Here is a 57,671-nt window from a genome sequence, read left to right on the forward strand (position 1 = left end):
AGATGATCATCGTCGCCTTCAACCCTCCGCAGCAAGCGGGAGAAACGCCCGTGCTGAGCACAGCCGACGAGGACAAATACAGCGTGCAGGTGAACCCGGATAATTACACGATCAACTACCAGGTGAATTACGACCGCGCGCCTGCGCCCGGCAACTCCGGCAGCGACGCCAAATATGTGAGCACTTCGCCGCCCGCGCTGGAATTCACTTTCCTGTTCGACGGCACCGGCGTGATACCGCCGCCCGCAGGCCCGCTGGACAATGTGCCCATTGCAGGCGCCGTTGCCGGGCTGTTCAGCGGCGACGAACCGTACGATGTGACCAAAGAGCTGCAAAAGTTCGCCAAGGTAGTGTACACCTTCGACAGCAGCGGTCACTCGCCCCGGCGCGTGCAGCTCACCTGGGGCAAGCTCGTGTTCGAAGGCGTGCTCGGCAGCCTTTCGCTCAACTACAAACTTTTCGGGCCCGACGGTTCGCCGCTCCGCGTGGAAGCGCGGGCCACTTTCGAAGGTTCCATTTCCGATATGCTGCGCGAGCTGGAAGAGAACAAAAACTCGCCGGACCTCACGCACGTGCGCAAAGTAGTGGCGGGGGACAACATCCTGCTGATGAGCAACAATATCTACGGCACGCCGGCCTATTACATCGAAGTGGCGAAGGTGAACAAACTTTTCAATTTCAGGCAACTCAGGGAAGGAAAGGAGATCTTCTTTCCTCCCGCTAAAAAAACTAAACCATGAACGGAGCAGGATTATTACCGGTAGAGCAGGACATGGGCCTGGTGACCTTCACAGTGAATGTGAACGGCCAGCCCATACCCGGCGACATTCCCGTGTATTCCATTTCCGTTCACAACGAAGCCAACCGCATCCCTTCCGCCTGCATCGTGATCTCAGACGGCGATGCCGCGCTGGGGGACTGGCCTGTGAGTAACCAGGATCATTTTCTTCCCGGTAACGAAATAGAGATACTGGCCGGTTACCACATGGTGGATGAAATGATCTTCAAAGGCATCATCACCCGCCATTCCATCCGCGTGCGCCAGCAACGGTCCGAACTGGTGGTGGAATGCCGCGACAAGGCCGTGATGCTCACCATCGGCCGCAACAGCGCTTTGTACGAAGAAATGAAGGACAGCGATATCGCCTCCGCCATCCTCGACAAAGAAGGGCTGACCGGTGAGGTGGAAGACACGCCCGTTACCCATGCCGAAATGGTGCAGTTCGACTGCACGGACTGGGACTTCCTGGTAAGCCGCATCGAATCCGTTGGTTTTATCACGGTTGCGCACGATGGAAAAATAGACATCAAAAAACCACTGGTGGAATCCACTGCGCTGGCCACGCTGCGTTACGGCACGAACCTCATCGAGTTTGACGCGGAGATAGATGCCAACAACCAATATGGCAGCGTGAAAGCCCAGGCCTGGGACCCCGCCGGCCAGGCATTGCTGGAAGCGGAAAGCAACGACCCGGGCTGGACAACGCCCGGTGATCTTGATCCCGCTGAATTCGGCATCCCGCTCTTCACCGTGCGCCAGGCCGGCCGGATGAGCGAAGAAGAAGTGCAGAACTGGGCGGATGCCCGCGCGCTGCGCAGCCGCATGGCATTCATGTGCGGGAGGGCCAGGGTGCAGGGCTTTTCAAAAGCGCTGCCCGGCATCACCGTAGCGCTCGAAGGCCTGGGCTCGCGCTTCAACGGCATGGGCTGGGTGAGCGGCGTACGGCACGAGATCAGCTTCGGCAACTGGTTGTGCGACCTGCAGCTGGGCATGACGCCGGAGCTGCATACCGAAAAGTTTGAAGTGCAGGTTAAAGCCGCAGGCGCACTGTTGCCGGGCATCAACGGCCTCCACATCGGCATCGTGACCGCGCTGGAAGGCGACCCCGAAGGCGAAGGACGCATCAGGGTAAAAGTGCCGTCTGTGGACCTGGAAGGCGAAGGCACCTGGGCGCGCGTATCCACGCTGGATGCAGGCAGTTCCCGCGGCAGCTTCTTCCTTCCCGAGGTGGACGATGAGGTGATCGTAGGTTTCCTGGACGACGACCCGCGTTACCCCGTGGTACTGGGCGCCCTGCACAGCAGCGCAAAAGCATCGCCGCTCACCGCGGCGGACGATAACCACGAAAAAGGTTTCGTGACCCGCAGCGGCATGCGCATGCTTTTCAACGACGACAAAAAAACACTCACCATAGATACCCCCGGCGGCAACATGCTCGTGATGGACGAAGATGCGAAAGAGATCAAAGTGGAAGACCAGCACGGCAACAAGATCGTAATGTCGCAGGACGGTATCAGCATCGAAAGCGCGAAAGACCTGGTCATGAAAGCCTCCGGCAGCGTGAAGCTGGAAAGCTCCACCGGCTTTGAAGTAAAGGCCGGCACGCAGTTCAAGGCGGAAGGGTCGGCAGGGATGGAGATCAGTTCCAGCGCGAATACGGTGATCAAAGGAGCCATTGTACAGATAAACTGATCAATATGTCATTAGCAGCAAGAGTTGGCGATATGCACGTTTGCCCCATGGTAACGGGAACCGTGCCCCACGTGGGAGGCCCCGCATTGCCGCCGGGCGGCGCAACGGTGATGATAGGAGGAGTGCCCGCGTTGCGAGTGGGAGACATGTGCACCTGCACCGGTCCTCCGGATACCGTGGTAAAAGGCTCCGCCACCGTGATGATCGGCGGCATGCCCGCAGCGCGGCTGGGAGACAGTACCGCCCATGGAGGCACGATAGTGGCGGGTTGCCCGACGGTGATGATCGGCGGTTGAAGATTAAAGATTCAGATTGATGAATAGAAGATGTTGAAAGCCCGTTTGAAATTACATGTTTGAAGACTGTTCAGCGTTCCCCGAATTGAAAAGAAAGTTTGTTGTGCGCCCCGATTGAATATTGAAGACCGAAAGAACTAAAATTTGTTTTGCGATGCCCCAGGAAAATGCTTTTCTCGGAAGAGGATGGAGCTTCCCGCCCGTCTTTTCCAAACTCGACAAAGAAGTTAAAATGCTGGAAGCGGAAGAAGATATCCGCAGCAGCATCTCCCTGATCCTTTCCACGGAACTGGGTGAACGCGTTATGCAACCCGGATTCGGCTGGAAGCGGGACCGCTGGATATTCGAATCCCTCGGCACCACCACCGCCACCGCCATCCAGCATGAGATAAGGACAGCCCTCCTGCTGTATGAACCCCGGATAGACCTGAATGAAGTGAAGCTGCTGCCCGAAGACAGGGACGCCGGTAAAGTGAGCATACACGTGGATTATACCGTGAGAAGCACCAACAGCCGCAGCAACCTGGTATTTCCTTTCTACCTAACTGAAAAGTAACATGAGCATTACCAGTAAAAATATCTTTCAATACCTGCTGTCTACAGACGGCGTGAACCAGACTGCCCGCGTGCAGCCCGCGCTGGACCCCGGTACCGTGAAGATAGACGGCCGTACAACCAGCGAACTGGTACGCTTTGTACATCAGATGGCGGGGCAGATCAGGTATTATGACGAAAATAAAATGCCGCAGGGCGACTGGCAGGCATTTTTCGACCTGCTGAAGAACATGGGCGAAGCCGAGCTTCAGGCCTTCCTTACCAATACCCGCGACCTCAGTCCGCACCTGGCCCTGCTGTTGGCCTACCTCCGCGTATACGCCATCGCGCGGGACGATATGAACCAGCTCACCAAAAAACGACTGGACTATTATTACGAAGAAGTTCTTCAACTCAAAAGAAATCCCGCCACACCCGATAAAGTACACGTGCTGTTTGAATTGGCGAAGAACGCAGCGCCGCTGCTGGTAAACGCCGGCACCCTGCTCGACGGTGGAAAAACTGCCACCGGCCTGCCGTTGCATTACGCCCTGAACAACGACCTCGTGATCTCGCAGGCTGCCGTTGGCATGTTGCGCAGCAGCTTCACCGAATATTCCATCAACAACAAAGGCATCATATTTAAAGCGGACGATGCAACGCAGGTGCTGAACAACACGGCCACCGCCTTCAGGCCGTTCGGATCGCGGCAATTGTCCACACCGCAGGAATCGCAGCTGATGCAAACAGCGTCCCTTGGCTGGGCCGTGGCTTCGCCCAACCTCTTCCTTTCAGAAGGGAAAAGGGAGATCCTCATGAAAATGCGGCTCAAATCCGTTCCCGGTTTCAAACATCCTTTCCAGATCTTCACGCCTTTCTTCGAACCGCAGCTGACCACCGAAAAAGAATGGCTGAGAACCGGCATGGAAACCAAGGTGGAACTGAAACCCGACCTGCCCGTTCCCAACCAGTCAAACACTCTGCAGAATGATTTTACGCTCGAAGTGACCGTTACCCTGAACGAATCGCTGCCGGCCGTTACCGCTTACAACGAAGCCGTGCATGCGGCATCCTTCGGTACCGCCTGGCCTATAATGAGAGTGTTGCTGCTGCCGGATAGTTTCCTGATGGAGACCTTCAGGAATTTCACCGTGGAAAACGTAACCGTGGAAGTGAAGGTGACCGGGATGAAGAACCTTGTGCTGCAGAACGACCAGGCCATCCAGCCGTCAGACAAGCCGGTGCTTCCCTTCACCGCGCAACCGCTGATAGGTTCCAACTTTTACATCGGCAATTACGAGATCTTCAGCAAAACGCTGAAGTCGCTGAATATAAAGCTTGAATGGCAGGACGCGCCGGCGGATTTCGGTTCCCATTACGCCAACTACGGCAGCAATGAAGAACTGAGCGCCACGAGCTTCCATGTGGCGATAGACCTGCTCAGCAAACGCAACTGGAATACGCAACTGCTGCATACCTTCCCGATATTCGACGCGGGAAACACCGCCAATCCCAAAGACCTTACCATCAACGAATTCACCTTTTCGCTGAAAACGGCCAATGCGCCTTTTGTGCGCGATCCTTCGCTGCAGCTTGGCACAGGTTTCACCAATGCCGTGAACCAGGGATTTTTGCGCATGGTACTTACCGGCCCCACCAAAGAAGAGCTAGGCAACGTCACATCGGAAGCGCCTTTCGAAGCCTTTGGCCATAAAGCGTTTTCAGCCGCGTATACCAGGCAGGTAATCGCACTGAGCAAACATACCGGCAGCAGCGCTTCGGCGCCCAAGCTGCCGAAACCGCCGTACACGCCTACACTCAAGTCCGTTACCATGGACTACGCCGCGGCAGACACCTTCCGCCCGGATGCGCCCAACGGCATGGACCAGTTCTTTTTGCAGGACGTGTTTGGCCCGGCTGAATCGCAGAAGAGCGATACCACCCCGTTGATCCCCGCGCAGCCCGGTGACGGCGCGTTGTATATCGGCCTGCAAAATGCGAACGCGCCGCAATCCGTATCGCTGCTGTTCCAGGTAGAAGAGGGCAGCGTGGAGGGCGATGCTTTGCTGGACAGTAACGACCTGCAATGGAGTTACCTCGCCGGCCACCGCTGGCAGTCGGTTGCAGTGGCGGACATACTTGAAGAAAGCACCGGCGGCTTCCAGAAGCCCGGGATCATCAGGCTGAACATGGGGCGCGACGCTTCCCTTCAGCACAGCCTGATGCCCGCCGGCATGCGTTGGCTGCGCGTGCACGTAGCGGACAATCCCGGCGGAGCGGCCGCCATCAGCAAGATATTTACGCAGGCCGGCACGGCCACGCTGGTATTGCCGGGTACAGGAGCCGCAGGCTACGAAGCGCACCTGGCGCAGCCGCTGGCGCCCAATACCGTGAGTAAGCTGGTGCGTAAAGTGCCCGCGCTCAAAAAAGTAACACAACCTTACCCTTCATATGGCGGCCAGCATCCCGAAGCGGATCCAGCTTTTTACCGCCGCGTGAGCGAAAGGCTGCGGCATAAGAACCGCGCATCCACAGGCTGGGATTACGAACGGCTGATCCTCGAATATTTCCCTGAGCTGTTCAAAGTAAAATGCCTGCCGCATACCGATAACGAAGACTGGTTCAGGCCCGGCAACGTGCGCCTGGTAGTAGTGCCCGACTGGCGGCAACGGCCCACCGGAGACCCGCTTCAACCCAAGGTGAACCTCCAGCGCCTGCGCGAGATCGGCACTTTCATGAACGAAACATTCACTTCGCCTTTCGTAAAGCTGCATGTCACCAATCCCGTGTACGAAACACTGCTGGTGGATTGTAAAGTGAGCTTCCACCCTGAGTTCGATCCCGGGTATTACGCAGTGGTGCTGGAAGAAGAGATCAAAAAATTCCTCAGCCCCTGGGCTTACCGCGAAGGACAGGACATTATGTTCGGCGGCAAGCTGCATGCCTCTGAAATACTGGCATTCATTGAAGGGCGCGATTATGTGGATTTTATCGTGGACTTCGAGCTTTACCACCGCCACAACAGCAACATCGGTGGCGGTATCGGGGAGATGCAGATCGGCACCGACTTCATCATCGGCTTTTCACTGGAACCCTCCGTGTCCGATTCAGTGACGGGGCTGGGAGGCAAGGCCATCAACGTGGATTTCGTGATCGGCGAGCCGGTGGATGTAGCCGCGGCAACCAGGCCGGATACCATCCTGGTGTCCAACACCGCGCACCGCATCGAGGCATTGCAGGCGGGCGCGTCCGTTTGCCAGGGCACGCAGATCGGCATCGGGCAAATGATCATAGGACTTGATTTCATCATTATTTCATAATTGTTTAAAAACTTTCATCATGGCGGAACGTAGCAAAACCCATTTAAAACAGGAATTCAGAGATGGGGAACGCCCAACAGGAGCAGATTTTGGAGACCTCATCGATTCATTCATCAATAAGCTGGACGATTCAGTGACCGTTGACCCGGTGAACAGGAATCTCAACATTCCAGCCGGCCTCAACCTGGCGGACGCTACCGTGGGCAAACCCGGTACGCTGCGCTTCAACGCAGGCCAGGTACAATTTTTTAACGGCGCGGTATGGGGCCCCGTAGCCGGCGCCAGCGGCCCGTTCGCCTCCGTGGCCAACAGCGTGCACTTCGCTTACGGCGCCGGCAACATCGGCCTCGGCAATTTTGGAGTGCCGCCGGCGAACAGGCTGGATGTGAACCTGGCCAGCAACGAAGTGGCCGGCGAACGCGTGCGCTTCGGCACCGCGGTGATCAGCAACGGCCAGGGCGGCTCGGTGAACATGGCGCAGTTTGCCCACGTAAACCAGGCAACCGGCAATAACACCTTCGCTTTAAGGCAGGGGCCCAGCGGCGATGTGAACATCAACGCCCCGGTAGGCCAGCCCATCGCTTTCACGCATGGCCGCCTTACCCCCCGTATGCATATAGACCTGAACGGCATTGTGATCATAGGTACCAATGCAGTACTGCCCACCACAGACGGTACCCACCTGCTGCAGGTTGCGGGCCATGCTGCTAAATCAGTAGGCGGCGGCACCTGGTTCGCCGTTTCAGACGAACGCGCCAAACAGAACGTGCGCGACTTCGAGGACGGCCTGGAAAAACTGATGAAGGTGAGGACCGTACGTTTCAACTACAACGGCAAATACAACACGAACCCCGACCTGGAGGAGTTTGGCGTGATAGGGCAGGAGATCCGCGAGATATTCCCTTACATGACATCTACCGGCGCCATTACAGACGATGGTTCGAAAAAAGAGGAAGACCTGGTGATGTTCAACAGCAGCCCGCTGATCTTCGTAATGGTAAACGCCATACAGGAGCTGACACAGCGTGTTGCAGGCCTCGAAGCGCGCATCAAAAAACTGGAAGGAAAAAAATAACCGATGGACGAAGTAACCCACATCTTTGCCGGGCCGCCTGAGATGAAGAGCCAGGACTTTGCCTTTCTCCGTGAAGAAGGCCTGAAGCTCCTGCGTAGTGTGGCAGCCACCAGCTGGACGGATCACAACCTCCACGATCCGGGCATAACCCTGCTGGAAGCCTGCTGTTATGCCATCACCGAAATGGGCCTCAGGAGCGGCATGCCCATGCGCGACCTGCTGGCAAGCGATGCAAACGGCCGCCCGCAGGACTTCGTGACCGCGGCAAACATCCTGCCTGTAGCGCCAATAACCCAGAGGGATATACGAAAAATACTCATCGACCACCCGATGGTGCAGAATGCATGGGTATTCCCGCTGGAGTCTGAGCCGGCGGGCAAAATAAAGGTGCTGCTGGAATTTGCGGACAAACAGCTCAACAGCAACAATTTTGCCGTCACCGTGCTGCCGCTGCTGCTGGGGTTTGAAGTGGAAATAGATGTGGCCCTGCCTTTCTGGGACGAAGAAGAGGCCCGCCCTTTCAGCCAGGATGTGACCTTGCAGAACGTAACCTTCCAGGCTTTTGCCCCCGGCGTATTCTGGACGCCGATCGAAGGCACCACTTCCTGGTTCGCCCGCATCACTGTGCAATATCAGCCGCCGGTGGGGCCCGTGGCCAACCAGGACCTTACCGTGGTAGCGCAGATCAATACCCCGCTGGCGGACCCGCTTACGCAGATACCGCTGGTGCTGAACGAACTGTTGACCCTCATTGATACGCTGGGCGATAATTCCCCGGCAGACCAATCGGTGATGAAACAATACAACCGATGGGTAACCCGCGCCGGCAGTGCTGTACAGACCATCCAGCGGCATATGACCGCTTATCGCAATCTCTGCGAAGACTTCACGGCGTTCAAGGCCGTAAGGCTGCAAGAGGTGGCCGTTACCGCGAACATAGACGTGAATGCAGGCGTGATACTCGAAGAACTGCTGGCGGACATCCTGCTGAGCATCGACCGGTACATCACGCCGGTGAACCTCTTCCGCAGCCTGCCCGGCCTGCAGCAGGAGCTGGGGGCAGACGATATCTTTGAAGGCCCGCAGATGGCCTCCGGCTTTTTGCCGGACGATGAGCTGACAGCCACTAATCTGCCGGAGCACGTATTCACTTCAGATATCCTGCGCCTCATTCTCCAGCACCGCGACTCGCGCCTTACAGACGTGGAGCAGCGCGAAGATGTGACCACCCGCCGCATCAGCGCCGTGCGCAACCTCAGCCTGGCGTTGTTTATGGACAACCGGGTGATCACCACCAACGCCCGCGACGCACTCTGCCTGATCAACAGCCAGCAGCATGTGCCGCATCTCAGTCCCACCAAATCGAAGATCGTATTTTACAGGAACGGACTGGCCATTCCCTACGATCTTAGCCTGGCCATCACCTTGTTTGAAACACGGAAGCAGCAGGAATTGAGCAGTCCCGTTACAGGGCCCGACGATATTGCGCTGCCTTCCGGCGACAATTACCCCGTATCTTCTTATTACCCGATCCAGCAGGATCTGCCTGTAGTGTATGGCGTAGGTTACGCCGGCCTGCCTGAAACAGCCACCGTAGCCCGCCGCGGGCAGGCATTGCAGCTGCAGGGTTATCTTTTCTTTTTCGAACAGCTGACGGCGGGCCTTTCCAGCCAGCTGGCCAACCTTAATTCATTTTTTTCCGCCGCGCCCGATGAGGAAAGGACCGTATTCCAGCAGCCGCTGTACCACCTGCCGCAGGTATCGCAGCTGCTGCGCGGCTTCAGCGGCACAGATTTCGAACAGTTCAAAAACAATGAAAATAACAGTTACCGCACTGCGCTGCTGCAGGCTTCTGAAAGCAGGGAGCAGTTCCTGGTACGCCGCAACCGCATATTGAACCATTTGCTCGCCATGTTCGGCGAGGACATGTACGATACCACCTCACTGGCATACCACGAAGCATCGATTGTGCCGAATGCCGCATTGCTGCCCCTGCCGCAGCTGTTGCAGGTGCAGCAGGCGCAGCGCGACCAGGCTTCGCAGCAATTGATCCGCGAGAAGTCCGCCTTCCTGCGCGACCTGCCTTCCCTCAGCCGCCACCGTGCGCAGTCGTTCGGCAATCCCGTATGGAATGCAGCGCACCTGCTGCGGGTATTTCCGGAACAAGGCGCTTTCGGCTGGCAGCTGCTGGACGTATCCGGCGTGCCGGTGCTGCGCCATGCCGTGCCCGTGGCCTCCGAAGCCGTTGCGCGTATGAACGCGGCCACGGCTATGGCGCTTGCCAAATTCGCTGTTAATTTCAGCACACAGGTAGAAGGCGCGTCGCTGAGAGTGGTGCTGAAACCGCATCCAGATGAAGATGCCGTGGCAGTGAGCCCGGACGTATTCCCCAATCCCGCGGCCGCCACTGTTGCCATCAACGCCGCTGTGGATGCGGTATTGCAGCATTGGAGAACGCATTCCCTGACACCCCTGGAACGCCGCCTGCACCACCTGTTGGAAATAGTCGTGAAAGAGCGCAGGCCGCTGCTGTCAGATCCCGGCGTTTATTTCGAGATATACGACGAGCCGCCGCCTATCCAGAAGATGTTCAGGTTATGGTCGCTGCCGGGCTTTACCGGCGTGGAACTGCTGCGCAGCACTGCCGGATACACAGCTGCTACTGACCCGCTGGCCGTTGCAGCAGCTGAAGCGGCGATACAAACCACCATCAGCCGCGGCTTGCGTTATGATAATTTCCACATCACCCAATCCGGCCCGAACTTTTTCGGTGTGCAACTGCGCCTGCAAAATGGTACGCCGATAGCGGAAGCGCCGGCGGTTTTCTCCAGCCTGGCGCAGGCCAAAGCCGCCGTGATGCAGATATGGCAGCATCTTCACCGTTTCATGAGCGCGGAAGGTTTTTATATGGCCGAGCATATCCTGCTCGCGCCGAAAGAGCCGCCCGTTACGGAGCTGGTGATCAAAGAAGTGAAAGACCCGTATTCCTTCCAGGTGACCTTTGTGTTCCCTTCAGGATATGCGCAAGACTTCAACGGCGGGCCGAGAGTGTTTTCCCGCCCTGAAAAATACCGCGACGCTGAATTCCGCAAACATGCAGAGGAGCAGGTGCGCAAAAGCTGTCCTTCACATATCCTCCCGCGTGTGCTGTGGGTGGACCGTGAGCTGCCAGGTGCGCCGCTCAATTCCCCCAGCTTCGGGAATTTTGAAACCCGGTACCGCGCATGGCAGGAAGCATGGATCGCGGATGAAACCAATGAAACAGTGATCAGGCCATTGAGGAACGCGCTGGTAGCAATGCTTAACCTTATTTACGAAGACCTTGAAAACGGATAAACATATCATTCAACGGCAGGTATTCGAAATGCAGGGCGACAGCAAACGCCCCGGTTTTGAATGGGAGCAGTCTGTGGCCAACCACCACAGAACGGTCATTGCGCCGGGCATTGAAGAATTTTTCGACGCGCTGCCGCCAACGGATGAGCACCTGATCATTGATTCCATTGAAATTGACCTCGGCATTTTCACGCAGGAAAGTTTCGTGAAAGAAGCGCGTGGGCGGCTGGTGCGGCTGCTGGGCGAACGCCTGCTGGAATGCAGGAAAAAAGCGGCTCTGCCGGAAACGGCGCCGGTTATTCAACAACCGGCAGGTTATTCATCAGGAAATGCTTCAGCGGATGCTATGCTGCCGGAGAGAGTGCTGTATGCGGACATGGCGGACACGGAAGCGCTCCTGCATTTTTTATCGGAAGGCCGGTTGCCCTGGTGGTTCACCGCGGGAGAAAGGCTTTTCAATACGAACATCTTCAGCCGGCAATTCATTCCCCGCCTCCAACAGTTATTGTTTGGTAATAGAGCTGCGCTGGTAAGGGCCGTTAATCATTTCCCGGATGAAATGATGCTGGAGTTCCTGCATCAGTCCGGGTTGCATGGTGCGGCTGCGAAGGAGGAGTGGGATGTGTTTGCGGGTATTGCGAAGAAAAGCCCTTCAGCGTTCCCATATTTCCGCCAGGGCTTCTGGACGGCCCGCGTGAATGCTGCGCAGGAAGCACTTTCAGGGGAAACGATCCTGCTGCTTTTTTCAACATTTACTAAAGAAATCATTTCGGAAATATATGCGGCATGCGCCGAACGCGGGGATCATGAGGCTTTCAGGCAGTATACCCTTTACCTGGAGCCGTTGACAGGCGGACAGGGAACTGGTGAACATAATTCAATCCGGAAACCGGCCGGACCAGGTAAGCAGCGCAGTAACAAAGAACGCACTGATACGGAGGATACTGTGACGGGAAAGTCTTCCAGCCATGAAGAGGCCGAAGAAAAACAACGAACTCAAACATCTCAAGATATTGGGGAAACAGCGAATACTTTAACTCCCGTTCAAACCGGGAAGGAAAAAGAGCCTGCATTCCCCGCACCCCGAAAACCGGCACTGGACGAAGCATTATATGTGGAAGCGGCCGGGCTCATATTGTTACACCCCTTCCTCGCCGAGCTGTTCAGCAGCACCGGCCTGTGGAAGGATAAACAATGGACCTCCGAAGCAGCGCCTTTCCGCGCGGTAAGGCTGATGGCATACCTGACATATGGCAACAGCGAAGTGCCGGAATACCGGTTGCTGTTCCATAAAATATTAGCAGGGCTGGACGCAGCCACGCCTTTGCCTGCCGAAGCGCCGCTGCTGCCCGAAGAGACCGCCACCTGCGCGGAACTGCTGGATGCAGTGCTCAGTCACTGGACGGCCCTGCGCAATACCACCGCAGACGGCCTGCGCGAAGGATTCCTGGTACGCAACGGCAAGCTCGAACAAACGCCCAAAGGCATTAAGCTGGATATGGAGCGCCTTGCACAGGACGTGCTGCTGGCGCGCCTTCCATGGGGCTGCTCCACCGTGAAGCTGCCCTGGCTTGAGCCGTTGCTGCTGGTAAACTGGATGTAGAACTAAAACAAAAAACCAAATATCATGAAGCCAAAAGTGAAAAACTTACTTCAGATGTTCAGGCAGCTATTCCTGCACATCCTTGTTGTGTCCCTCCCCGTTCTGGCGAAAGGCCAGGAGATAATCACCGTGGGCGTAGCCAACGCCGATCATATCTATAACCTTCCTATCAATGTAGCGATACCCATAGGATCTGCATTGACGATCAAGCCCGGCGGCACCGGCGGCACTGTGTTGTGGGAATTTGCCGCGGCTTTCCCCGGCGGGGCTGTTGCTTTGCCTGGTGGCGACGGGTTTTCCAAAGACGGCCTCACCGTTCAGCTGCCTGCCGCTGAAAATGCGCCGATCAGCGACATGGAGACCGTGAAGATATTCGGTAATCCCACGGTGGCTGGTTCATGGTCTTTCTCGCTCCGCGTAACGGACCAGGCCTCCGCCACCAATGGCACGCGTAACTTTGAAGTGCGCGTCTCCCAGTCGTTGGACCTTGTGCTGGTGCTGGACCGCTCCGGCAGTATGCTTTCGCCCACTTCAGCCGATCCGGGCGCGCCCAGCCGCTGGAACGCGCTTAAAGAAGCGGTGAGCGGGTTCGCTAATCTTTATCAGGCTATTGGCGGCACCAACCGGCTTGGTATCGTCTACTTCGCTACCACGCCCACACCGGTTTCCACCTGCTGCGGAACGCTCAAGGCAGTGGATGGCGGGCTGGCTGCAGCCGTAGGCGCCGATATCGATAACGTTGCCGTAACGCCAGTCCCTCCGGGCATGACCGCTCTGGGCGCAGGCTTGAAAGCGGGCACCACCATGCTTTCCGACGCTACGAAAGCACGCAGCGTACTCATATTCACAGACGGTGAGCAGAACCAGCTGCCCATGGTCAACGCGACCGGCACCGGCTACAGCGACGGTACCACCATTCCCGGCGGCGCAAGCCCCGGTGGCATCAAAGTAGCGACCATCGGCATCGGCAGCCCCAGCGGCACTTTCCATACCACCTTACTGGCATTGGCCACCGCCAACCGCGGCAGCTACAACACCACGCTCGACGGCACCAACTTCACCTTCCAGGGCGGCCTGGCAAGCGGCAGCCTGTCCATGGGCTTCGTGAACCAGTTCGTGACCATGCTGTCGCAGTTCAGCCCGCAGATCGTGACCACTGCCTTCAAACCATTGCCCGGCGCGGGTGTTGTTCCGATAGAAACATTTCCGCTCAACAAAAGGGTAGACAAGCTCCTGCTGGAATTTACCGTAGGCCGCAAGCTGGAAGTGCCGCAACTGTTGCAGGTATACAAACTTATCCGCGTTGAAAAAGACGGGAAGGATGTGAAAAATTATGCGAAGGTGACCTGGGTGGGCAATTATACCAATAGCCTCCTCCTCACGATCGATTTCAGCAATCCTCCTGAAAGTCATCCCCCGCTGGACCCTGCCGGTAAATGGAGCGTACATGCGGCGGCGGATTCAGGTATGAACCTCCGTTTTGTAAACCTGAACGTACTGGCGGATGATCACCGGCTGCACATGAAACGCACGCTGGGCAACCTTACACCGAAAGTGAACGACAAGCTGCCCATTTCATTTTTGCTCGATAAGCTGCAGCTGCCCGTGAAAGACGCCGACGTGAAATGCATAGTGCTGCGCCCCGGCGAAGACCTGGGCGACGTGCTGGCCCGCAGCGACAAGAATATAAAGCCGGACGGTACGGACTCCGCATCGGCAGGCGTGCAGAAATACAATAAACTCTGGGAAACGGATTCCGCTTTCCGCGCCCTCTTTAAACCCGTGGAAAACATAGTACAGCTCACGCATACAGCCGACGGTAAATACGAAGGCAGCTTCGAGGGCTTGTCTGTTGCGGGCGTGTACAAGCTCGTTTACCTCGTGAAAGCGAAGAACGACGATATCGGCGAGTTCCAGCGCACTTTCATGGAAAGCGTGTATGTGACCTTCTCCAGCGTAGACCTTACCAAATCGGAAGTGACCTCCACCATCCAGAACGGCCAGCTGGTGATGAACCTCCGGCCGATGACCAGCTACGGGAAGTATGTCGGTCCCGCCATGGGCCCCGCTTTTTCCGTTTCCAATGCAGATATAAAGATCGCGAGCGTGGTAGACCACCAGGACGGCAGGTATACCATCACCTTCACCGGCGCCATAGACCAGCCTACCAAACTGGTATTGCTCGGCCAGGAGATCTATACAGGCAAGCTCGAGAACGCAGGCAAGAGCGATTCATTCATAGACAAGATCAAGAAATGGCTGGAGTCCATCGGGCTGCCGGCATGGAGCATCTGGATCATCCTGTTGCTGATCATCCTGCTGCTCTGGCTGTTGTTCAGGAAAAAGAAACCTTGAAGTTCTTTTAACCGAAGATCATGAACAGAGAATTAAATCCAAATACTGCAAAAAGGCATCCTCCCGCTTCGGGAGGATCGCCTTTCTTCCAGCCCAAGCTCAGCGTGAATGAGCCGGGCGATACGCATGAAAAAGAAGCAGATGCAATGGCGGACCAGGTGATGCGGATGCCTGCCGCACAACCGTCCTTTTTCGGCAACGGCGTGCCGGGCGTGCAACGCAAATGCGCCGAATGTGAGAAAGAGGAAAAAGAACATGCCCAGCGCAAGCCGCTGGCGGACAGCATTACGCCCGTTCAACGCGACGGAGCAACGCCTGCGCCCGCCGTGGGCGCGAATACCGAAGGCGCCATCAACAGCAGCCGCGGCGGAGGGCAGACCATGCCCGGCGAAACGCGCGATTTCATGGAATCCCGCTTTGGGCGGGACTTTAGCGATGTGCGTATACATTCGGACAATAATGCCGCGCATCTCAGCAATGCGCTCAGCGCGCGCGCATTCACAACCGGCAACGATATTTATTTCAACAAAGGCCAGTATTCCCCCGGTTCCACATCCGGCAAACAGCTGCTGGCGCACGAACTGACGCATGTAGTGCAGCAGAACGGATCGCTGCAGCGCAAAGTGATACAACGTTATCCATGGCCTTACCGGCTGCGCATGCGCCGCGAAGTGAACGAATCGCAGACCGAGACCATTTCCAACGCGCCCGCCGCCTTTGCCGCATGGAACGGTACCTTTACCTGGGATGCGCGTTTCACCATCGACCTCGACGCCATCTTCGGCAGGGTATCCCTCATCATGCGCCTGAACTCCACCGCCCCGCGCGCTATCAGAAGAGCCTGGGAACGGGCCATAGAACGGAAATGGAGCAACCGCATGTTCCTCCGCATCACGCCGCCCGGCGTGGCCGATGGCCCCTGCAAGCTGCCCATCGTTGTGAACATACAGTGGGTGACGGACCCGGCCAGGGCGCACTATACCATCAACCCGCAGGCCCCCGGAACCGTTTCCCCAGGCGGCATTGCCGGGCAGGGCGGCACTACCAGCATGACGGACTGGGGCACGGCGGATACCGTGGATGTGACCCATGAATTCGGCCACATGATCGGCAATGCGGAAGAATATTTCACCACCAACGGCACCAATTATGCCACGGGCGGCAATGCCGGGTTCAGGGATCCCGGCGGCGGCATCATGAACAACCCCGCCGAACGCGCACACCGCCGGCACTTCAATCTTTTCCGCGAACAGGTGGCCGCCATGCTGGGGCTCAGCACCTCCCGCGTGCGCGTGATCTATGATAATGACGCAATACCCAATTGCCAGGCAGACATCGGCGACTTCCCCGTTCCAGAAAGAGAGCCGGGAGATTTTCCCGTAGCGCCCGGCACAGATACAGGACCCGCATATGCTTAAACCTTCCAACATAACGCCCCCGCATGCGGCCGCCAATGGTTTGCAGGACCCATACCTTGTTACCGGCCTTGAATATCTCCGCGCCTTTACCTACGCGCGCCTGGCTTCGCATTTCAGGGGAGAGGCCATGACCGTTGCGGAAGCGCCGCAGCCGCCCAAAACGGATGATACTTCCTTTGCAAAATTTGTACGGCACGCACAACCCGCGCCGGAAGAACTGCTGCTGCTGCTGAGCGCCCTCGCGCCCTTCGTGGTCACCGGCTTCTTCGACAATCTCATCCAGCAATTCCTGCCGCAGGGCGGGGAGTTCCCCGAATTCGGCGGCGCGAAAGGTGCCAGCCACCGCGGCACACTGGCCACCGGGGAAACCGTACTGTTCCTCCTGGCCGGCACCGACGCAGCGGCAAGGCTCAGGATGCTGCCGTTGTTTGGCGAAGAAAGTTATTTCTTCAAACACAAGATACTCAGCATAGAAACGGTGCGTCCCGGCGAACCTTCGCTGAGCGGGCGGCTCATTGCCGACCCCGAATATTCGGAAGTATTCACCACCGGCAGGATCGGCCTGCCCCGGCTCAGCATGCACTTTCCCGCGGAACATATCTCCACCATGATGGATTGGGACGATCTCGTGCTGCCCGAAGGCGTGTGGCGGCAGATACGCGAACTGGAAAGCTGGATCAAACACCACGATACCCTCATGCAGGACTGGGGCATGAAACGCAAGCTGAAGCCCGGTTATCGTGTGCTGTTCTATGGCCCGCCCGGTACCGGGAAAACGCTTACGGCCACGCTGCTTGGCAAATACACCGGCCGCGAAGTGTTCCGCATAGACCTGTCGATGGTCATTTCCAAATACATCGGCGAAACGGAAAAGAATCTTGCTTCGCTGTTCGACAAAGCGGAGCATAAGAACTGGATACTGTTCTTCGACGAAGCCGACGCCATTTTCGGGAAACGTACCGGCGTGCGGGATGCGCATGACAAATATGCCAACCAGGAAGTGTCTTACCTGCTGCAGCGCATCGAAATGCATTCCGGTCTTACCATCCTGGCCTCCAATTTCAAGAACAATATGGACGATGCGTTTATCCGCCGCTTCAGTTCCATCGTCTACTTCCCGCCGCCAAGGCCTGAAGAGCGGTTGCAGCTGCTGCAGAAGGCTTTTCCCGGGGAAGTGAAGCTGCAAAAGGATGTGGACCTGCCGGCTATCGCAGCGGCCCATGAGCTGACGGGCTCGCACATCATGAACATGGTACAATACGTTTGCCTGACCGCGCTGGAACGGGGGAACCTCGCGCTTTCCCACCAGGATATTCTCAGCGGCGTAAGGCGGGAGCTGGAAAAAGAAGGAAAATAAATTACTCACATCACCATAAACATGCATTATGATCACACCCGAAATTAAAAATAAGATCATGTCTATCGTGAACGTATTCGAAACCGGCACGCCCGAAGGCAGATACGATGCGATCGCGATATTCCCTGACGGCAGGAACGGCAGCCGGCAGATCACGTACGGCCGCAGCCAGACCACCGAGCAGGGCAACCTGCGCAACCTGCTGGAACGGTATGTTTCGACCGGCGGGAAATTTGCCGCGGAATTTTCGGCCTTCCTGCCGAAAGTAGGCACTGTGCCGCTGGTGGACAACAAGGCATTCAAGGACCTGCTGAAGCTTGCCGCGCGGGAAGACCCGCTGATGCGGCAGGCGCAGGATGAAACCTTCGAGATACTGTACTTCCAGCCGGCGCAGCATTTTTTCACTGCCGAACAGTTTGCGCTGCCGTTGAGCCTGCTGGTGATCTATGACAGCTACATCCATTCCGGTTCCATTCCCGGTTTTCTCCGCACCCGGTTCCCGGAACGCACGCCTTTGCGCGGCGGGGATGAAAAGGCATGGATCACAGCCTATACCAAAGCCCGCCAGAACTGGCTGGCCACGCACAAGAAAAAAGTATTGCACCCCACCGTTTACCGTACCAAAACTTTCCTGGACCAGATGAGCAAAGGGAACTGGATGCTGGACCAACCGGTGACCACACAGGGTAAAACAATTGCGTAAGGTTGGAAACAGCTGCTAAAACGGGTACTGCCGGGCATGTTCATGCCGGGGCCGCGGCGTCGCATCAAAACGCCGTGCCGGATGTTATGCCTGCAACGGAAGGGGCATTGCCTTTTTTCGGCGGATCGCCTGTTCAGGCAAAGCTGGAAGTGAGCCCGCCGGACGATCCGCAGGAACGCGAAGCAGATAATGTGGCGGACACGGTGATGCGCATGCCGGAAGGGGGAGATACGATTCAGCCCTACGCAGAGCCTGTTCCCGCCATGGTACAACGCAAATGCGCATCCTGCGAAGCGGAAGAAACCGTGCATCGTTTCCCGGAGCCGGCTGTTGCCCGGCCTGGGATAGTTCAACGTAAATGCGCGGCTTGCGGGCAGGAAGAACAGGTGCAACGGAAATGCGCATCCTGCGAAGCTGAAGAAACCGTGCATCGTTTCCCGGAGCCGGCTGTTGCCCGGCCGGAGATAGTTCAGCGTAAATGTGCAGCCTGTGAGCAGGAAGAACAGGTGCAGCGGAAATGCGCATCCTGTGAAGCAGAAGAAACCGTTCAACGTTTCCCGGAACCGGCCGTTCAACGCAAGGGCATTATCCAGCGGAGCTGTGATGAATGTAAGATTGCGCCGCCGGAGAAGGAAGAAACCGCGGAAGACAACGAAACGGAAGAATCGCTGGTTGAAAAAGATGCGAGCGTGACACCTGACGCCGAAGCAGCGGCTGCTGTTCAGCCAAAAGCGGCCCCGGGCGGCACAGACCCTGTTTCCTCGCAATTCGAATCCGGCCTGAATGCCTCCAAAGGCGGAGGGCAGCCGATGACCGAACCCGTGCGCCGCAATATGGAAAACCGTTTCGGGCTTGACTTTGCCGATGTCCGCATCCACAACAATCACCACGCCACCAACCTCAGCGCCAGCATCAATGCGCAGGCATTCACCCACGGCAAAGACATTTATTTCAACCAGAACAAATACGACGGCACTTCCGCCGGCGGCCAGCGCCTCCTGGCGCATGAGCTTACACATGTGGTGCAGCAGACCGGCACTTCCGTCGTGAAACCGAAGATACAGCGGCTTGAAGAGCCCAAGATCGGCAACTGGGCGCACTCCTGGATACAGAAACATATGCGCGAGGCCGATAACCAGCTGATCACCGAAGCCGGCATACCCGGCGCCGTGCGTTACGCAAAAGGGCTCAACCTGGCGGGCTTTGCGGACCTGTATAAAGCGGATAACAATGCCGTGTCTGGCATGCAGGCGCATGAAGCGGGAGAGAAAGGCAAATACGAATACCTCCGCTTCATGGAATCCGGCAAGCGGAAAGAAGCGATGAAAGGGCCCTTTAAACGCGGACCTAAGAAAAATTCCAAAGACCAGTGGGATTTCACGGTCAATTTTCCGGAGACCTTCCAGATCGGGGAGATCAAGCCGCTGTACTGGACGGAATTTGGCGTGGGAGCCGCAACGCTGGTAGGCAACGGCATCCTGCAACAGAACAATTACATCCTCGGGTTTAAAGAATTCGTTGAGCACGTATTCAGCGTATTTGGCTCACCGGCCCGCAGCACCACCACAGGAACGCCCATGGACCTGTCCAAGCTCATTCCCGACGGGCTGAATTACGACAAGTTTGATGCGGAACATACAAAGCTGGGCAAGGGGCATACGTTCAAGCTCGATACCAAACAGCGTTTGTGGGTGGCAAATATCGGCAGCGGCATGGCAGGGTACTTCCTTATGCCGCATCCTTACATCCCAACGGAATTTGCCGCAGACAAGAAAAAACATCGCGACAAGATGGACGCGTTGATCAAATCGCTGCGTGAAGATGCGGGAAAACCAACGCTGCCCGCTACGATTAAAGCTAAACGTATTCAATGCAAACCGGCAATAACCGCTTCGGTAAAACCTGAGGCCGTTCGCCGCAAGCCGGGAGACAAAACGAAAGATCCAAATGCAGCCGCTGAAGCATGGGAAAAAAAGCGCAAGGCATGGGCGAACGGTACTGATACCGACGTAACGCAGAAGCCGAAGAAATTCCTGAAAGAAAGGGCAAAAGGCCTGCTCAAACGGAATAAAGTAGACAAAGACCTGAAAAAAACAACGCCTTCCGACGTATCCAAAGAGATCAAAGACGTGAAGGACGTCCGGTTCTGGAGCAGCTTTAAAGGCCGCGTATTCGGCGCTTTGCGTTTCCGTTTCCGCCGTGCGTTCGATAAAGTGGAGGAACTGTTCAATAAAATAAAAGGCAAATTTGAAAAACACAAGGAAAAATCAAAGACCCTCACAGGGGGCAAAAAATTCACGATCTCCTGGAAAAAAGAAGCCGTTAACCTGATCGTTCAGCTGGCAGTGGATATTTTCCAGCGCATGATCGTGATCGCGTTCGAAGGTTTCTCAAAATGTATGAGCACTATCGTAGACGCCATAATCGGCAAATATGAAAAGGCCCTGGAAAGTGCGGCCGAAGAGCAATTGAAGGAGTTTGAACCCGTCTGCTGCAAGATCATGGAGTTCAAGAATACCTGGGAAGCCGAGGTGGAAAAACACGACAAGGTGATCACTACATTTACCCAAACCGTGGACGATATGCGCGAATGGGTGGCTATACTCGATAAAGTGGAACTGGCCGTAAGGGTAGGCGTGCAGATCATATCCTGCGGTACGCCGCCCGCTTTAGGCTGCCTGTGGGGATTGGTGGCGCAGCTTGGCATATCAGCCGGTATGGCGCTGGTACAGAAAACCGATTACTGGAAAAACAATATTGCGCAGCCCGCCGCACAGGCATTGATGGAAGCGATCGTTGGAGACAAGCTGCACAATATGATGATCGACGTGATGAAGGGCACGCCGTTAGGCGCTTATATGTCCGATAAAGCCTGCCAGCCCCGCCAGAAAGGTGCAGGCGGCGGAAGCGGCGGTTTGGACGCCATCGGCCAGGGGCTCGACAAAATCGATCCCAACGATCCGGCTGTTGCACAGGCCAGGGCTGAATGGGAAGAAAAATACAAGGACCAGATCATGGCCGATCTGAAACAATTCTTCGAATCTGGCCAGAAAGGCAAGCCGATCACGCCGGAAGATCTGCAAAAAATGGTGGATGCCATCAAAAATTCAAAGAAAACACCGGACGAACTGAAGAAAATGATCGAAGAAGGAAGGAATGTGAAAACCGGGAAAGTGGATATTACAAAAGCGCTTTCCACTGTTACCAGCGATACCGTACCGGCGGACAAGCCGAAAAAGGAACGCAAGATCAATTACGAGAACGCCAGGCGCAATAACCTGTATTACTTCAATATGCTGCATTGGGCGGCAACCCTTTTTATCAAGAAGCCGGGTATCCAGCCGGGCTCCGATGAATTTGCCGAAGCGGTATACGACATGCAGGAAGCGCTGGGTATACATGCGGACGGCATAGCGGGCGCGGGCACCACGCAGAAGTTCTACGACGCCAACGGTCTTAAACAGGACGGAGTGTACACCGCCGCCGTTGCGCTTGAAGCGAAGGAAAAACAGGAAAAAGCAGACCGGAAAGCCACAGAAGAAGCCAAAAAACAGATCGAAGCGATCCTCAAAGACCCTAAAGTACAGGAGTCCCTCGGCAAAGCTTACCCGTCGAGAGACGAATTGAAAAAAGAGCTGACGGCCAGCACCTGGAGCTTCATACCCAAAGGAGAAGCCGTATTCGTGAAAAGGAAAGACGGGTTGATGTTCGTTGTGTTCAGATCGCATGAAGACGCGATACTCGGCGCTTTCATAAAAGTAGCGGAATGGGACCAGAAAGGAGAGATCGTGGACAAGATCGTGGAAACCGGCGAATTTTTTGCTGTAAACGATGTGCCGAAAATGGACGCCATCGGGTATTCTTCGAGAGATCTCGCCGCGACGCAGGATATGATGGACAATTTCGTTATCATTTCCCTCTCGGAAGCCAGGCCGGCCGGCACTTATTTCTCCCTCGACAAATGGCTGCTGTTCGGCCTCAACCTGAAGCGGACCCCATAACCGTATATCCCAATATGGCGCTCTCTCCCGCGAAATTTCCTATTTTCGCCCCTTAGACCAATGATCTGAATATGAGAATATCAATCATCCCGGCGCTATTCCTTCTGCTGGGAGCTTCTTCAGCCATGGCACAGACGGACCGCTGGCAGCAACGCGTAAAGTACAAGATGGACATCCGGATGGACGTCAAAACCAACCAGTTTACCGGCAAACAACAGCTGGAATACACCAACAATTCGCCGGACACGCTTTTCCGCGTGTTTTACCACCTCCAGTGGAACGCATTTCAGCCCAACAGCATGATGGACGTGCGCAGCCGCGAGCTGGGGAAGATCATTGTCGGGAAAGACGCCAAAGGCGTGAACAAACATGATTGGGACAGCCGTGTCACAGACCGCATTTCCAAGCTGCAGCCCAACGAGATCGGCTACCAGAAAGTGCGCTCGCTCACGATGGATGGCCGCCAGCAACAGTTCCGCACCGAAGAGACCATTCTCGTGGTGGACCTTGACAAGCCTATCCTGCCCAGGTCCACCGTTACCTTCGATATGGAATTCGAGGCGCAGGTGCCCGTGCAGATCCGCCGCAGCGGCAGGAACAACAAGGAAGGCGTGGATTATTCCATGGCCCAGTGGTACCCAAAAATGGCCGAATACGATTACGAAGGCTGGCATCCCACGCCCTACGTAGCCCGTGAGTTCTACGGCATCTGGGGCGATTTTGACGTGAAGATCACCATCGATAAAAAATATGTGCTGGCCGGCACCGGTTACCTGCAAAACCCGCAGCAGATCGGCTATGGCTACGAAACAAAAGGCACAAAAGTGACGCGCCCTGCGGGCAACACGCTCACCTGGCACTTCGTTGCGCCCAATGTGCACGATTTCGTCTGGGCCGCCGACCCGGATTACAAACACATCACCCAGCCGGTAGACGGCTTCACGGCCCATTTCTTTTACATCGAGAACGATACCACCAGAACCACCTGGCCGCAGCTGGCGAAGATGATCCCAGTCGCATACGAATACATCAAAAAACATTTCGGCGCTTACACGTATAAACAGTATTCCTTTATCCAGGGTGGAGACGGCGGCATGGAATATCCCATGGCCACACTCATTATGGGCAATGGCAAAATGGACGGCCTTTACGGTGTAGCCATCCACGAATGGATGCACAGCTGGTACCAGGGCATGCTCGCCACCAACGAAAGCCTGTACCCCTGGATGGACGAGGGTTTCACGACCTTTGCGGAAGATAACGCGATCGGCAATACAGTGGATTCGCTGGCAGGCAGATGGCACCAGTCGCCCAGCTACCGCAATTATTTTGCGCTGGTGCGCAGCGGCTTCGAAGAACCCATCAGCACGCATGCCGATCATTATAACACTAACTACGCTTACAGTATCAGCTCTTATTCCAAAGGCGCCGTTTTCCTGGAACAGCTGGGTTACGTAATAGGTGCGGCCAACAGGGATGCGGGTTTGCTGAGATATTACAACGACTGGCGTTTCAAACATCCCAACGCGAACGATTTTATCAGGGTCATGGAAAAAGAAAGCGGCATCCAGCTGGACTGGTACCTGCAATACATGCGGAACACCACCAAACATATCGACTACGCGCTGGACAGCATTTATGAAACCGGCGGGAAAACCGTTGTGGTGCTGCGCCGCGCAGGCGAATTTCCCATGCCGGTAGACCTGCTGGTGGAGATGAAGGACGGGCGGAAGGAAATGCATTACATCCCGCTCACGATCATGTTCGGCAACAAACCCAACGAAGACGAAAAGGTAAAACGCATCGTGCACGACGGCTGGCGCTGGACGCATCCCACTTACTCGCTTACGCTGGATGTGCCCATCAGCCAGCTGCGGAGCATCAACATCGATCCCAGCATGCGGCTGGCGGATATAGACCGGGAGAACAACAAGGCGGTGGCTCCTTAAGTCCCGCCGCGAAAATACAGCAAGGGCGCTCCGTTACCGGGGCGCCCTTTTTATGTAGAGGCTTTTCAATATTACGCGAAGTCTCTTAGAGGTTCTCAAAATACTTTCGCGCAATCTCTTCGCCGTAGGCTACCATTTTTTTCATTTCGGGAGGATCGAAGGTGAGGCCGCCGGGGCCGCCGTTGAGGGGCTTTTCAGGGCGGATGATATGCAGCTTCAGATCCGTTTTACCCAGGAAAGGATTATCGAACGGGATGTTGAAGAAGGAGTCGATCTCTTTCGGCTTAAGGCCGGCTTCTTTCATTTTTGTTTTCACGGCCTTCAGGTATTCAAGGCTGCGGTTGATGTACTTCGGCATGCGAAGGTCGTTCACCGCCACATCCATCGTAAACCAGTCCATGGTTTGCTGTAATATTTCGAAGGGGCTTTTATACAGGTGATCTTTTTCCAGGGGCTCTTCGGGCGTAAGCAGGATGGCGTATATCTCGGTGGCCCCCGTGTCTATCGCGAGGTCTACCGGCGCATATTCGCGCAGGCCGCCGTCCACATACTGCCGGGGCTGGCTCTCTATCACCTGGTACGGCGGCATGAACACCGGCTGGCAGGCGGAGGCGAACATGGCGCGCCGGAAAGTGCTGGCGTCCGGTATGCGGATCACGTCGTATTCCGGCGAGGTCATTGGCAGGTCGCTGGTCGTGAAGTAGGTGATACGCCCGGTTTGCAGGCAAACGGTGGTGAGGTAAAGCGATCTGCCGCTGTCCAGTATGGATTGGAACATACCGTCTGTAAAGGTATTTTTGATGAGCAGGCTCAGCGGCTGCGCGTCAAAGAGGGAATAGGTGTCTTTCCCGGCGAAGCGGTTGATCACGTTGCCGGTGAGGATGATATCGCTCGTAACATGTGTGGTGTATAATTTCTCCAGCAGGTTGATCTCCCCGATCGAGGCGAGGGGTATGATGAGGGAGCCGGTGCTGGTTCCGCAAAGCGTGTCGAATTGAATTTTAGGTGTGGCGGCCATGTATTTAAGCACGCCTACGGCAAACGCCCCCTTGGAGCCTCCGCCGCTGATCACCAATGCTGTTTTGGACATGATGAGGGAATTTTGAGGTTACAATTCGGGGAGTTTGGGCGCTTTCTTTTTAAAGCAGTGAATGCCGAGGCTGCCGGTGAACCACCAGTCGTTCCACGCGTAATCGCGATGCACTTTCATGCTGATGGTGGCCATCTGCCCGATCTCGAAAGCGAAGCCTCCGCCAACGAGGCGCTGGTTTTTGGTGCCGAACAGGTATTCGCCTACCAGCTGGGCATTCAGCACAGTGCTTTCCAGCACTTTGGGCCCTTTGGTAAGCATCAGCGACACGCGGCCGCCGCCCATGCCGTAAATACGTTTGTTATAAAAGGCGCCGCCGCCGGTGAGGCCGAGCCTGAGCCTGCCCGGCACTACGGTTACCTGGGGCGAAAAGGCCAGCGTGGCGGCAAAAAGATCAGGGTCGGCGCCATGGAAAGAAGTTACCATGCCTCCTCCCATTTCCACGGGGAATATCCATCCCTTAGGAAACTCGCTCTGGGCCTGCACTTTCGCGATAGTGCACAGCAGCAGTGACAGACAGATGGAAAGCCATTTAATTTTCATGGACTGAACATTTGCGGCAGGCAACGGCGTGGAAATATTTGGGGTGGCCTGGAGCCTGCCTGAGTTAGCGGATCAGGGGTTTCGCTGAAGATACGAATTTGCCGCGGTTTGGCCATGGGTGGAAATACGCTTTCTGCAAAAACAAAACCCGTTACCATAGAAGGGAACGGGTTTTAATAACTATAAACGGCGGGCTTAGAATATCACCCGCTCCAGCTGCGAGGGCCAGGGCTGGTCCGGCTGTTCGCGGAGCTGCAGGGTATGCAGGTGATGATAGTTATGATAAGCCGTGAAGTACAATATCTCGCGGATGGTGAGCTTGCCGAGCAAGGGGTGCGGCCCCTGGTAACTATCCAGTTCCTGCTCGCTCCAGCTGTCTATCTGCAGCAGCATTTTTTCTTTCTGTAAAACAAACTGCTTCAGCAGCAGCTGTTTTTGTTCTGCTTCGGTTACATGCGGCACGTACGGGCGGGCGGTTACCGCGCCGTTCTTCAGCAGCGTACGGTAGTTTTCCTTAATTTCTTCGAAGGTGCGGGAAGGCCCGGCCGGCTTGCCGAACCAGCGGAGGAAGAAACGGGGGAGGCCCAGTGCTTTATTCACCGGTCTGACGCTCCTGATAAGGTGGTCCAGCTGCTGGGCGGCAGACCATTTTCCTTCAGGCGATACAATAAAACGGTGATGCGAAAGTGTTTCGATAAATGCGGCGAAGTCGGTGAAGCTGTTGTTCAGTAGTTGCTGTATGTCTGTCTTTTGCATAAGGTCCGGTTAAAATATTCATTCAAGCACTTCGCAGTGGAAACCCTGTTCCTGCACAAAGCGGATGATGGAATGCTCATCCACTTTCATATCTACCACGCGCAGCACTTTGTCGCAATCTTCAATGTCAACATTGCAGGAGGATACCTCAAAGTTACTGCAAATTGCGCTGATGATAAGGTTCCGCTCGTGGTATGTCCGGATATTTGTTTTGAAGATACCGATCATAGTGCCGGTGTTTAATTCGGGATGCATAAAGTCAGGTTGTGTAGGTTATTGCTCTTCCGTGCTTCCGGGCTTTTCTGCTTCTTCGCGGGTTCTGAACCCCCAGCGGCCGGACATGCAACGGTCAAAATGGTTCTTTACTTTCTCTTTTTCTTCGGGGGAAAGGTGCTCCATCTTGTTCTTCACGTGTTCTCTCCACCTTTCTTTATTCCAGCGCCAGTGTTTTTTCTCATGATGCCCTTTGGAGAAGCCGCCGAACAGCAGCTTGCAGAGGAGCAGTAAACCCAGCGCCTGCCAGAAAGTGAGCACGGGGCCTGAAAAAAGTGCGGGTACCAGCCAGTTCCAGAGGTACATGGTGGCAAATCCGAAGGCTGTTACAAAAACAGCTCCCAGCACAATGCCGCCCAGAATTTTCCACACAATATATTTTTTCATGTCAGTACTTTTAATCGTTCATTAATTCTTTATACAATTGCGCCAGCCTTTCGCGCAGGCTTAGCACGGCATAACGTTTACGGCTCAGCAGCGTGTTCACGGAAATGCCCGTTTCGGCCGCAATTTCCTTGAAGGAACGGCCTTCCACCTCATGCTGCAGGAACACGTAACGCTGTTCCTCCGGCAGCTCGTCTATAGCCTCGGTAATGGCCTCGGACATGAACTTGCGCAGCATAGGCACATCTGTTTGCGCGGAAGCGTCCGGCAGGATGTCTGACAGGTAGAGGGGCCCCTCGCCGTCTGCCATTTCGATGGCTGTGTCCGAAAACCGGTCTTCTTTCTTTTTCCTGAACCAGTCTGTAATACGGTTGCGCGTAACCGCAAAAAGCCAGCCGGTCAGTGAATCGATATCCGTACCCAGGCGGAGGTACTGGGTGAACTGGTACAGCACGTCCTGGAGGATATCTTCCGCATCGGCCACATTATCCACCCGTTTCCGGATGAATTGCAGGAGCCGTTTACGTTCCTTCTCCACCGTTCGCTGTATGCGTTCGTTTTGTTCCAGTGCCATGGGTTTTTTTATGGAAAGCCACTCGTTCATCTTAGTTAGGTAGACGAACCAGCGGATCACTTATTGTATGCTGCCGCATTTTTTTTAAACAGGTCTTCGTATTTTTAAGATAATGCACGATCATGCTCACGCTCCCACGGGAGCTTCCCATCTGAACAGGGCCTTCCTGGCGGGCATCGGCCTCAATCTCGCATTCGTGGCCGTGGAAGCGGTTGCGGGTTTTACCACCGGCTCCCTGGCCCTTTTGTCCGACGCGGGGCACAACCTCAGCGACGTGGCGAGCCTGGCCCTTTCCATGCTGGCTTTCCGGCTGGCCCGCATCCCGCCCAGCAGCCGGTATACGTACGGTTACCGCAAAAGTACCATCCTGATCTCATTATTAAATGCCATTATTTTACTGATCGCGGTCGGAGCCATTGGTTATGAAGCTATTATGCGGTTCAGTCACCCCGTGGCCCTCGCTGGCGGCCCGGTGGCCATCGTAGCGGGCATCGGCATCGTTATCAACTCCGTATCCGCCCTGCTTTTCTTCCGCGACAAGGAAAAAGACCTGAACGTGAAAGGCGCTTACCTGCACCTGGTGGCGGACGCGCTGGTGTCTCTCGGCACGGTGGCGGCGGGCCTGCTGATGATCTACACCCGCCAGTACTGGATAGACACCGCCGTGAGCCTGCTTGTAATGGCAGTGATCGTTTACGGCACCTGGGGCCTGCTGCGCGACAGCCTTCGTTTATCCCTCGACGGGGTGCCCGTGGGCATTACCGTCCAGGAGGTGGAGGCAGCGGCCAAAACCGTTCCCGGCGTGGCGGACCTGCATCATGTGCACATCTGGGCGGTGAGCACCACTGAAAACGCCCTCACCGCGCACGTCACCGTTCAGCCGGGATTGACCGCGGCGCAGGTGGCCACGCTAAAAACCAAGCTGAAACACGTTCTGCATCACATGAATATCACCCATTGCACGCTGGAAACGGAGTTCAGCCATACGGACGAGGATATCGGGTTCTGAGCGGTCTATCTTACTGCAACAACATATTTTTCCTGGAAAAACTCTTCGGGAAAGAGTTTGTAGATATTCACCATTTTGGGCCGGCAGCCGCTTTCGGAGATCTCCTGCGCCAGGTCGCCGCCTTTGAGGCAGATGAGGCCGCCGGGGCGGTCTTCGTCCGCGTTCTTCCTGATCAGCGGCTTGCTCCATTGCCAGAGGTCCTTCAAAGGCGCTACCGCGCGGGACACCACCAGGTCGAACTTACGGTTTTTGATCTCTTCCGCCCGGGAGTGGGCCGTGGTCACATTTCCGAGGTTCAGGGCTTCGGCAACGCCCTCCACCACTTTTATCTTTTTACCGATGGAATCCACCAGGTGAAAACGCACTTCAGGGAAGAAAATGGCCAGGGGGATGCCGGGGAAACCGCCGCCGGTGCCGAGGTCCAGCACCTGTAAACCATCCGGGAGGTCCGCCACCGCCGCGATGGCGAGGGAATGCAGCACATGTTTCTCATACAGGGAATCGATGTCCTTGCGGGATATCACGTTGATCTTCTCATTCCATTCCCTGTAGAGCGGCCCCAGCGCCCGGAACTGGTCCAGCTGTTTGGGCGTAAAATCACTGAAATATTTTAAAACGGTCTCCATGCTATTTCCACTTGCTTCTCCCTTTCTGGAAGAACAATGCGGGCGTGAAGATAACATAATAAAGGAACATGAGGATGTCCATCAGCCAGCTGTACCAGAATAAGTCCTTCTCGTCCAGCCTTTTAAGCGCAAAGAAGGTGATCACGGACTGGATCAGGACCTTGCCGCCGAGGATGCCCAGGGTGATGTACAGCATAGGTGCGTAGAACAGGGCAGCTATCATGGCCGGGTAAAAGATGAAGTGGGAGAGGGAGAACAGTCCCAGCAGGAACTTATGGCCGAAGCGGTAATGTTTGCCGGTGCTCATATGCCTAGTTTTTTGTGCGAACCAGTGTTTCCACTTCGTTTTGGGCTCCGAGTAGGCGAAAGCGTGTTTGTTGATCACCACGCCTACATTGCGGCCGTTGGCCGCGCGGTTCACGAACAGGTCGTCGTCGCCGGAGGCGATGTGCTGGTGGGCGGTGAAACCTTTATGTTTGAAAAAGAGGTCTTTTTTATACGCCAGGTTGCGGCCCACGCCCATGTAAGGGATGCCGGCCATGGCGTAGGAAAGGTATTGCAGGGCGCTGAAATAGGTTTCGTAACGGATCACCTTGTTCAGGAAGCCGGGCTTTTTGTAATAAGGGCCATAGCCCAGCACGATCTCCTTACCGTTCCTGAATCCCTGCGCGATCATGGACAGCCAGTGGGTGCTGCCGGGCTTGCAGTCCGCATCCGTGAGCACAACCGTATCGTATTTGGCGCCTTTGATGCCGATGGAAAGCGGGTATTTTTTGCCGGGAATGAACTGGGCGGCCTGTTTGATCTCGATATGGCGGTAATGTGAATAGCCGTTCTCGATGGAGGCAAGATAATATTTGGAATCGTCTTCCGAATTATCGTTCACCACGATCACTTCGTATTCCGGCTGCTGGTGGATGTGGTAGCGCTGCTGGAGCACGGTGGGAAGGTTCTTGGGGAGGCTTCTCTCTTCATTTTTGGCGCAAATGATAACAGACATTGCTTCCTGCGGCGGATGATCTTCATCAAACCGGCGTTTGTAGAACGCAACTCTCGAAAAAAAGACCAGGTAATACAATACCTGAATTCCCGCCGCAGCGGCGAAAACATAAAAAATGATAATCCCCAGGTTGTCCGACATAGGGGGCAAAAATATATGTTTTTATTTATCTATGTAAGGTTGTGGAAAAATTAATACTGGGATATTCAATACCTTTGCCCCCTGAAAAAACACAGTCCGTCTTGCAATTTGATCTCATCACCACCGATCCTTCCGGCGCCAGGGCCGGTACCATCACCACCGAACATGGTACCATCCAGACGCCCATTTTCATGCCCGTTGGCACCGTAGGCTCTGTGAAGGCCGTTACACAGGAACAGTTGCGCAGCGACATCAACGCGCAGATCATCCTCGGCAACACCTATCACCTCTACCTGCGCCCCGGTACGGACGTGCTGAAGAAGGCCGGCGGCCTTCACAAATTCAACGGCTGGGACCGCCCCATCCTCACGGACAGCGGCGGATACCAGGTGTTTTCCCTCGCCGCCAACCGCAAGATCAAGGAAGAAGGCGTTGTTTTTCAAAGCCATATAGACGGCAGCCGCCACCTGTTCACCCCCGAGAATGTAATGGACATCCAGCGCACCATCGGCGCTGATATTATCATGGCCTTCGACGAATGCCCGCCTTACCCCAGCGAATACGGCTACGCCAAACGCAGCATGGAGCTCACCCACCGCTGGCTGGACCGTTGCATCAAACGCCTCGGCGAAACTTCGCCGGAATACGGGCACGAACAAACGCTGTTTCCCATCGTGCAGGGCAGCACCTTTAAAGACCTCCGGAAAATTTCCGCTGAAGCCATCGCTTCCCGCAACTGCGCGGGCAACGCCATCGGCGGGCTGAGCGTGGGAGAACCGGAAGCGGAGATGTATGAAATGTGCGGGCTCGTCACCGAAATACTGCCGGTGGAAAAACCCCGTTACCTCATGGGCGTGGGCACACCCTGGAATATCGTGGAGAACATCGGGCTGGGCATCGATATGTTCGACTGCGTGATGCCTACCCGCAATGGCCGCAACGGTATGCTGTTCACCTGGCAGGGCGTCATCAACATCCGCAACAAAAAATGGGCGGACGATTTCAGCCCGCTGGACGAACACAATCCCTGCGCCGCCAGCCAGAACTACTCCAAGGCCTATGTGCGCCACCTGTTCGTAGCCGGCGAGATCCTGGGCATGACGCTGGCCAGCATCCACAACCTCTGTTTTTACCTTGAACTCGTAAAGGCCGCACGGGAACAAATATTGCAGGGCACCTACGGCGCCTGGAAGCAGCGGGTGATACCCCAGCTGAAAACAAGGCTGTAGTATTTATGTTAAAATTGCACATCATAAAATAAAATTGCATATTAGATGCAGGCGGAATACTAGCTTTGCACCTTTAAGCCCGGTTGCCTAATAACATGAAGAAGATAGACTGGTACATATTACGCAAGTTCATCGGCACGTTCATTTATTCCCTGATGATCCTGCTGGTGATCTCGGTAGTGATAGACATCACGGAAAAGATCGACGACTTCCTGGAGCACGACCTGTCCATCGGGTTCGTCTTTATGCACTATTACATCGGCTTCATCCCCCACATCGCCGCGCTGCTTTTCCCTTTGTTCATCTTTATTTCGGTGATCTTTTTCACTTCCAAGCTGGCGTATAAAACGGAGATCGTTGCCATACTGAGCGCGGGGGTGAGCTTCAGGCGTTTCCTGCGGCCTTACTGGGTGGGGGCCGTTCTTTTTGCTTCCATTCTCTGGGCGGCCAACCGCTGGGTAGTGCCGGCCGCCAACCGCATCCGCACCACCTTCGAGAATAAATATGTGAGCGCGCCCAAAGATGCAGAGGCGATGAAAGACAGGACCATGCGGGTAGACAGCCTTACCTATATCACCTTCGGTTATTACGATCCCAACTATAAGAACGGTTCCAATTTCGTGATGAAGCGCATCAAAGGCCAGCAGGTTGTTTACAACCTTAAAGCAGACCGCTTTTCGTGGGATTCCGTGGGGCGCAAATGGAAGCTGGACTTCATTACCGTGCGCACCATCAACGGTATGCGCGAAACCCTGCACACCCGCAACGATACCACCGTTCAGATACCCCTTCACCCGGCGGAGCTGATCGAGGAAAAAAATAAAGAACAGGCCATGACCACCCCCGAACTGAACCGTTACCTGGCCAGGGAAGAGTTGCGCGGGGCGGAAGGGCTGAACGTTTATTACGTGGAAAAACACCGGCGGACCTCGGCGGCCTTTGCGGTGATCATCCTGGTTATGATCGGGGCCATTATCTCCAGCAAAAAAGTAAGGGGCGGCAGCGGCCTGCACCTGGCGCTGGGCATCGTGATCTCCGCCATGTATATCCTCTTCATGCAGTTCTCCACCGTATTTGCTACCAAAGCCGATCTGAACCCATTGCTGGCGGCATGGATACCCAACTTCGTATTCGCCGGGCTGGCCCTTTATCTCTATTTCCGCGCCCCGAAGTAGTTGTTCCGATGATTTTTGATCAAAAGCTTGAAATTATACGTTAAATCTCCCCTAAAGGGTAGGGTTTTTATGATTTATCATTACTTTTGTTCATTGATCGATTTCGTTAATTTTTCTAAATCATTGCGGGAAAATGAGTTATATAAAAGAGAAATTCAAGGCTAAAGCAGATGAACTGGGCGCAGAGGTAAAGGACCTGCTCAAGAATCATGGTACAAAGAAAGTAGATGATGTAACAGTGGCCCAGGTTTATCAGGGCATGCGCGGTATTACCGGGCTGGTTACCGAAACCTCCCTGCTGGATGCCAATGAAGGTATCCGCTTCCGCGGTTATTCTATCCCCGAATTAAGGGAACATCTTCCGAAAGCCCCGGGCGGCGCAGAACCCCTGCCGGAAGGATTATTTTACCTCATGCTGATCGGCGAACTGCCCACCGAAGCGGATGTGCAGAACCTGAGCAGCGTGTTGGGCCGCCGCAGCCATGTGCCGAATCACGTATTCGACGCTATTGAATCGCTGCCTGTTTCCACTCACCCCATGACCATGTTTACCGTGGCCGTTATGGCTTTGCAGACCGAATCCGTGTTTGCAAAAGCGTATGCGGACGGGATGAATAAAAAAGATTACTGGAGCTACATGTATGAGGACACCCTGAACCTCATCGCGCGCCTGCCGCGTGTAGCCGCCTATATCTACCGCCGCAAGTACAAAGAAGGCAAGCACATCCAGCCGGATGGCATGCTGGACTGGGCTGCCAACTTCGCCCATATGCTGGGGTATTCAGACGATGGATTTAAAGAACTGATGCGCCTTTACATGGTGATCCATGCGGATCACGAAGGCGGCAACGTGAGCGCTCACACCACCCACCTCGTAGGCTCCGCCCTCAGCGACGCCTACCTGTCGTTCGCTGCAGGTATGAACGGCCTTGCAGGTCCCCTGCACGGCCTGGCCAACCAGGAAGTGATCAAATGGATACTGAGCATGCGCGAAGAGCTGGGCGGCGGCGTTCCCACCAAGGAGCAGATCGCGGCCTACGTGAAAAAGACGCTCGCTGACGGTAAAGTGGTGCCAGGCTACGGCCACGCGGTACTGCGCAAAACCGATCCCCGCTTCACCGCGCAGATGGAGTTCGCGAAGAAACACCTCCCTGAAGATGAGCTTGTGCGCATCGTTTGGGCGATCTATGATACGGTACCCACCATTTTGCAGGACCTGGGCAAGGTGAAAAACCCCTGGCCTAACGTAGACGCACATTCCGGCGCACTGCTGGTACACTACGGCCTGGTGGAATACGAATTCTACACCGTACTGTTCGGCGTAAGCCGTGCACTCGGCGTGCTGGCTTCCCTCTGCTGGGACCGTGCGCTGAACCTTTCCCTCGAAAGGCCCAAATCCGTTACTTCTGAATGGATGAAGCTGTTCGTGGAAGGAAAAGTAGAAGCGATCGCTGAATAATTATTTTTATGATACTGGCCGGCCCGGAAGCATCGCAGCGTCCGGGCCGGTCTTTTTTATGCGCTGCTGCCGTTTGCCTTTTTTTCTGAAATTGCCGTACTTCGTACCCTCATTCAACATTCGCTATTGAGTTATATCTCTTCCATATTACCCAACCCGATCGAATACCTGAAAGGCGTAGGTCCCCAGCGGGGCGAACTGCTGCGGAAGGAGATCGGCCTCCATACCTTCCGCGACCTGCTGGAATATTACCCTTTCCGGTATGTGGACCGCACCAAGGTGGAGAAGATCCGCAACCTCAGCGGCATGGAAGAATTCGTGCAGATCAGGGGGCGCATCGTGCATATGGAAGTAATGGGGGATAAGCGCTCCAAGCGGCTGGTGGCCACGCTGCAGGACGAAACAGGCCGTATTGACCTGGTCTGGTTCCAGGGGTGGCAATGGATGCAGAAATCGCTCCGCGAAAATGCCGGTTACCTCGTGTTCGGCAGGCTGTCGCAGTTTAACGGCATTTTGCAGATGGCCCACCCCGAAATGGACCTGCTCACCGAGGAGATTGCTACCGGCAAACAGCACCTGGAACCGGTGTATTATACCACCGAAAAGCTCAAGGCCCGCGGCCTTACCGCCAAAGCCATCGGCAAGCTGACGCATAACCTGCTGGAGCAGCTGTCGCTTTCGGAGATCAAAGAGAACATCCCGGCGCCGGTGCTGCAACAGTTCCGGCTGATGCCGCGGTCGCAGGCTTATTTCAAGATACACCTCCCTGCTACGGAAGAAGAAGCCAGGCAGGCGCAGCGCAGGCTGAAGTTTGAAGAGCTTTTCCTGGCGCAGATACGCATCTGCCGCCTCAAGATCCGCCGCCATAAAGCCAGTCAGGGTTTTATTTTTAACGCCGTGGGCGATGTGTTCAACACCTTTTATAACAACCACCTGCCTTTTGCGCTCACCGGCGCACAGAAGCGTGTGCTGAAAGAGATCAGGAAAGACACGACCACCGGCCGGCAAATGAACCGCCTCGTGCAGGGGGATGTTGGCTCCGGGAAGACCATGGTGGCCCTTCTTTCGCTCCTGATAGCCATAGACAACGGTTTCCAGGGATGCCTGATGGCGCCTACCGAGATACTGGCGCAACAACATTATAAAGGCATCTCCGAACTGCTGAAAGATATGCCGCTGAAAGTAGCGCTGCTGACCGGCAACATCAAAGGGAAGGCCCGGAAACAAATACTGGCCGAAGCCGAGGCCGGGAACATCCACATCCTGATCGGCACCCATGCCCTGCTGGAAAACGAAGTGAAATTCCATCACCTGGGGCTGGCTATTGTAGACGAGCAGCACCGCTTTGGCGTGGCCCAGCGCGCGCGCCTCTGGGAAAAGAACGATATGCCCCCGCATATCCTGGTGATGACCGCCACGCCCATTCCCCGTACATTGGCCATGACCGTATACGGCGACCTGGACGTGTCCGTGATAGACGAGCTGCCGCCGGGCCGTAAACCCATTACCACCGTTCACCGCACCGAATACCAGCGGCCGCAGGTGATGGACTTTATCAAAGACGAAGTTCGCAAGGGGCGGCAGGCCTATATCGTATATCCGCTCATCGAAGAATCCGCCAGCCTTGATTTTGAAAACCTTACAAAGGGATACGAGGAAGTAAAGGCCTTTTTCCCCGAACCGAAATATTACATCAGTATGGTGCACGGCCGCATGACCAACGAGCTGAAAGACGCGAACATGCACCGCTTCGTGACCGGCGATACGCAGATCATGGTGGCCACCACCGTGATAGAAGTGGGCGTGAACGTGCCCAATGCTTCCGTGATGGTCATCGAAAGCACCGAGCGCTTTGGCCTCAGCCAGCTGCACCAGCTGCGCGGACGCGTGGGCAGGGGGGCGGAGCAGAGCTACTGCATCCTGATGACGGGCAACAAGATCGGGAAAGACAGCCAGGAGAGAGTGAAGGTAATGGTGCAGACCAACGACGGCTTCGTGATCTCGGAAAAAGATATGGAGCTGCGCGGCCCCGGCGACATCGAAGGCACCCGCCAGAGCGGCCTGCTGGACCTCAAGCTGGCGGACATTGTGCAGGACCGCGCCATGCTCCAGGCTGCCCGCGACTGCGCTGAGAAGATATTGTCAGAAGACCCCGACCTTGAACTTCCGGAAAATAAACCCTTACACGATTTTCTGGCCACACAACGGTCAAAATCTGCATGGAGTAAAATATCATGACGGCTTTTACGTTGAATTCTCGGAATGACTGGCAGGGATGGTTGATCCTGAATATGTTGCTTGCCCAATACCTTCGTGGACCGTCCTCTGCCAGTCGCCAACCAATACAGCTGCCGTAACATTTTGACGGTTCTATCCGTTAAATAAAGTATATTAGTTATTACTAGGCACAATCTTAAATACGAAACCGCTTGAAATCTTCGCGCCCTACCGGTCTTATCAGTGCTTTGCAAGTTTGGATACTGGTTATGATGATTGGAACACCTGCTTTTTCACAGGGCCATCAGCACAGCCCAAATTCTTCCCCATTGGAATTTGTGGAAAACAAAGGGCAATGGAACACAGATTTCAGGTACAGGGCCTCCCTCGGCGGCGCCAGTATTTACCTCCGCAACAACAGCTTCAGGATATCGCTGCTGCACCCCGAAGACATGGAACGCCTGGAAAGGTCGCGCCATGGCACTGTAAAGGATTCCTCAGGCTACACCTATTATCCCGACGGTGTGCCGAAAGATAAACAGGACAACACGGCCAATAACAGGATAAGCCCGCCGGTAAAACCCATTCCCGGCGGCGGCAATCCCGCTGCACCAGGCAGGGTAAGAGGTCACTCCTACGACATACAGTTCCTGAACGCGGCCGCCAGCCCCGAGATCATTCCTTCCAAGGCCACCCAGGACAATATCAACTACATCATCGGCAAGGACCCGTCCAAATGGAAGTCGGGGATCGGCGCCTATACGAATATCCTGTACAAGAACATGTACCCGGACGTGGACGTACAGGTGTACTCCGAGTCCGGCCAGCTGAAATACGATGTGATCGTGCATCCCGGCGGCAATCCCGGCAATGTGAAGCTGCAATACAACGGCGCTTCTTCCGTGTCGCTTAAAAAGAACACCCTGCATATCCTTACCTCCGTGGGCGAAGCCATAGAACTGGCCCCTTATGCATACCAATACGTTAACGGGCAGCGGAAAACGGTGAAAGTGGACTACCAGCTTTCCGGTAATACGGTGAGCTACAAGGTATCCGGCAGGTACGACCCGCAATATCCCCTGGTGATAGACCCTACCGTGGTTTTTGCAACCCTTACCGGTTCCCGCGCGGATAACTGGGGGTATACCGCCACTTACGACGCCGCCGGTAATTTTTACGGTGGCGGCATCATATGGGGCCAGGGCTATCCTACCAGCACCGGGGCTTACGACGCAGGCTTCAACGGCGGCGAGATCGACATTGCCGTTACCAAGTTCAACGCAGCGGGCAGCCGCATTATATATTCCACCTACATCGGCGGTTCGGGAGACGAGCAGCCCTGCAGCATGTTCGTGGACGGGGGCGGCAACCTGGTCATATCCGGCAGAAGCAATTCCAACGATTTTCCCGCCCTTACCAAAGCAGGCGTAGGCGGCGGCAACGATATTGTAGTAGTAAAGCTGAATGCCAACGGTACAGCGATGATCGGTTCCATGATGATAGGCGGCTCCCAGCTGGATGGTGCCAACATCAGGCCGGACAAAGGCCAGGGGACAGACGTGCTGCTCCGAAACTATGGCGACGATGCCCGGAGCGAAGTAGTGGTAGACGGCGCCGGGAATATTTACGTAGCCAGCTCCACCCAGTCCGGCGACTTCCCCGTTACCTCCGGCGCTTTCCAGACCACTTTCGGTGGTGGCCGGCAAGATGCCGTGGTGATGAAGATCAACCCCGCCTGCAACGCGCTGGTATGGGCCAGCTTCCTGGGCGGCAGCGCCGAAGACGCTGCCTATGTATTGGCGTTGAACGGCGGCAACAGCGTGTACGTGGCCGGGGGCACCGCCAGCAGCAATTTCCCGATGCGTGGCAGCGGTGTGTGGAGTTCCTACCGGGGCGGCGCATGCGATGGTTATATCGCGCATTTCTCCGCCAACGGCAGCGCCTTATTGCAGTCCACCTTTATAGGTTCAGACAACGGGAAGGCGGACCAGGTGTACGGCATCCAGCTGGACAGGCAAGGTTCCGTATACGTGATGGGCACCACCGAAGGCAACTGGCCCATCCAGCAGCCCGCGGGCACGCCCACTTTCTACAACGACAATTCCAAACAGTTCATTACCAAGCTAAGGCCAGACCTTTCAGCGTTGATATATTCCACCACTTTCGGGAAAAATGCCAGCTCTCCCAGCCTGAGCCCCGTGGCTTTCCTGGTGGACCGCTGCCAGAACGTATATGTTTCCGGCTGGGGCGGCGATCTGAACTCCGGCGCGGGATACGCCAACTCCAATACCCGCAACCTGCGGGTGACGCCTGATGCGCGCAAGTCCAGGTCCGACGGCAGTGATTTTTATTTCTTCGTGATGAAAAGGGACGCGCTGGGTATTCTTTATGGTTCCTTTTACGGCGGCGACGGTCTGCTGGAACATGTGGACGGGGGAACCAGCCGCTTCGACCAGAACGGCGTGATCTACCAGGCCATCTGCGCTTCCTGCCAGCTTCACCAGGGGCCGGCAATACGCTTCCCGACAACCCCCGGGGCTTATTACACCGGTTATACCACCAACTGTAACCTCGGCTCCCTCAAGATCGCATTCAACCTCGACGGCGTGCGCGCCGGCTTCACCACACAGGAAAGAAGACGGAACTATTGCGTGCCCGCCAATATCCAGTTCATCGATACCACGGGCGTAACCGCACAGAGCTGGACCTGGAACTTTGGCGACGGCTCTCCCGAAGTGGTGACCACCGTGCCGAACACCTCGCATTCCTATCCCGCCGTGGGCGATTACCGCGTGCGCCTCGTTAAATACGACCCGGCCAGCTGTAACCTGGCGGATACCGCTTATATGGATATCCGCGTGCGGGAAGACCGGGCGCCGATGGGCTTCACCGAGCAGCGCCTGCCACCCTGCACCGCGCTGGAATATCTTTTCGTCAATACGTCCACACACCCGCCGGGCAAGCCTTTCCAGAATAATTCCTTCACCTGGGATTTCGGAGACAATACGCCGCAGGTGGTAACAGATACCACGCGCCAGATTCACCGCTTCGCCTCCGAAGGCATTTATAACGTAAGCCTGACGCTTACGGACACCAACTATTGCAACGCTCCCGAAACACAGACGCTGCAATTACGTGTAGCCGCCAACGTGGTAGCCGCATTTACAGTGCCTGACAGCAGCTGCGCGCCGTTCATCGCCAACTTCGACAATATTTCCAAAGGCGGCGTTACGTTCAACTGGGATTTTGGGGACGGTACACAATCTACCGATGCGTACCCCACCCATACTTACACCACGCCGGGCCGGTATCCGGTAAGGCTCGAGGCGTTCGATCCCAACACCTGTAACCAGCGGCACGATACGACGATCATCATCACCGTATTACCGCCGCCCACCGCGCAGTTCACTTTCCAGCCCAACAAGCCGGTAGAGAACACGCCGCATATGTTCACCAACCAGAGCACCGGCGCAGCGCGTTACCACTGGGACTTTGGAGATGGCAACACTTCTACCGAAGTGAATCCCACTTACCAATACCTGCGCACCGGCACCTACGATGTGTGCCTGATCGCGATCACAGAGTTTGGCTGCCAGGATACGGTATGCCAGCAGGTAAGCGCCATCGTGAACCCGCTGTACGACGTTCCCACCGCATTTTCTCCGAATGGGGACGGGGTGAACGATATCTGGGAGATCAAAGGTTTCGGTATAATTCATTACGACATGAAGGTGTTCAACCGCTGGGGCCAGCTGGTGTTCCAGAGCAACGACATGAAGCTGGGATGGAACGGTCGCTTCAATGGTACCATTCAGCCCATGGACGCTTACGCCTTCGTGCTGAACATCGAATTCTCGGATGGCAATAAGGTCACTAAAACAGGGAACGTTACACTATTACGATAAAGGGTCTGGTTATGAGAAAGTACGTCTACCATATTGTCCTGATTTGTTGCCTCGCGGGCGCCATTCCGGCTTCCGCGCAAGACCTGCATTTTTCGCAGTTCTTCAATTCACCCCTTTCCACCAATCCCGCCAATACCGGTTTTATTCCTGACGGCAACTACCGCATCGGGATCAATTACCGCAACCAGTGGGCTACCATACCCGTTCCGTATAAGACCATGTCTGTATTCGGCGACTTCCAGCTGTTCCGCGAGCAGCTTACCTATGGCTGGGTAGGCGTGGGGGGCATGCTGCTGCGCGATGTGGCGGGTACCGGCAACCTCACTTCCACCAAGGCTTACGGCTCTGTGGCCTATCACCAGCTGCTGGGGCAGAGCAGCCTGCTGAGCGCGGGTTTTAACGTAGGATATGCGGACAAAAGAGTGGACCTCACCAAGCTCACCTTCGGCAGCCAGTGGAACGGCCAGTTCTTCGACTCGCAGATGTTTTCCGGCGAACCTTTCACCGCGGCCTCTGTAGGGTATTTTGATATGCAGGTGGGTATGAACTACGCCTACTTTCCGACAGACAATATTTACATCAACGGCGGATTTTCCGTGCATCACATCAATACGCCCCGTGAAACTTTCTACAACGGGAACAACCAGATAGACCGGCGTTACATCGGCTTCCTGAACGCCAGCCTGAAGCTCAACGATAAAGTGATCCTCAACCCGAGCGCATACCACGCCCGCCAGGCCGGCTCCAGCGAAACCATGGCAGGCGCTTACGCGGCTTACAATCTTTCCGGAGACGGCAACCAGCAACTATTTGGCGGTCTGTATTACCGCTTGCAGGATGCTTACGCATTCCTGGTGGGCTACCAGGTGGCCAATTTCAGGCTGATGTTCAACTACGACGTGACGTCCAGCACACTGTCTGCGGCCAACAGCCGCCAGGGCGCGTATGAGCTGAGCCTGCTGTACATCGGCCTGTACCCGAACAGGAGCTTTTCCAATGCGAAGCGGTATACGCTCTGCCCGTCTTTCTAGGAGCGGTCATTTTGCAGAAGCGGTTCTTTTTCTCTCCTTTAACAATAACGGCCCGGCCGCCCGGGTTTGTCTATGTAGTTATTCCGAATTGATAACTATTTTTGCTGCATGAGCACATTCGCTAAAGTAACTCCCGCTCACATAGAAGCCCTGAAGGGCATTGTAGGGAAAGCCTTTGTTTTTACAGACGAAGAGAACATAGAAAAATACGCGCACGACGAAACAGAGGATCTCCGTTTTCCGCCGGAAGTGGTGGTGAAACCCGCCACCACGGAAGAAGTAAGTCGCATCATGCGGCTTTGCAACGAAGCGCTGCTGCCGGTAACGCCGAGGGGCGGAGGCACCGGTTTGAGCGGAGGGGCGCTGGCGCAGCATGGCGGCGTATTGCTGTCTACTGAAAGACTGAACAGGATACTGGAAATAGACGAACGCAATCTCCAGGTGACCACTGAGCCAGGGGTGATCACGCAGGTATTGCAGGAGGCCGTAAGGGAGAAAGGATTATTCTACCCGCCGGACCCCAGCAGCCGCGGCACCTGTTTTATCGGCGGCAACATAGCTGAGAACTCCGGCGGCCCCAAGGCCGTGAAATACGGGGTGGTAAAGGATTATGTGCTGAACCTCGAACTGGTGCTGCCGAATGGCGAAGTGATCTGGACCGGTGCCAACGTGCTGAAGAACGCCACCGGGTATAATCTTACCCAGCTGGTGGTAGGCAGCGAAGGCACGCTGGGCGTGGTTACAAAGATCGTGCTGCGGCTCATACCGCTACCGAAGCACGACCTGCTGATGCTCGTGCCCTTCAATTCCGCAGAATACGCCTGCGCAGCGGTGAGCGCGATCTTCCGCGCAGGGTACACGCCTTCCGCACTGGAATTCATGGAAAGAGATGCGCTGCTGTGGGTAACGCAGTTTGTAGACAGCAGCATGGTGAAAATAGATGACGAAGTGCAGGCCCACCTGCTCATTGAAGTGGACGGCAACCACCCGGACATGCTGTTTCAGGAAATGGAAGCCATCGCGGCGGTAGTGATGGAATTCGGCTGCGGAGAAATTCTTTTCGCAGACAGCCACCAGCAGAAAGAAGAGCTCTGGAAGCTGCGCCGCAGGGTAGCCGAAGCCGTGAAGTCCAATTCCATTTACAAGGAAGAAGACACCGTGGTGCCGCGCGCCGAACTGCCTTTGCTGCTGAACGGGGTGAAAGCCATCGGGCAGCGGTACGGGTTCAGGTCTGTGTGTTACGGGCATGCGGGCGATGGTAACCTGCACGTGAATATCATTAAAGGCGACCTGACGGATGACGCCTGGAACGGCACGCTCAAAGACGGCATCCGCGAGATATTCGAGCTGGTGAAGCGGCTGGGGGGCACTATTTCCGGCGAGCACGGCATCGGGCTGGTGCAGAAGGATTATATGGAGATCATTTTCAGCCGGCAGCAGATGCAGCTGATGAAACAGATCAAGCAGGTGTTTGACCCGAATAATATCCTGAACACCGGGAAAATATTTGATTGAGACCGTAAGATATCCCATTAAAGAAACGTTAATGCGTATGGCAGACCGGTAAAAATCAAATAATTTAGCTGGCAATAATGTATGATCATGAAACGTATATACTTAGCCGTTATCCTGTTAATTTGCGCCCAGGCAGCAACTGCGCAGTTTTATAAAACCGATACCGCCCGTGGCTTCGACCGCAGCCGGTTGATGGTGGGAGGCAGCTTCGGTGCGGGCTTCGGCGATTATACGCTGGTGAATATCTCGCCTATCATCGGTTACCGTTTTTCCCCGATGTTCGCAGCCGGTGTTGCGCTGAATGCGCAGCTTTCCTGGGAGAAGCTGAGAGGCTACGATGGCGAAATTTATGCCCGTTACAATTATAACATGTTCGGAGGCGGGCTCTGGGGCCGGTTTTACCCCATTCCTCAATTGTTCCTCCAGGCCCAGCCGGAATATAACAGCATCGGCGAAAAGTTCAGGGATTATGCACCCGATCCTCCCGTGACCACCAAAACCCGCTACGGCGCGCCCGCCCTGTTGCTCGGCGGCGGTTATGCCCAGCCGATCGGCATGGGCAACTCCGCTTTCGTGATCATGATCCTGTATGATGTATTGCAGGATGAGCGCTCTCCTTACAGGAACCGCCCCGTGATCTCCGCAGGCGTGAACGTTGGATTTTGAACACCATCAAAATATTCTCAGGAAAGCCGGCGGTATAGCCGGCTTTTTTATGCGCCTCCGAATGAACTTTATGTTATTTGTGTATAATAACTAAACAATTATTTACAAATACTGTTATATTTGGTCCATGCAACAGCAAGCAGACTGCGCCGTAGTCGGCGCCGGGATCGTGGGGCTGGCCACCGCTTACCACCTTGCCCTTAAAGGAAAAAAGGTCATTGTTTTTGAACGCAACGCCCGCGCCACCGGCGCGTCGTACCGCAATTTCGGATTGGTGTGGACCATCGGGCAGCAGGCGGGCCATATCTATGAACGCGCTTTGTACGGGCGGGGCATCTGGAAAAACATAGCCGCCAGAACAGGCCTTAGCTGTGAAGAAACCGGCTCTTTGCATTTAGGCTACCACGATGATGAAGTGAGCGTGATGGAAGAATTTGCGCGTATAGGCAGCGCGCATTGCGAAGTGCTCAGCCCTGCGGCAGCCGCGCAAAAAAGCGGCGCCTTCCAGCCCAAAGGCCTCAAAGCCGCACTCTGGAGCCCCATGGAAATGATGCTGGACCCCCGCGTGGCAAGCGCCACCATCGCGGCTTTCCTGCAATCGGAACATCAGGTGGACATTCACTTCAACACCGCGGTGAACGGCATCAGCATGCCTTTCATCGAAACAAAACAAGGCAAATGGAAAGTGGAACAGGTGTTCGTATGCAGCGGCCAGGACTTTGAAACCCTTTACCCGTCTGTGTTCGAAGCTGCACCCATCACCCGCTGCAAATTGCAGATGATGCGCACCGTTGCCCAGCCCGGCAACTGGAAGCTAGGCCCCGCGCTCAGCACCGGCCTCAGCATGCTGCACTATGCATCTTTTTCGCAATGCCCTTCGCTGCCGGAACTGCGCAAAAGAATTGAATCCACCCTGCCTGAATACCTGCAATACGGCATTCACCTGCTGGTATCGCAAAACGGGGCAGGGGAGCTTTCCCTGGGCGACAGCCATGAATACGGCCGTGAAGTGGATCCGTTCGATAAAGAACATATCAACCAGCTCATTCTTCAGTATATCCAAACGTTTCTGCTCGCGCCTTCCTTTACCATACAGGAGCGCTGGCACGGCGTATATCCCAAACTCACCAACGGCGAAACTGACCTCGTGCTGCGGCCTGGCCCGGGCGTTACTATTCTCAACGGTCTTGGCGGCGCAGGCATGACGCTCTCGTTCGGCCTTGCCCGTGACGTTGTAGCGGCGCTTTGACAGCATATTGTATCCAGTGAACAGGGCAGCAGGGATGCTGCCTTTTTTTATGCTTTCTTGGCTGAAATCCCTATTTTTATTTTTATTCTAACGTTTACGTCAAAATCTGTACATGGCACCTGACCAGAACCAGTTCATGTCGCCTGGGATATTTATCGTTTTTATCGCCAGCTACTTTTTCCTGCTATTGCTTATCTCTTACCTGACCACGCGAAAGGCTGATGCACAATCCTATTTCATCGGCAACAGGAACTCCGTATGGTACCTGGTGGCCATCGGGATGATCAGCGATTCCTTATCTGGTGTTACGTTCATATCCGTGCCGGGCAAAGTGGAAACCGGTTCTTTCTCGTACCTGCAAACCATCCTGGGCTACGTGGTGGGCTATGTGATCATTGCCACCGTATTGCTGCCGTTGTATTATAACCGGAACCTGACGTCCATTTATACTTACCTGCAACAGCGTTTCGGGCCCGTCACGCAAAAAACGGGCGCGGTGTTCTTCATTCTCTCCCGGCTGGTGGGCGCGGCGGCGCGCCTGTTCCTGGTGGCGGGCGTGTTGCAGCTCTTTGTGTTCGACTATTACCATGTTCCCTTTGCTTTGTCCGTTTCCATCATGATCGCGCTGATGCTGGTGTACACCTACCGCGGCGGCATCAAAACGCTGGTGTGGACGGACGCCATGCAATCCACCTTCCTGCTGCTGGCCGTGGTGCTCACCATCATCGTGATCTGTTCTGACCTGCAATGGGGCCTGGGCGACCTTATCAGCAACGTGGCGGATAACCCGCGTTCCAAAACATTTTTCTGGGATTGGAAAGCCGCCAACTTTTTCCCGAAAGAATTTTTCGGCGGTATGATGATCGCCGTTACCATGACCGGGCTGGACCAGAACATGATGCAGAAGAACCTCAGCTGCCGCTCCCTCGGCGAAGCGCAGAAGAACATTTATTCCTTCAGCATCATGCAGCTGGTGGTGAACGTGTTCTTCCTCAGCCTGGGTGTGCTGCTCTACGAATACATGAGCGCAAACGCCCTGCAGATACCGGTAGGCGCGGATGGCCGGAAGCTGACGGACCAGGTGTTCCCCATGCTGGCGCTCACCCAGCTGGGCACGTTTGCCAGCATCGTCTTCATCGTGGGCCTGACGGCGGCTACATTTTCGAGTGCGGACAGTGTGCTGACCACGCTCACCACTTCTTTTTACATCGACATCCTGGGCCACTCCACCGAAGGAATGGACGCAAGACGGAAGCGAACCAGGAACCTTATACACGTGGGCTGCGCCGTCGCTTTGCTGCTCACCATCCTTTTATTCAAGGCATTCAACGAGAGCGCGGTGATAGATACCGTACTGTTCCTCGCCACCATTACTTACGGGCCGATGCTGGGCCTGTTCGCCTTCGGCATCCTGAACAAGCGGCCCATCGTGGATTACGGCTCGGTGGTGGTATGTCTCATTTCACCCGTTCTTTGTTTTATCCTCAAACAATATTCAGAACAATGGCTGGGCGGGTATAAATTCGGGAATGAACTGCTGATCGTGAACGGCCTGTTTACGTATATCGGTTTATGGCTGTTTTCCAAAAGCAGGGCGTCCCTGCAACCGTTGCAGTAAAAAAGTGTAGATTGTAAAACAAAAAAGAACAGCAGATGAACGATTTGTTAAAGAACCTGCAGATGCGGGACTGGACAGAAACGAAAGCCCATTCCAGCTGGCAGATATTCAAGATCATGGCGGAGTTTGTGGAAGGGTTCGAAGCGCTTGCAAAGATCGGCCCCTGTATTTCCGTATTCGGTTCAGCCCGCACCCGCGAAGGCAATCACTATTACGAACTGGCCTGCGAGATAGCGAAGCGCCTTGCTGAAGATGGTTTCGGCATTATCTCCGGCGGCGGCCCCGGCATTATGGAAGCGGCCAACAAAGGCGCGCAGAAAGCAAAAGGAAAAAGCGTGGGGCTCAACATCCAGCTGCCGCATGAACAATATTCGAATCCTTACCTGGACAACGACAAGAGCCTCAACTTCGATTATTTCTTCGTCCGCAAAGTGATGTTCGCCAAATATTCCCAGGGTTTCGTGATGATGCCCGGCGGCTTCGGCACGATGGATGAATTCTTTGAAGTAGCCACCCTCATCCAAACGAAAAAAATGACGGAAACACCGCTGGTGCTCGTTGGAAAAGAATATTGGAGCGGCCTGCTGTCGTGGATAGATGCGGTGATGATGAAAAAAGAAAGCAATATCCATCCCGAAGACCTGGACCTGCTGAAGGTGTTTGACACGGCAGACGAAGTGGTGGAGTACTTCCGCGTGTTTTACACCACCAACAAGCTCCGTCCCAACTTCTAGTATTATTCCATTAACATATACATATGGATGATATTTATCCAGTGTAATTAAATTGAATACATTTATACAGTCACAGCCTATAGCGGACCATTACAAGATTTGTTATATGGTCAATAGTTGTGTCTTTTAATGGTTAACATGGGGTAAAGAGCCTGATAGTATTATCGGGCTCGATTTGTTTGTGGCTGAATGATAAATGCTTAGGTTTGCAAAAAAAAAGGCATGGAGGTAATATCCCGGGACATTCAGGCGTTTGCAGAGAAGTACACCACTCCCGAAACGGAGCTGTTATACCGTTTACACCGCGAAACGTACCTGAAGGTGGACCAGCCTCACATGCTGAGCGGCCATGTCCAGGGCCGTTTCCTGTCGATGGTGAGCCAGATGATGCGCCCGCGGCGTATCCTCGAAATAGGCACCTACACCGGTTATTCCGCCATCTGCCTGGCGCAGGGCCTTGCAGAGAACGGGCATCTGCATACGATCGATATTAACGAGGAGCTGGAAGAAATGAGCGGCCGTTATATCACCGAAGCAGGTTTGAGGGATCGCATCACGCAGCATACCGGCAGGGCGGCAGAGATCATCCCGCAGCTGGATGAAGTGTTCGACCTGGTGTTCATCGATGCGGACAAGGCCGGTTATATCGGTTATTACGATCTCGTTTGGGAAAAGCTGCGGCCCGGCGGATTCATGCTGGCGGACAATGTGCTGTACCACGGCGAGGTAGTGCTGGAAGAAGAAGAGCGAAGCAACAACGCCAAAGCCATGATCAGCTTCTGCGAAAAAGCATTGACTGACGAACGCGCTGAAACGCTGCTGCTGAGCCTGCGCGACGGCGTGCTGATGATCCGGAAAAAATAAAATAAGGATCATCCAGGAACAAGACCCATTAAATTCAACATATACATGCAAAGAAAGTCATACTGCCTGGCCATCTGTTTGCTTATCTGCTTGTCTATAGGCGCAGCTGTAAATGCAGTTGCACAGAACATCAGCACCACTCAGTACATAGACACGTATAAGAACATTGCCATGGAAGAGATGCGCCGCTCCGGCGTGCCTGCCGCCATCAAGCTGGCCCAGGGTATTTTGGAGACCCAATCCGGCAACGGCTGGCTGGTGCTCAACAGCAACAATCACTTCGGCATCAAATGCAAGAACAACTGGACCGGGCCTTCCGTGAATTACGACGACGATGCCCGCCAGGAATGTTTCCGCAAATACGGCTCTCCCGCAGAATCCTGGAAAGACCATTCAGAATTCCTCCGCAACAATCCCCGTTACAAATTCCTGTTCGACCTGAACCCGGAAGATTACAAAGCCTGGGCATACGGCCTCAAAACGGCCGGTTATGCTACGGACAGGAACTACCCGCAACGGCTCATCCAGATCATAGAAAATTACCAGCTCCAGCAATTCAACGCCATTGCGATGGGCAAGCAGCCCATCCCCGCAAGCCCTTCCCTGGCCGGAGACCCCGCGTCGTATGAGCCGGTACAGTCACCGGGCCGCGACAATAACGTGATCACGCCGCAACCCGCTGCCAAAAAATATCCTGTCGGCACAGAGTTCCGCATCAACAACCGCAAAGTGATATTTGCGAAAGAAGGCACTGCCCTGATACAGATCGCCAGTCAATACGACATCCGCCTCAGCTCGCTGCTCAAATACAACGATCTTACCGAAGACCAGCCGCTGGAAAAAGACATGCTGATCTTCCTTCAAGGTAAAAGCAAACGCGGCCAGAACGATTATCACATCGTAACGCCCGGCGAATCGCTGCACGACATTGCGCAGGCCGAAGGCGTTCAGCTCCGCTGGCTGCGCAAGCGCAATAAGCTGGACGAAGGCGATCAGCCCGCGGCAGGCGAAAGAGTTGCGCTCGACGGGTTTGCATCTTCCAGGCCGCGCCTCGGCAGCAACTCGGTAGCCAAGGTGGACGATCACAAAGACCTGGAGCCGAAAAAGATCATCAAAGACATCAAAGACGAAATAGCAAAAGCCAGAACCGCGACTGAACCGGCGCCGGAGAGCCCGGCCACTGCACGCGCGGAAGAAAAAACTTCCGGCATACCGCCTTCCATGGTGGAAGACCTGAAGAAAGCCGGCAGCACCGTAACGCCCGCGGGTTCTTTGTTTCATACCGTAACGGAAAAAGAAACGCTGTACAGCATTTCGCGCCGGTACAACATTACCGTGGCACAGCTCCAGCAGTGGAACAACCTCCAGGATAACGGTATTAAAATAGGGCAGCAGCTCGTAGTCCGCAAATAATTCAGCGCCAATGACGACGATACAGGTACACGACAAAAAATTCATCCCGTTCATCAGCGAAGCCGATCTGCAGGCGCGCATCAAAGAAATGGCGAAGCAGCTCAGCCACGATCTGCGGGGCGAACACCCGCTGTTCATCGGCATCCTCAACGGCTCGTTTATGTTCGCGGCGGATATTTTCAAACACCTCGACATCGAAGCGGAGATATCCTTCATCAAACTGGCTTCCTACAAAGGCACCAAAAGCACCGGCAATGTGATCACGGCCATCGGGCTGGAAGAAGACGTGTACGGCCGCACCGTGGTGATCGTGGAAGATATTGTGGACACCGGCAAGACCCTTAGCCAGTTCCTTCCCCAGCTGGAGCACCAGCAGCCTAAAAGGCTCATGGTGGTGGCGCTGCTGCACAAACCCGACGCCGTTACGCACCCTGTGAAGATCGATTACCTGGGCTTTTCCGTGCCCAACAAATTCCTGCTCGGCTACGGCCTCGATTACGACGGCCTGGGCCGCAACCTGCCCGAAATATATCAGCTGGCGGAATAAAGAATTACCGCAAATTTTGGCCGGTTACATCAACTGATTAAATATTTTCTTAATTTAGATGTCGTTGTATGTAATTAGATTACTATGCATAAGCTCCTCATGCTGCTCTGTTGGCTATGCGGGAGCATGATGGCAGAGGCACAAAAGACCAGGGGAGTAGTGTCCGGCGCGGTGCTGGACAGCGTGAACCAGAACCCTATGCAGGGGGTGCGCGTGAGCATTCTGAGAGATACGGTTGCAGTTAAGACAAACCAGTATGGACTATTTCGTATAGACATTCCCGATGGCAGCACGCATCTTGTTTTTGAATACCCCGGTTACCTTACCAAAACAGTGCCCCTCGACCATTATGATCGCATGCTCATTGAGCTGAGCCCTTTGTCAAAAAATCCAGGTACTAACGCTGACGTTGCCAAAGCCAGGGCCCGGGCGAGGTTTGCCCATAGTTCCAACCCCAATTACGGCAATGTGGGCATGGGCGTGTCCGCCTTTTTTGATGAAACTTACGGCAAGCTTTACGAGAATAAATTCGTGGACGCGGAAAAGAGCAACCACTCGTCTTTCGCGCTGGACGTGGACCGTGCCGCCTACAGCAATATGCGCCGTTTCGTGAAACTGCGGGAACATATACCGGTGGACGCCGTGCGGATAGAGGAGCTGGTGAACTACTTCCATTACAGTTATCCCCTGCCGCGGCACGACAGCACCTTCGCGTTGTACGCCCATTACACAGACTGCCCCTGGGCCCCCGGCCACCACCTGCTGGAGATAGCGGTAAGGGCGCAGCAGATCGAAACAGACAGCCTGCCCGCCAGCAACCTCGTTTTCCTGATAGATATCTCCGGTTCCATGGGCACGGCCAACAAGCTGCCGCTGCTGCAGGCCGCTTTCCGCGTGCTGGTCAACAATCTCCGCCCGCGCGACAGGGTGGCCATCGTAGCTTATGCCGGCACGCCCGGGCTGGTATTGCCCTGCACCCCCGGGAACGAAAAGGAAAAAATACTCAATGCCATCGACTACCTCAGCGCGGGCGGGGCCACTGCCGGCGAAGCCGCCATCAAAATGGCATACCAGATCGCCGAAGAAAACTTCATCCCCAACGGCAACAACCGCGTGATAATGGCCACAGACGGCGATTTTAACGTAGGCCAAACCAGCGACCAGGATATGGAAGACCTCATCATGCAAAAGAAGGAAGGCGGCGTATTGCTCACCTGCCTTGGTTTTGGTATGAAGGATTACAAGGACAGCAAGCTGGAAACCCTTTCCAGCAAAGGCAACGGCAACTTCGCGTACATCGACAATATGGAGGAGGCCAACAAAGTATTCGCCCGTGAATTCGGCAGCACCCTTTTCACCATCGCGCGCGACGTGCGGGCGGAGATCACCTTTAACCCGCAACGGGTGAAGGCTTACCGCCTGATCGGGTATGAGAATAAAGTGCTGAAAGAAGATAACTCCAACGGCGAAAGGATCGTCGGCGGCATTGTAGGCTCCGGCAACTGCGTGGTGGCGCTGTACGAGATCATCCCGGAAGAGCAGGAAACCGGCGGGCAGCTGGGTGTAACGCGGATCTCGTACCGCACCGAGCAAGACACGACGCTGCGCATCATGCAAAAAGAGATCGCCGGTTCCAGGCAGATATTCGCCGCCGCGCCCGACGATTTCCGCTTTGCCGCGTCAGTGGCCTTGTTCGGCATGCTGGTGAAAAACTCTGCCTACAAAGGCAGGGGCAACATCAATATGGTGACGGACATTGCGAAAAAGGCGCTCGGCCCCGATAAAGGCGGCTACCGTATGGAATTCCTGAAGCTGATAAAACTGGTGAAGAAAAATACCGCCTGGCTGAAATGATGTAAAACTATTGCAGCACCGAACCGTCCTGTACCTTGTCCAGCCGCTTCCACCCGAACGTTCCGGCCAGCATTCCCGCAATACTGCAAAGCAGACCCACGAATAGAGGCGGCATTTCCGTGCCTGTAAACTCGCTGTAGATATAGCCCGCCGTGCCCAGGATAATGGAAAGAATGGCTCCTCCCTCGTTCGACCGTTTCCAGTACAGGCCCGCCGTGAGCGGCACAAAAAGGGAAACAAGGCTCAATACCGAAGAAGACGCCACCAGCTCGTAAATATCCTGGCTGCTGAAAGCCATGCCCATCGAAATGGCGGATACGATCACCACCGAAATACGGATCACACGCAGGAACTGTTTGTCTGTAATGTTTTTGAAGAAGGGGCGGATGATGTTCTCGCCCAGCACGGTGGCGGGGGCCAGTATCGCGCCGCTGGTAGTGCTCATAACGGCGGAAAGCAATGCGCCGAAGAACAATACCTGTATAAAAAGATTACCGTGCTGCAATACCATGTTCGGTAATATCTTTTCCGTGCCCTGCGCCGCCAGCCCGGGGTACAGCTGCTGCGCGCACAGCACGATCAGCAAAGGCACCGAACCGATCACCAGGTACATCAGGGCGCCGAGGTAGGAGGAATACTGCGCCACGCGTTCGCTCTTGCTGCTCATGAGCCGCTGGAACACGTCCTGCTGCGGAATGGAACCCAGCCCGATGGTGAACCATGCGGCCAGGTAATGCAGCCAGCTGTTCCAGTCCCTGTCCGGCAAAAAACGGAAAGTGCCTGCCGGCGCGCGGTCTATCACGGTTTGCATACCGCCTGCATCATGCACCACGATCACTGCGATCACCACGATGCCTATGATGATCATGATGGTTTGTATGAAATCGGTGATGGAAACGGACCACATGCCGCCCATGTAAGTATAGGCCATTACGATCAGCCCGCTGGCAATCATGGCGGTGCCGTGCGGCACGCCCATCACGGTGTTGACCACGATGCCCATGGCCACGATCTGCGCGGCGATCCACCCGAAGTAGGAGGGGATCATCAGCAGGGCAGACACCACTTCGGCCTTCTTCCCATACCTTTCCCGGAAATAATCGCAGAAGGTAAGCAGGTTGGTGCGGTACAGCTTGCGGGCGTAGAACAATCCTACCAGCAACAAACACAACGAAGCGCCGAAAGGATCTTCCATGACGCCGATCAGCCCGTGCTGCGCGAACTCGCTGGTTGCGCCCAGCATGGTTTCGGAGCCGAACCAGGTGGCGAATATCACGCAGGTGCTGATGCCCAGCGGCAGGCTGCGCCCCGCCACGATGAAGTCTCCCGCGCTTTTTACTTTGCGGGCGGCCCAGCGGCCGATGAGTATGGTGACCAGGAGATAAACGAGTACGAATGCAGTGAGCATCGGCGGTACTTTATTTGATGATGCGGAAACAATGCCTCAGCAGCTTGCCCTGGAAATCGAAGGGAACGGTTTGCGCCGTGATGTTCTTGATAGACGAAGCCTCGATGGCGGGTTCGTCCAGCTCAAACCTGCGCAGGTTGTTGCTGAAATACAGCACACCGTCCTTTTTCATGGTCAGCAGCACTTTATTGACAAGCTCCACATGGTCCCGCTGGATGTCCAGGAAATCTTTCATGCGTTTGCTGTTGGAAAAGGTGGGAGGGTCCAGTACCACGAGGTCGTAGGTGTTCAGTTTCAGTTCGTCCAGGTACTGGAGCACATCTGCGTGTATGTATTGATGTTTGGCCGGGTCCAGCAGGCCGTTCAGCCGCATGTTTTCCTCAGCCCAGGCCAGGTATGTCTTTGAAAGGTCTATGCTCGTTACGGACGCCGCCCCGCCTGCCGCCGCGTACACGGAAAAGGAACCGGTGTAACAAAAGAGGTTGAGCACTTTTTTGTCCTTCGCTTCTTCGCGCACCATGTGGCGGGTAATGCGGTGGTCGAGGAAAAGGCCGCTGTCCAGGTAATCGCTGAGGTTCACTTTGAATTTGAGCCCGTCTTCCTGCACGATCAGCTCTTCCCGGGAGAAATCTATTTTTTCATACTGGCTTTGCCGGTTCTGTTTCCGCTGGCGGGTGCGCAGGTACAGGTCATCCTGCTGCACGCCCAGCACTTTGGCGATCACGGCGAGGCTGCCTTGCAACCAGGCTTCGTAAGCATCATCGTCCAGCTTATGGTCGCTCTGGTATTCGGCCACATATACTTTATCCTCGTACAGCTCAATGATGAGGGGGAATTCAGGCAGGTCCCTGTCGTAGAGCCGGAAGCAGGTGATACCCTGGCGCCTGGCGGTTTTACGGAGGTGCTTCTCTACTTTGCTGAGCCTGTTCTCAAACATCTGGAACTTGTCTGACATAGGTGCAAATATGGGATTTTTCGCGCGCTTATGCCAGCGCAAAAAAATCCCCGGCCTGTTGGGGCCGGGGACCGGAATAATATTTAGATCAGCCGTTATCAGCTGAAGATATCCTTTACTTTTTCAAAGAATCCTTTCTCGCTTTTTTCAGGGTTCGGTTTGAAGTTGCCGGACTCCTGCATTTTTTCCAGCATGGATTTTTCTTCTGAAGTGAGCGTCTGCGGCGTCCATACGTTCACATGAATAAGCTGGTCGCCTTTTTCGTAGCTGTTCACGGAAGGGAAGCCTTTGCCTTTGAGGCGGAAGATCTTGCCGCTCTGCGTGCCCGGCGGTACTTTGATCTTGGCCTTCCCGTCGATGGTGGGCACTTCCAGCGATACGCCGAAAGCCGCGTCGGGGAAGGAGATATGAAGGTCGTAGGCCACGTTCAGCCCGTCGCGTTGCAGTTCCGGGTGCGGTTCTTCCTCGATGAGGATGAGCAGGTCGCCGGGGGCGCCGCCTCTTTCGCCGGCATTGCCTTTGCCGCTCATGCTCAGCTGCATGCCTTCCATTACGCCGGCCGGGATGTCGATAGACACGGTCTCTTCGCCGTATTGACGGCCTTCGCCTTTACAGGTCGTACATTTATTGGTGATGATCTGGCCTTCTCCGTTACAGGTAGGGCAGGTGGTCACGGTCTGCATCTGGCCCAGGAAGGTCTGGGTCACTTTGCGTACCTGGCCGGAGCCCTGGCAGGTGGTACAGGTCTGGAAAGAATTGCGGTCCTTGGCGCCCAGCCCGCTGCAGGTGGTACAGGTCACATGTTTTTTTACCTTGATCTTTTTATTGGAGCCTTTGGCGATCTCTTCGAAGGTGAGCTTGATCTTCACGCGGAGGTTGCTGCCGCGGGTGCCCCGGTTCCTTCTTGCCCCGCCGCCCTGGGCGCGGCCGCCGCCGAAGAAGCTGCCGAAAATGTCTTCGCCGAAAATATCGCCGAAGTTGGAGAAGATATCGTCCATGTTCATATGGCCGCTGCCGTAGCCGCCGCGGTTGCCCATGCCCGCATGGCCAAAGCGGTCGTACTGCGCCCGTTTGTCGGGGTCGCTGAGCACTTCATAGGCTTCCGCCGCTTCTTTGAACTTTTCCTCCGCCTCTTTATTGCCGGGGTTACGGTCCGGGTGAAACTGCATCGCTACCTTACGGTAAGATTTTTTGATCTCATCCTGGGAGGAGGATTTGGAAACCCCGAGTATTTCGTAATAATCTCTTTTGGTGGACATGTTTATACACTTGAAAAGCCCACTCCATTAAAGCGGGCTGTGGTAATGATTCACTGGGTATTAATGCTGCGCATGTTATTTTCCAACCACCACGCGGGCATGGCGAATGATCTTGTCGTTCAGGTAGTAGCCTTTTTGCAATACGTCCAGCACTTTCCCTTTCAGCTCTTCTGTAGGGGCGGGTATTTCGGTGATGGCATCGTGCAGGTCTGCGTTAAATTCCTGGTGCAGGCTGTCCATAGGCTTCAGCCCTTTGCTTTGCAGCACGCTGTACAACTTGTTGAACACCAGCAGCACGCCTTCTTTCACGGCGTCTACGCCTGTAGTGGCTTCCAGTTGTTTGGCGGCCCTTTCGGAATCGTCCAGCACATCCAGTAAGGCGATAATTACTTCCTTGTTGGCTGTATTTATAAGCTCAATGCGCTCCTTGGCATTGCGTTTCTTGAAATTATCGAAATCCGCGTTCAGCAGCAGGTACTTTTTTTTCAGCTCTTCCAGCTCAGCGCGCAATTTCTCCGCTTCATCCTCTTCAGGCAGGGCATCGTTCAAATGAGAAGACCCGCTCTGGTTCTCGTCTGCGTTAATGTCCATATCATTTGGCAAGGACTGCCCATTTGCCTGCATATCTTTGTCTTTTTCTGTCATGATAGTATAAATTGTCTGCAAAGGTACCACCGTCAATAATTTTGCCAAGCGCTACGGCGGGACAATTTGGCAGAAAAACTACTATATATATTACAGTAATTAATAATAACATGGCATCCGTTTCTTTAGAATGATAGTTGTATTTTTGCGCTCGAATTGCAATAAATGACTAAAGTTTTTTTAAAGAAGAAGATACAGAACCGCGTGCTGCTCGGGCATCCGTGGATTTTCGGGAATGAAGTGGGCCAGATCGAAGGGGAAGTGAACGCGGGCGACACCGTAGACGTATTCCTGCACAACGGATCTTTCCTCGGCCGCGGCTACATCAACCCACAGAGCCAGATACTGGTGCGCCTGCTCACCCGCGACCGCAAAGAAGAGATCAATGAAGGGTTTTTCCTGCACCGCCTGCAAAAGGCCTGGGATTACCGTAAAAAGATCGGTTACGAAGAAAACTGCCGCCTCGTGTTCGGCGAAGCGGACGAGCTGCCTGCCCTTATTATCGACAAATTCAACGACTACCTGGTGATCCAGACCCTCGCCCTGGGCATGGACCGCTGGAAGCCCGCTATCGTGGACGCGTTGAACAAAATATTTTCTCCCAAAGGTATTTACGAACGCAACGATGTGCCCGTGCGCGAGCTGGAAGGCCTGCCCCAGCAGAAAGGTTTCCTCAGCGCCCCGTTCGATACCAATATCATCCTCAACGAAAACGGCCTCCGTTTCCATGTGGACATTGAGAATGGCCAGAAGACCGGCTATTTCCTGGACCAGCAGGACAACCGGCGTGAGATCGAGCATATCGTGAAAGGGGCGGATGTGCTGGAAGCATTCTGCTACACCGGCACCTTCAGCTGCCATGCCGGCCACTACGGCGCCAAAAGCGTGCTGGGGCTGGATATTTCCGAGCATGCCGTGGCCACGGCCCGCCGCAATGCGGAGCTGAATAACCTGCAGGACATCTGTAAGTTCCAGGCCGTAAATGCGTTCGACCAGCTGAAGCAATGGACCAAAGAGGAAAAGAAATTCGACGTGGTGATCCTGGATCCGCCGGCCTTTACCAAAAGCCGCGAGAACATCCAGAAGGCGATCACAGGGTATAAGGAGATCAA

General features: G+C 55.0%; 43 protein-coding genes (2 of these 43 cut by a window edge). 31 read left to right on the plus strand and 12 right to left on the minus strand.

Annotation, left to right across the window (positions count from 1 at the left end; translation table 11 throughout):
* The 14 genes from ACTJIK_RS10020 to ACTJIK_RS10085 form a co-directional block, all read left to right on the plus strand.
* On the plus strand, positions 1–740 hold the 3' portion of the coding sequence (locus tag ACTJIK_RS10020; RefSeq protein ID WP_440646232.1) for a CIS tube protein. It extends 37 nt beyond the left edge of the window; the window shows 740 of its 777 coding nt (coding positions 38–777); its start codon lies off the left edge, out of view; its stop codon occupies positions 738–740.
* Positions 737–2,473 carry a type VI secretion system tip protein VgrG gene (gene vgrG, locus ACTJIK_RS10025; protein WP_440646233.1) on the plus strand — a complete coding sequence of 579 codons (1,737 nt, stop codon included), beginning with the start codon at positions 737–739 and terminating at the stop codon, positions 2,471–2,473. The genes ACTJIK_RS10020 and vgrG overlap by 4 nt, the downstream gene beginning before the upstream one ends.
* 5 nt (positions 2,474–2,478) lie before the next feature.
* On the plus strand, positions 2,479–2,769 hold the full coding sequence (locus ACTJIK_RS10030) for a PAAR domain-containing protein (protein ID WP_346319046.1): 291 nt from the start codon (positions 2,479–2,481) through the stop codon (positions 2,767–2,769).
* 154 nt (positions 2,770–2,923) lie between these two features.
* Positions 2,924–3,325 carry a GPW/gp25 family protein gene (locus ACTJIK_RS10035; RefSeq protein WP_440646234.1) on the plus strand — a complete coding sequence of 134 codons (402 nt, stop codon included), beginning with the start codon at positions 2,924–2,926 and terminating at the stop codon, positions 3,323–3,325.
* 1 nt (position 3,326) lies between these two features.
* Positions 3,327–6,623 carry a baseplate J/gp47 family protein gene (locus tag ACTJIK_RS10040; protein ID WP_440646235.1) on the plus strand — a complete coding sequence of 1,099 codons (3,297 nt, stop codon included), beginning with the start codon at positions 3,327–3,329 and terminating at the stop codon, positions 6,621–6,623.
* A gap of 19 nt (positions 6,624–6,642) precedes the next feature.
* The gene (locus ACTJIK_RS10045; protein WP_440646236.1) at positions 6,643–7,698 is read left to right on the plus strand and encodes a tail fiber domain-containing protein; all 1,056 of its coding nucleotides are present in this window, start codon (positions 6,643–6,645) and stop codon (positions 7,696–7,698) included.
* 3 nt (positions 7,699–7,701) lie between these two features.
* Positions 7,702–11,034 carry a hypothetical protein gene (locus tag ACTJIK_RS10050; protein ID WP_440646237.1) on the plus strand — a complete coding sequence of 1,111 codons (3,333 nt, stop codon included), beginning with the start codon at positions 7,702–7,704 and terminating at the stop codon, positions 11,032–11,034.
* Positions 11,021–12,637: a contractile injection system tape measure protein gene (locus tag ACTJIK_RS10055; protein ID WP_440646238.1), complete on the plus strand. Its 1,617-nt coding sequence runs from the start codon at positions 11,021–11,023 to the stop codon at positions 12,635–12,637. The genes ACTJIK_RS10050 and ACTJIK_RS10055 overlap by 14 nt, the downstream gene beginning before the upstream one ends.
* 54 nt (positions 12,638–12,691) lie before the next feature.
* On the plus strand, positions 12,692–14,992 hold the full coding sequence (locus tag ACTJIK_RS10060; protein WP_440646239.1) for a vWA domain-containing protein: 2,301 nt from the start codon (positions 12,692–12,694) through the stop codon (positions 14,990–14,992).
* 20 nt (positions 14,993–15,012) lie between these two features.
* Complete coding sequence (locus ACTJIK_RS10065; protein ID WP_440646240.1) at positions 15,013–16,410, plus strand: eCIS core domain-containing protein; 1,398 nt, start codon at positions 15,013–15,015, stop codon at positions 16,408–16,410.
* Positions 16,403–17,767: an ATP-binding protein gene (locus ACTJIK_RS10070; RefSeq protein ID WP_440646241.1), complete on the plus strand. Its 1,365-nt coding sequence runs from the start codon at positions 16,403–16,405 to the stop codon at positions 17,765–17,767. Before ACTJIK_RS10065 ends, ACTJIK_RS10070 begins: the two co-directional genes overlap by 8 nt.
* A 28-nt stretch (positions 17,768–17,795) precedes the next feature.
* Complete coding sequence (locus ACTJIK_RS10075) at positions 17,796–18,470, plus strand: chitosanase (protein ID WP_440646242.1); 675 nt, start codon at positions 17,796–17,798, stop codon at positions 18,468–18,470.
* Positions 18,471–18,556: 86 nt separating this feature from the next.
* Complete coding sequence (locus ACTJIK_RS10080; protein WP_440646243.1) at positions 18,557–22,471, plus strand: eCIS core domain-containing protein; 3,915 nt, start codon at positions 18,557–18,559, stop codon at positions 22,469–22,471.
* A gap of 71 nt (positions 22,472–22,542) precedes the next feature.
* Positions 22,543–24,420, plus strand: a complete 1,878-nt coding sequence (locus ACTJIK_RS10085; protein WP_440646244.1) for a M1 family metallopeptidase — start codon at positions 22,543–22,545, stop codon at positions 24,418–24,420.
* 85 nt (positions 24,421–24,505) lie between these two features.
* Here ACTJIK_RS10085 and ACTJIK_RS10090 read toward each other — a convergent pair whose 3' ends face one another.
* The 6 genes from ACTJIK_RS10090 to ACTJIK_RS10115 all read right to left on the minus strand — a co-directional run bounded on the left by ACTJIK_RS10090 (position 24,506) and on the right by ACTJIK_RS10115 (position 28,040).
* On the minus strand, positions 24,506–25,510 hold the full coding sequence (locus ACTJIK_RS10090) for a patatin-like phospholipase family protein (RefSeq protein ID WP_440646245.1): 1,005 nt from the start codon (positions 25,508–25,510) through the stop codon (positions 24,506–24,508).
* 18 nt (positions 25,511–25,528) lie between these two features.
* The gene (locus ACTJIK_RS10095) at positions 25,529–26,053 is read right to left on the minus strand and encodes a hypothetical protein (protein ID WP_440646246.1); all 525 of its coding nucleotides are present in this window, start codon (positions 26,051–26,053) and stop codon (positions 25,529–25,531) included.
* Between the two features lie 195 nt (positions 26,054–26,248).
* Complete coding sequence (locus ACTJIK_RS10100; RefSeq protein WP_440646247.1) at positions 26,249–26,809, minus strand: DinB family protein; 561 nt, start codon at positions 26,807–26,809, stop codon at positions 26,249–26,251.
* Positions 26,810–26,827: 18 nt separating this feature from the next.
* On the minus strand, positions 26,828–27,064 hold the full coding sequence (locus ACTJIK_RS10105) for a hypothetical protein (protein ID WP_440646248.1): 237 nt from the start codon (positions 27,062–27,064) through the stop codon (positions 26,828–26,830).
* An 18-nt stretch (positions 27,065–27,082) separates the two neighbouring features.
* Positions 27,083–27,469, minus strand: coding sequence for a hypothetical protein (locus tag ACTJIK_RS10110; RefSeq protein ID WP_440646249.1), 387 nt, complete (start codon positions 27,467–27,469; stop codon positions 27,083–27,085).
* Between the two features lie 10 nt (positions 27,470–27,479).
* Positions 27,480–28,040: an RNA polymerase sigma factor gene (locus ACTJIK_RS10115; protein ID WP_440646250.1), complete on the minus strand. Its 561-nt coding sequence runs from the start codon at positions 28,038–28,040 to the stop codon at positions 27,480–27,482.
* A 112-nt stretch (positions 28,041–28,152) separates the two neighbouring features.
* Between ACTJIK_RS10115 and ACTJIK_RS10120 the strand changes: the two genes are divergently transcribed.
* Positions 28,153–29,049 (plus strand): cation diffusion facilitator family transporter, encoded by an 897-nt coding sequence (locus ACTJIK_RS10120; protein WP_440646251.1) that lies wholly within the window; start codon positions 28,153–28,155, stop codon positions 29,047–29,049.
* A 5-nt stretch (positions 29,050–29,054) separates the two neighbouring features.
* Here the strand turns inward: ACTJIK_RS10120 and rsmG are convergent, their stop codons facing one another.
* Positions 29,055–29,675, minus strand: a complete 621-nt coding sequence (gene rsmG / locus ACTJIK_RS10125; RefSeq protein ID WP_440646252.1) for a 16S rRNA (guanine(527)-N(7))-methyltransferase RsmG — start codon at positions 29,673–29,675, stop codon at positions 29,055–29,057.
* A gap of 1 nt (position 29,676) precedes the next feature.
* The gene (locus ACTJIK_RS10130; RefSeq protein WP_440646253.1) at positions 29,677–30,816 is read right to left on the minus strand and encodes a glycosyltransferase; all 1,140 of its coding nucleotides are present in this window, start codon (positions 30,814–30,816) and stop codon (positions 29,677–29,679) included.
* Positions 30,817–30,917: 101 nt separating this feature from the next.
* On the opposite strand from ACTJIK_RS10130, the gene tgt reads away from it, so the two are divergent.
* The 15 genes from tgt to ACTJIK_RS10205 all read left to right on the plus strand — a co-directional run bounded on the left by tgt (position 30,918) and on the right by ACTJIK_RS10205 (position 52,292).
* A complete protein-coding gene (gene tgt, locus ACTJIK_RS10135; protein ID WP_440646254.1) occupies positions 30,918–32,045 on the plus strand; it encodes a tRNA guanosine(34) transglycosylase Tgt in 1,128 nt (375 codons plus the stop codon).
* A gap of 95 nt (positions 32,046–32,140) precedes the next feature.
* Positions 32,141–33,220 carry an LptF/LptG family permease gene (locus ACTJIK_RS10140; protein WP_440646255.1) on the plus strand — a complete coding sequence of 360 codons (1,080 nt, stop codon included), beginning with the start codon at positions 32,141–32,143 and terminating at the stop codon, positions 33,218–33,220.
* A 133-nt stretch (positions 33,221–33,353) separates the two neighbouring features.
* Positions 33,354–34,679, plus strand: coding sequence for a citrate (Si)-synthase, eukaryotic (locus tag ACTJIK_RS10145; RefSeq protein WP_440646256.1), 1,326 nt, complete (start codon positions 33,354–33,356; stop codon positions 34,677–34,679).
* Between the two features lie 126 nt (positions 34,680–34,805).
* The gene (gene recG / locus ACTJIK_RS10150; protein WP_440646257.1) at positions 34,806–36,917 is read left to right on the plus strand and encodes an ATP-dependent DNA helicase RecG; all 2,112 of its coding nucleotides are present in this window, start codon (positions 34,806–34,808) and stop codon (positions 36,915–36,917) included.
* Between the two features lie 317 nt (positions 36,918–37,234).
* Positions 37,235–40,801, plus strand: coding sequence for a PKD domain-containing protein (locus ACTJIK_RS10155; RefSeq protein WP_440647560.1), 3,567 nt, complete (start codon positions 37,235–37,237; stop codon positions 40,799–40,801).
* Positions 40,802–40,812: 11 nt separating this feature from the next.
* The gene (locus ACTJIK_RS10160; RefSeq protein WP_440646258.1) at positions 40,813–41,832 is read left to right on the plus strand and encodes a PorP/SprF family type IX secretion system membrane protein; all 1,020 of its coding nucleotides are present in this window, start codon (positions 40,813–40,815) and stop codon (positions 41,830–41,832) included.
* Between the two features lie 108 nt (positions 41,833–41,940).
* Positions 41,941–43,347 carry an FAD-binding oxidoreductase gene (locus ACTJIK_RS10165; RefSeq protein WP_440646259.1) on the plus strand — a complete coding sequence of 469 codons (1,407 nt, stop codon included), beginning with the start codon at positions 41,941–41,943 and terminating at the stop codon, positions 43,345–43,347.
* 87 nt (positions 43,348–43,434) lie between these two features.
* On the plus strand, positions 43,435–44,013 hold the full coding sequence (locus tag ACTJIK_RS10170; protein WP_440646260.1) for a hypothetical protein: 579 nt from the start codon (positions 43,435–43,437) through the stop codon (positions 44,011–44,013).
* Between the two features lie 127 nt (positions 44,014–44,140).
* Positions 44,141–45,262 carry a TIGR03364 family FAD-dependent oxidoreductase gene (locus ACTJIK_RS10175; RefSeq protein ID WP_440646261.1) on the plus strand — a complete coding sequence of 374 codons (1,122 nt, stop codon included), beginning with the start codon at positions 44,141–44,143 and terminating at the stop codon, positions 45,260–45,262.
* Between the two features lie 112 nt (positions 45,263–45,374).
* Positions 45,375–46,880: a sodium:solute symporter gene (locus ACTJIK_RS10180; protein ID WP_440646262.1), complete on the plus strand. Its 1,506-nt coding sequence runs from the start codon at positions 45,375–45,377 to the stop codon at positions 46,878–46,880.
* A gap of 35 nt (positions 46,881–46,915) precedes the next feature.
* Positions 46,916–47,614, plus strand: coding sequence for a TIGR00730 family Rossman fold protein (locus ACTJIK_RS10185; RefSeq protein ID WP_440646263.1), 699 nt, complete (start codon positions 46,916–46,918; stop codon positions 47,612–47,614).
* Positions 47,615–47,836: 222 nt separating this feature from the next.
* Positions 47,837–48,478 (plus strand): O-methyltransferase, encoded by a 642-nt coding sequence (locus tag ACTJIK_RS10190; RefSeq protein WP_440646264.1) that lies wholly within the window; start codon positions 47,837–47,839, stop codon positions 48,476–48,478.
* A gap of 45 nt (positions 48,479–48,523) precedes the next feature.
* On the plus strand, positions 48,524–49,891 hold the full coding sequence (locus ACTJIK_RS10195; protein ID WP_440646265.1) for a glucosaminidase domain-containing protein: 1,368 nt from the start codon (positions 48,524–48,526) through the stop codon (positions 49,889–49,891).
* A 10-nt stretch (positions 49,892–49,901) separates the two neighbouring features.
* Complete coding sequence (hpt, locus tag ACTJIK_RS10200; protein WP_440646266.1) at positions 49,902–50,438, plus strand: hypoxanthine phosphoribosyltransferase; 537 nt, start codon at positions 49,902–49,904, stop codon at positions 50,436–50,438.
* A gap of 84 nt (positions 50,439–50,522) precedes the next feature.
* Positions 50,523–52,292 carry a YfbK domain-containing protein gene (locus tag ACTJIK_RS10205; protein ID WP_440646267.1) on the plus strand — a complete coding sequence of 590 codons (1,770 nt, stop codon included), beginning with the start codon at positions 50,523–50,525 and terminating at the stop codon, positions 52,290–52,292.
* 7 nt (positions 52,293–52,299) lie between these two features.
* Here the strand turns inward: ACTJIK_RS10205 and ACTJIK_RS10210 are convergent, their stop codons facing one another.
* From ACTJIK_RS10210 to ACTJIK_RS10225, 4 genes are all read right to left on the minus strand, one after another.
* Positions 52,300–53,700, minus strand: coding sequence for a sodium:solute symporter family protein (locus ACTJIK_RS10210; RefSeq protein WP_440646268.1), 1,401 nt, complete (start codon positions 53,698–53,700; stop codon positions 52,300–52,302).
* A 10-nt stretch (positions 53,701–53,710) separates the two neighbouring features.
* Positions 53,711–54,655, minus strand: a complete 945-nt coding sequence (locus ACTJIK_RS10215) for a class I SAM-dependent methyltransferase (protein WP_440646269.1) — start codon at positions 54,653–54,655, stop codon at positions 53,711–53,713.
* Positions 54,656–54,753: 98 nt separating this feature from the next.
* Positions 54,754–55,914, minus strand: coding sequence for a molecular chaperone DnaJ (gene dnaJ / locus ACTJIK_RS10220; protein WP_440646270.1), 1,161 nt, complete (start codon positions 55,912–55,914; stop codon positions 54,754–54,756).
* A 75-nt stretch (positions 55,915–55,989) separates the two neighbouring features.
* Positions 55,990–56,559, minus strand: coding sequence for a nucleotide exchange factor GrpE (locus ACTJIK_RS10225; protein WP_440646271.1), 570 nt, complete (start codon positions 56,557–56,559; stop codon positions 55,990–55,992).
* 165 nt (positions 56,560–56,724) lie between these two features.
* Here ACTJIK_RS10225 and ACTJIK_RS10230 point away from each other — a divergent pair, with 165 nt between their 5' ends.
* Positions 56,725–57,671: the 5' portion of a class I SAM-dependent rRNA methyltransferase gene (locus tag ACTJIK_RS10230; RefSeq protein ID WP_440646272.1), read on the plus strand. 226 nt of this gene lie beyond the right edge of the window; 947 of the gene's 1,173 nt are visible here — the first part of the coding sequence; it begins with the start codon at positions 56,725–56,727; its stop codon lies off the right edge, out of view.

Origin of the sequence: Chitinophaga sp. 22620, from assembly GCF_052044405.1 — a bacterium.
Classification (GTDB): Bacteria; Bacteroidota; Bacteroidia; order Chitinophagales; family Chitinophagaceae; genus Chitinophaga.

Coding starts and splice junctions, on each gene's coding strand:
- vgrG (WP_440646233.1), top strand. CDS start 737: ATGAACGGAGCAGGATTATTACCGGTAGAGCAGGACATGGGCCTGGTG.
- ACTJIK_RS10030 (WP_346319046.1), top strand. CDS start 2,479: ATGTCATTAGCAGCAAGAGTTGGCGATATGCACGTTTGCCCCATGGTA.
- ACTJIK_RS10035 (WP_440646234.1), top strand. CDS start 2,924: ATGCCCCAGGAAAATGCTTTTCTCGGAAGAGGATGGAGCTTCCCGCCC.
- ACTJIK_RS10040 (WP_440646235.1), top strand. CDS start 3,327: ATGAGCATTACCAGTAAAAATATCTTTCAATACCTGCTGTCTACAGAC.
- ACTJIK_RS10045 (WP_440646236.1), top strand. CDS start 6,643: ATGGCGGAACGTAGCAAAACCCATTTAAAACAGGAATTCAGAGATGGG.
- ACTJIK_RS10050 (WP_440646237.1), top strand. CDS start 7,702: ATGGACGAAGTAACCCACATCTTTGCCGGGCCGCCTGAGATGAAGAGC.
- ACTJIK_RS10060 (WP_440646239.1), top strand. CDS start 12,692: ATGTTCAGGCAGCTATTCCTGCACATCCTTGTTGTGTCCCTCCCCGTT.
- ACTJIK_RS10065 (WP_440646240.1), top strand. CDS start 15,013: ATGAACAGAGAATTAAATCCAAATACTGCAAAAAGGCATCCTCCCGCT.
- ACTJIK_RS10070 (WP_440646241.1), top strand. CDS start 16,403: ATGCTTAAACCTTCCAACATAACGCCCCCGCATGCGGCCGCCAATGGT.
- ACTJIK_RS10075 (WP_440646242.1), top strand. CDS start 17,796: ATGATCACACCCGAAATTAAAAATAAGATCATGTCTATCGTGAACGTA.
- ACTJIK_RS10080 (WP_440646243.1), top strand. CDS start 18,557: ATGCCTGCAACGGAAGGGGCATTGCCTTTTTTCGGCGGATCGCCTGTT.
- ACTJIK_RS10085 (WP_440646244.1), top strand. CDS start 22,543: ATGAGAATATCAATCATCCCGGCGCTATTCCTTCTGCTGGGAGCTTCT.
- ACTJIK_RS10090 (WP_440646245.1), bottom strand. CDS start 25,510: ATGTCCAAAACAGCATTGGTGATCAGCGGCGGAGGCTCCAAGGGGGCG.
- ACTJIK_RS10095 (WP_440646246.1), bottom strand. CDS start 26,053: ATGAAAATTAAATGGCTTTCCATCTGTCTGTCACTGCTGCTGTGCACT.
- ACTJIK_RS10100 (WP_440646247.1), bottom strand. CDS start 26,809: ATGCAAAAGACAGACATACAGCAACTACTGAACAACAGCTTCACCGAC.
- ACTJIK_RS10105 (WP_440646248.1), bottom strand. CDS start 27,064: ATGCATCCCGAATTAAACACCGGCACTATGATCGGTATCTTCAAAACA.
- ACTJIK_RS10110 (WP_440646249.1), bottom strand. CDS start 27,469: ATGAAAAAATATATTGTGTGGAAAATTCTGGGCGGCATTGTGCTGGGA.
- ACTJIK_RS10115 (WP_440646250.1), bottom strand. CDS start 28,040: ATGGCACTGGAACAAAACGAACGCATACAGCGAACGGTGGAGAAGGAA.
- ACTJIK_RS10120 (WP_440646251.1), top strand. CDS start 28,153: ATGCACGATCATGCTCACGCTCCCACGGGAGCTTCCCATCTGAACAGG.
- rsmG (WP_440646252.1), bottom strand. CDS start 29,675: ATGGAGACCGTTTTAAAATATTTCAGTGATTTTACGCCCAAACAGCTG.
- ACTJIK_RS10130 (WP_440646253.1), bottom strand. CDS start 30,816: ATGTCGGACAACCTGGGGATTATCATTTTTTATGTTTTCGCCGCTGCG.
- ACTJIK_RS10140 (WP_440646255.1), top strand. CDS start 32,141: ATGAAGAAGATAGACTGGTACATATTACGCAAGTTCATCGGCACGTTC.
- ACTJIK_RS10145 (WP_440646256.1), top strand. CDS start 33,354: ATGAGTTATATAAAAGAGAAATTCAAGGCTAAAGCAGATGAACTGGGC.
- ACTJIK_RS10160 (WP_440646258.1), top strand. CDS start 40,813: ATGAGAAAGTACGTCTACCATATTGTCCTGATTTGTTGCCTCGCGGGC.
- ACTJIK_RS10165 (WP_440646259.1), top strand. CDS start 41,941: ATGAGCACATTCGCTAAAGTAACTCCCGCTCACATAGAAGCCCTGAAG.
- ACTJIK_RS10170 (WP_440646260.1), top strand. CDS start 43,435: ATGAAACGTATATACTTAGCCGTTATCCTGTTAATTTGCGCCCAGGCA.
- ACTJIK_RS10175 (WP_440646261.1), top strand. CDS start 44,141: ATGCAACAGCAAGCAGACTGCGCCGTAGTCGGCGCCGGGATCGTGGGG.
- ACTJIK_RS10180 (WP_440646262.1), top strand. CDS start 45,375: ATGGCACCTGACCAGAACCAGTTCATGTCGCCTGGGATATTTATCGTT.
- ACTJIK_RS10185 (WP_440646263.1), top strand. CDS start 46,916: ATGAACGATTTGTTAAAGAACCTGCAGATGCGGGACTGGACAGAAACG.
- ACTJIK_RS10190 (WP_440646264.1), top strand. CDS start 47,837: ATGGAGGTAATATCCCGGGACATTCAGGCGTTTGCAGAGAAGTACACC.
- ACTJIK_RS10195 (WP_440646265.1), top strand. CDS start 48,524: ATGCAAAGAAAGTCATACTGCCTGGCCATCTGTTTGCTTATCTGCTTG.
- hpt (WP_440646266.1), top strand. CDS start 49,902: ATGACGACGATACAGGTACACGACAAAAAATTCATCCCGTTCATCAGC.
- ACTJIK_RS10205 (WP_440646267.1), top strand. CDS start 50,523: ATGCATAAGCTCCTCATGCTGCTCTGTTGGCTATGCGGGAGCATGATG.
- ACTJIK_RS10210 (WP_440646268.1), bottom strand. CDS start 53,700: ATGCTCACTGCATTCGTACTCGTTTATCTCCTGGTCACCATACTCATC.
- ACTJIK_RS10215 (WP_440646269.1), bottom strand. CDS start 54,655: ATGTCAGACAAGTTCCAGATGTTTGAGAACAGGCTCAGCAAAGTAGAG.
- dnaJ (WP_440646270.1), bottom strand. CDS start 55,914: ATGTCCACCAAAAGAGATTATTACGAAATACTCGGGGTTTCCAAATCC.
- ACTJIK_RS10225 (WP_440646271.1), bottom strand. CDS start 56,559: ATGACAGAAAAAGACAAAGATATGCAGGCAAATGGGCAGTCCTTGCCA.